General features: G+C 71.4%; 44 protein-coding genes, 1 pseudogene and 1 riboswitch. Of the genes and pseudogenes, 25 read left to right on the top strand and 20 right to left on the bottom strand.

The window, feature by feature from the left end:
* Positions 1–1,046 (bottom strand): annotated as a pseudogene (locus tag ACXAHD_RS09610) (LuxR family transcriptional regulator); the annotation flags it as partial.
* Between the two features lie 396 nt (positions 1,047–1,442).
* On the opposite strand from ACXAHD_RS09610, the gene ACXAHD_RS09605 reads away from it, so the two are divergent.
* Both ACXAHD_RS09605 and ACXAHD_RS09600 read left to right on the top strand, forming a co-directional pair.
* Positions 1,443–2,912: a dynamin family protein gene (locus ACXAHD_RS09605; protein WP_475049845.1), complete on the top strand. Its 1,470-nt coding sequence runs from the start codon at positions 1,443–1,445 to the stop codon at positions 2,910–2,912.
* 166 nt (positions 2,913–3,078) lie between these two features.
* Positions 3,079–5,094 (top strand): Hsp70 family protein, encoded by a 2,016-nt coding sequence (locus ACXAHD_RS09600; protein WP_475049843.1) that lies wholly within the window; start codon positions 3,079–3,081, stop codon positions 5,092–5,094.
* A gap of 122 nt (positions 5,095–5,216) precedes the next feature.
* On the opposite strand, the gene ACXAHD_RS09595 is transcribed toward ACXAHD_RS09600, so the two are convergent.
* From ACXAHD_RS09595 to ACXAHD_RS09585, 3 genes are read right to left on the bottom strand one after another with little or no spacing between them, the layout of a single operon-like run.
* Positions 5,217–5,690 carry a DUF817 family protein gene (locus ACXAHD_RS09595; protein ID WP_281552960.1) on the bottom strand — a complete coding sequence of 158 codons (474 nt, stop codon included), beginning with the start codon at positions 5,688–5,690 and terminating at the stop codon, positions 5,217–5,219.
* A gap of 34 nt (positions 5,691–5,724) precedes the next feature.
* Positions 5,725–5,961, bottom strand: a complete 237-nt coding sequence (locus ACXAHD_RS09590) for a DUF817 family protein (RefSeq protein ID WP_475049841.1) — start codon at positions 5,959–5,961, stop codon at positions 5,725–5,727.
* A 46-nt stretch (positions 5,962–6,007) separates the two neighbouring features.
* Positions 6,008–6,232: a hypothetical protein gene (locus tag ACXAHD_RS09585; protein ID WP_475049838.1), complete on the bottom strand. Its 225-nt coding sequence runs from the start codon at positions 6,230–6,232 to the stop codon at positions 6,008–6,010.
* A gap of 284 nt (positions 6,233–6,516) precedes the next feature.
* Here ACXAHD_RS09585 and ACXAHD_RS09580 point away from each other — a divergent pair, with 284 nt between their 5' ends.
* The 6 genes from ACXAHD_RS09580 to paaN all read left to right on the top strand — a co-directional run bounded on the left by ACXAHD_RS09580 (position 6,517) and on the right by paaN (position 12,793).
* Positions 6,517–6,777 carry a hypothetical protein gene (locus ACXAHD_RS09580; protein ID WP_278171781.1) on the top strand — a complete coding sequence of 87 codons (261 nt, stop codon included), beginning with the start codon at positions 6,517–6,519 and terminating at the stop codon, positions 6,775–6,777.
* Between the two features lie 93 nt (positions 6,778–6,870).
* Complete coding sequence (locus tag ACXAHD_RS09575; protein WP_281552964.1) at positions 6,871–7,689, top strand: inositol monophosphatase family protein; 819 nt, start codon at positions 6,871–6,873, stop codon at positions 7,687–7,689.
* 117 nt (positions 7,690–7,806) lie between these two features.
* Positions 7,807–8,178 (top strand): SpoIIAA family protein, encoded by a 372-nt coding sequence (locus ACXAHD_RS09570; RefSeq protein WP_281552965.1) that lies wholly within the window; start codon positions 7,807–7,809, stop codon positions 8,176–8,178.
* 128 nt (positions 8,179–8,306) lie between these two features.
* Positions 8,307–8,448, top strand: a riboswitch (SAM riboswitch).
* A 10-nt stretch (positions 8,449–8,458) separates the two neighbouring features.
* The gene (gene thrC / locus ACXAHD_RS09565; protein WP_282232437.1) at positions 8,459–9,763 is read left to right on the top strand and encodes a threonine synthase; all 1,305 of its coding nucleotides are present in this window, start codon (positions 8,459–8,461) and stop codon (positions 9,761–9,763) included.
* A gap of 325 nt (positions 9,764–10,088) precedes the next feature.
* Positions 10,089–11,102, top strand: coding sequence for an N-acetyltransferase family protein (locus ACXAHD_RS09560; protein ID WP_475049835.1), 1,014 nt, complete (start codon positions 10,089–10,091; stop codon positions 11,100–11,102).
* A 14-nt stretch (positions 11,103–11,116) separates the two neighbouring features.
* The gene (gene paaN / locus ACXAHD_RS09555) at positions 11,117–12,793 is read left to right on the top strand and encodes a phenylacetic acid degradation protein PaaN (protein ID WP_281552968.1); all 1,677 of its coding nucleotides are present in this window, start codon (positions 11,117–11,119) and stop codon (positions 12,791–12,793) included.
* Between the two features lie 75 nt (positions 12,794–12,868).
* On the opposite strand, the gene ACXAHD_RS09550 is transcribed toward paaN, so the two are convergent.
* Both ACXAHD_RS09550 and ACXAHD_RS09545 read right to left on the bottom strand, forming a co-directional pair.
* Positions 12,869–13,408 carry a GNAT family N-acetyltransferase gene (locus ACXAHD_RS09550; RefSeq protein ID WP_281552969.1) on the bottom strand — a complete coding sequence of 180 codons (540 nt, stop codon included), beginning with the start codon at positions 13,406–13,408 and terminating at the stop codon, positions 12,869–12,871.
* Between the two features lie 112 nt (positions 13,409–13,520).
* A complete protein-coding gene (locus tag ACXAHD_RS09545) occupies positions 13,521–14,444 on the bottom strand; it encodes a serine hydrolase (protein WP_475049831.1) in 924 nt (307 codons plus the stop codon).
* Between the two features lie 235 nt (positions 14,445–14,679).
* Between ACXAHD_RS09545 and ACXAHD_RS09540 the strand changes: the two genes are divergently transcribed.
* Positions 14,680–14,883: a cold-shock protein gene (locus tag ACXAHD_RS09540; protein ID WP_067305333.1), complete on the top strand. Its 204-nt coding sequence runs from the start codon at positions 14,680–14,682 to the stop codon at positions 14,881–14,883.
* Between the two features lie 416 nt (positions 14,884–15,299).
* Positions 15,300–16,922, top strand: coding sequence for a chaperonin GroEL (gene groL, locus ACXAHD_RS09535; protein WP_281552971.1), 1,623 nt, complete (start codon positions 15,300–15,302; stop codon positions 16,920–16,922).
* 139 nt (positions 16,923–17,061) lie between these two features.
* Here the strand turns inward: groL and ACXAHD_RS09530 are convergent, their stop codons facing one another.
* On the bottom strand, positions 17,062–19,518 hold the full coding sequence (locus tag ACXAHD_RS09530) for a S8 family serine peptidase (protein ID WP_475049851.1): 2,457 nt from the start codon (positions 19,516–19,518) through the stop codon (positions 17,062–17,064).
* Between the two features lie 107 nt (positions 19,519–19,625).
* Here ACXAHD_RS09530 and ACXAHD_RS09525 point away from each other — a divergent pair, with 107 nt between their 5' ends.
* Positions 19,626–21,461 carry a glycerol-3-phosphate dehydrogenase/oxidase gene (locus ACXAHD_RS09525; RefSeq protein WP_475049828.1) on the top strand — a complete coding sequence of 612 codons (1,836 nt, stop codon included), beginning with the start codon at positions 19,626–19,628 and terminating at the stop codon, positions 21,459–21,461.
* Between the two features lie 25 nt (positions 21,462–21,486).
* On the opposite strand, the gene ACXAHD_RS09520 is transcribed toward ACXAHD_RS09525, so the two are convergent.
* Positions 21,487–22,896, bottom strand: coding sequence for an FAD-binding oxidoreductase (locus tag ACXAHD_RS09520; RefSeq protein WP_475049825.1), 1,410 nt, complete (start codon positions 22,894–22,896; stop codon positions 21,487–21,489).
* Positions 22,897–22,995: 99 nt separating this feature from the next.
* On the opposite strand from ACXAHD_RS09520, the gene ACXAHD_RS09515 reads away from it, so the two are divergent.
* Positions 22,996–24,162: an FUSC family protein gene (locus ACXAHD_RS09515; RefSeq protein ID WP_475049823.1), complete on the top strand. Its 1,167-nt coding sequence runs from the start codon at positions 22,996–22,998 to the stop codon at positions 24,160–24,162.
* Positions 24,163–24,215: 53 nt separating this feature from the next.
* Positions 24,216–25,886 (top strand): PrsW family intramembrane metalloprotease, encoded by a 1,671-nt coding sequence (locus ACXAHD_RS09510; protein WP_475049821.1) that lies wholly within the window; start codon positions 24,216–24,218, stop codon positions 25,884–25,886.
* An 18-nt stretch (positions 25,887–25,904) separates the two neighbouring features.
* Here the strand turns inward: ACXAHD_RS09510 and ACXAHD_RS09505 are convergent, their stop codons facing one another.
* The 3 genes from ACXAHD_RS09505 to ACXAHD_RS09495 all read right to left on the bottom strand — a co-directional run bounded on the left by ACXAHD_RS09505 (position 25,905) and on the right by ACXAHD_RS09495 (position 30,244).
* Complete coding sequence (locus ACXAHD_RS09505) at positions 25,905–26,939, bottom strand: helix-turn-helix domain-containing protein (protein ID WP_475049819.1); 1,035 nt, start codon at positions 26,937–26,939, stop codon at positions 25,905–25,907.
* A 529-nt stretch (positions 26,940–27,468) separates the two neighbouring features.
* On the bottom strand, positions 27,469–28,623 hold the full coding sequence (locus ACXAHD_RS09500) for a helix-turn-helix domain-containing protein (protein WP_475049817.1): 1,155 nt from the start codon (positions 28,621–28,623) through the stop codon (positions 27,469–27,471).
* A 394-nt stretch (positions 28,624–29,017) separates the two neighbouring features.
* A complete protein-coding gene (locus ACXAHD_RS09495) occupies positions 29,018–30,244 on the bottom strand; it encodes a helix-turn-helix domain-containing protein (RefSeq protein ID WP_475049815.1) in 1,227 nt (408 codons plus the stop codon).
* A gap of 508 nt (positions 30,245–30,752) precedes the next feature.
* On the opposite strand from ACXAHD_RS09495, the gene ACXAHD_RS09490 reads away from it, so the two are divergent.
* Positions 30,753–31,124, top strand: coding sequence for a tetratricopeptide repeat protein (locus tag ACXAHD_RS09490; protein ID WP_475049812.1), 372 nt, complete (start codon positions 30,753–30,755; stop codon positions 31,122–31,124).
* A 420-nt stretch (positions 31,125–31,544) separates the two neighbouring features.
* On the opposite strand, the gene ACXAHD_RS09485 is transcribed toward ACXAHD_RS09490, so the two are convergent.
* The 3 genes from ACXAHD_RS09485 to ACXAHD_RS09475 form a co-directional block, all read right to left on the bottom strand.
* On the bottom strand, positions 31,545–31,913 hold the full coding sequence (locus ACXAHD_RS09485) for a PIN domain-containing protein (RefSeq protein ID WP_475049810.1): 369 nt from the start codon (positions 31,911–31,913) through the stop codon (positions 31,545–31,547).
* Positions 31,910–32,044: a hypothetical protein gene (locus ACXAHD_RS09480; protein ID WP_282232424.1), complete on the bottom strand. Its 135-nt coding sequence runs from the start codon at positions 32,042–32,044 to the stop codon at positions 31,910–31,912. Before ACXAHD_RS09480 ends, ACXAHD_RS09485 begins: the two co-directional genes overlap by 4 nt.
* A gap of 122 nt (positions 32,045–32,166) precedes the next feature.
* Positions 32,167–32,505, bottom strand: coding sequence for a GroES family chaperonin (locus ACXAHD_RS09475; RefSeq protein ID WP_123605868.1), 339 nt, complete (start codon positions 32,503–32,505; stop codon positions 32,167–32,169).
* Positions 32,506–32,626: 121 nt separating this feature from the next.
* Here ACXAHD_RS09475 and ACXAHD_RS09470 point away from each other — a divergent pair, with 121 nt between their 5' ends.
* Positions 32,627–33,970: an AI-2E family transporter gene (locus ACXAHD_RS09470; protein ID WP_348650018.1), complete on the top strand. Its 1,344-nt coding sequence runs from the start codon at positions 32,627–32,629 to the stop codon at positions 33,968–33,970.
* A gap of 46 nt (positions 33,971–34,016) precedes the next feature.
* Here the strand turns inward: ACXAHD_RS09470 and ACXAHD_RS09465 are convergent, their stop codons facing one another.
* Positions 34,017–36,158 (bottom strand): ATP-dependent DNA helicase, encoded by a 2,142-nt coding sequence (locus tag ACXAHD_RS09465; RefSeq protein WP_475049807.1) that lies wholly within the window; start codon positions 36,156–36,158, stop codon positions 34,017–34,019.
* Between the two features lie 131 nt (positions 36,159–36,289).
* Here ACXAHD_RS09465 and ACXAHD_RS09460 point away from each other — a divergent pair, with 131 nt between their 5' ends.
* The 4 genes from ACXAHD_RS09460 (at position 36,290) to ACXAHD_RS09445 (ending at position 39,569) form a co-directional block, all read left to right on the top strand.
* Positions 36,290–36,796 (top strand): DUF402 domain-containing protein, encoded by a 507-nt coding sequence (locus tag ACXAHD_RS09460; RefSeq protein WP_281552984.1) that lies wholly within the window; start codon positions 36,290–36,292, stop codon positions 36,794–36,796.
* An 89-nt stretch (positions 36,797–36,885) separates the two neighbouring features.
* Positions 36,886–37,794, top strand: a complete 909-nt coding sequence (locus tag ACXAHD_RS09455) for a PPK2 family polyphosphate kinase (RefSeq protein ID WP_289212090.1) — start codon at positions 36,886–36,888, stop codon at positions 37,792–37,794.
* A 138-nt stretch (positions 37,795–37,932) separates the two neighbouring features.
* Positions 37,933–38,559 (top strand): DUF47 domain-containing protein, encoded by a 627-nt coding sequence (locus ACXAHD_RS09450; protein WP_281552986.1) that lies wholly within the window; start codon positions 37,933–37,935, stop codon positions 38,557–38,559.
* Between the two features lie 5 nt (positions 38,560–38,564).
* On the top strand, positions 38,565–39,569 hold the full coding sequence (locus ACXAHD_RS09445; RefSeq protein ID WP_282232420.1) for an inorganic phosphate transporter: 1,005 nt from the start codon (positions 38,565–38,567) through the stop codon (positions 39,567–39,569).
* Here the strand turns inward: ACXAHD_RS09445 and ACXAHD_RS09440 are convergent.
* The 5 genes from ACXAHD_RS09440 to ACXAHD_RS09420 form a co-directional block, all read right to left on the bottom strand.
* A complete protein-coding gene (locus tag ACXAHD_RS09440; protein ID WP_289213693.1) occupies positions 39,562–39,921 on the bottom strand; it encodes an arsenate reductase ArsC in 360 nt (119 codons plus the stop codon). The genes ACXAHD_RS09445 and ACXAHD_RS09440 overlap by 8 nt on opposite strands.
* A gap of 86 nt (positions 39,922–40,007) precedes the next feature.
* Entirely contained in the window at positions 40,008–40,769 is a 762-nt protein-coding gene (locus ACXAHD_RS09435; RefSeq protein WP_281552988.1) for an aquaporin, read from the bottom strand.
* Positions 40,766–41,428, bottom strand: coding sequence for an arsenate reductase ArsC (locus tag ACXAHD_RS09430; protein WP_289212091.1), 663 nt, complete (start codon positions 41,426–41,428; stop codon positions 40,766–40,768). Before ACXAHD_RS09430 ends, ACXAHD_RS09435 begins: the two co-directional genes overlap by 4 nt.
* Positions 41,421–42,200: an arsenate reductase/protein-tyrosine-phosphatase family protein gene (locus ACXAHD_RS09425; RefSeq protein ID WP_281552989.1), complete on the bottom strand. Its 780-nt coding sequence runs from the start codon at positions 42,198–42,200 to the stop codon at positions 41,421–41,423. The genes ACXAHD_RS09430 and ACXAHD_RS09425 overlap by 8 nt, the downstream gene beginning before the upstream one ends.
* A gap of 93 nt (positions 42,201–42,293) precedes the next feature.
* On the bottom strand, positions 42,294–43,265 hold the full coding sequence (locus ACXAHD_RS09420; RefSeq protein WP_281552990.1) for a Gfo/Idh/MocA family protein: 972 nt from the start codon (positions 43,263–43,265) through the stop codon (positions 42,294–42,296).
* A 133-nt stretch (positions 43,266–43,398) separates the two neighbouring features.
* Here ACXAHD_RS09420 and ACXAHD_RS09415 point away from each other — a divergent pair, with 133 nt between their 5' ends.
* From ACXAHD_RS09415 to pstB, 6 genes are all read left to right on the top strand, one after another.
* Complete coding sequence (locus ACXAHD_RS09415) at positions 43,399–44,253, top strand: NUDIX hydrolase (RefSeq protein WP_475049848.1); 855 nt, start codon at positions 43,399–43,401, stop codon at positions 44,251–44,253.
* Positions 44,254–44,357: 104 nt separating this feature from the next.
* Entirely contained in the window at positions 44,358–44,882 is a 525-nt protein-coding gene (locus tag ACXAHD_RS09410; protein ID WP_281552991.1) for a hypothetical protein, read from the top strand.
* A 230-nt stretch (positions 44,883–45,112) separates the two neighbouring features.
* A complete protein-coding gene (gene pstS / locus ACXAHD_RS09405) occupies positions 45,113–46,216 on the top strand; it encodes a phosphate ABC transporter substrate-binding protein PstS (protein ID WP_281552992.1) in 1,104 nt (367 codons plus the stop codon).
* Positions 46,217–46,332: 116 nt separating this feature from the next.
* Complete coding sequence (gene pstC / locus ACXAHD_RS09400; RefSeq protein WP_281552993.1) at positions 46,333–47,367, top strand: phosphate ABC transporter permease subunit PstC; 1,035 nt, start codon at positions 46,333–46,335, stop codon at positions 47,365–47,367.
* The gene (gene pstA, locus ACXAHD_RS09395) at positions 47,364–48,428 is read left to right on the top strand and encodes a phosphate ABC transporter permease PstA (RefSeq protein ID WP_281552994.1); all 1,065 of its coding nucleotides are present in this window, start codon (positions 47,364–47,366) and stop codon (positions 48,426–48,428) included. Before pstC ends, pstA begins: the two co-directional genes overlap by 4 nt.
* A 20-nt stretch (positions 48,429–48,448) precedes the next feature.
* Positions 48,449–49,228, top strand: coding sequence for a phosphate ABC transporter ATP-binding protein PstB (gene pstB, locus ACXAHD_RS09390; RefSeq protein WP_281552995.1), 780 nt, complete (start codon positions 48,449–48,451; stop codon positions 49,226–49,228).
* The last annotated feature ends 121 nt before the right edge of the window (positions 49,229–49,349 follow it).

Raw genomic sequence — 49,349 nt, 5'->3', positions numbered from 1 at the left:
GGTCGTCGGAAGCGTAGGGTGGGGAGAAGAGACAGGGCCGGTGCCGCAGCTGGCCCGTCCAGGTCGACCGGCACCCCCAGCAGGGTGGCCGCCTCGGCCCGCCCGGCGGCCACGGTGGATGGCTCGGCGCCGGCGTCCAGCGCGTCGTCGTACCAGGTCAGCGCGCTGCCCGGGTCGGTAAACCGCAACCGGTCGCCGGCCTGCCGGTAGACGTCGGCGGCGGTCGGGGTCCGGGCCCGCGCGGCGCGTAGCTGTCCGGCGGCGCGGACTGGGTCGGCACCGGTGGCCAGCAGCGCCGTGGCCACGGTCTCGTGCAGCCGACGGCGCTCCGACGGGGGCAGGTCGAACAGCAACGCCCGGGCGACCGCCGGGATCATCCGTTCTCCGTCGGGGGTGAGCAGTCCCTCGTCGCGCAGCGACCGCATCGTGGCGGCCGCCTCGGCCGGGTCCAGGCCGGTCGCGGCGCAGACCACGTCGTCGGCCAGGTCCAGACCGAGAGCCAGGACTGCGGCCAGTCCGGCGACACCGCGTCCGGCGGTGGCGAATCGACGTTGTAGCCGGGCTACCAGGGCGGGCGGCGTACCGGCCGGGTCGGCGGCGACCGCGACGGCGACAGCGGCCAGCCCGGCGGAGGCAACCTGGAGCGCGTGCAGCTGTTCCGCTGTGGCCGGTCGGCCGAGAACCTCCTCTGCCAGCTCGGCCAGGGCGGCCGGTGCGAGTGGGCCGAGCTGCTCGACCGGGCCCTGCCCGGAGACTGCCTCGTCCAGGTCGGCGAGTTCCGGGCCGATGATCGTGGGACGGCGGGCGATCGCCATCGACACCCCGCCGTAAGCAGCCACGGTCAGTGACCGTAAGATCGCTGGCTCCAGGTGGTGTGCGTCGTCGACCAGGACCAGGGCGCCGTCAGCTCGGGCCTGATCGAGAAGAACCTGCAGGTCGTCGGTTGTCGCGGGCGACACGCGTACGGCCGGTCGGCCGGCGGCTGCGGCGATCTCGCCTAGCCGCCGCGATCGCCCGGAACCGTCCACACCCACCACGACAGTCACCGGTGCAGCCCCTCCTTGCCCGTGTCAGTGAGGCAGTGTACGGACGGCTCCGCAGGCCGACGCATGGCCTGACCCCGTACGCGTGTACCGTGTACTCTCGGCCCGACCTGGGCGCTGAGTGTGCCGTACCCCGAACGTGCGTTCCGCCGGCCGCCGAACGTGCGCGTGGTCAGCTGTGCTGTGTCTCCCGGCTGGGCTGTTCAGCCGGTCAGCAACTCGTTGATCGACAGGGTCGCCCGGGTGAATCTGCGGGTCGGTCCGGTACCGGTGACCGACTCCGACGAGTGAGACAACAGGACACATCCCCGGCGGACTAGAAAGTAGCGGTGTGAGAAATGTGCAGTCCGAGTTGGTCTGTAGTCATATCCCCAGGCCACGGTCACCGGCGGTGACCGGATGAGTCTGATCGACCGGACCCGCAGCGTGCTCGGCGACGCCGTCGAGGTCTACCGGGGCACCGCATACGAGCGGCGGCTCAGCGCCGTCCGCGACCGGCTCGACGAGCCGCTGCGAGTGGCCATCGCCGGTCGGGTCAAAGCGGGCAAGTCCACCTTGCTCAACGCGCTGGTCGGTGACCGGCTGGCCCCGACCGACGCCGGGGAGTGCACCCGGATAGTCACCTGGTACCAGGACGGACATACCTACCGGGTGCTGGCGACGCCCACCCAGGGCGAGCCACGACAGCTCCGGTTCACCCGCGAGGACGGCGCGATCGATGTCGACCTGGGCGACCTGTCCGTCGACGACGTCGCGCAGCTGGACATCACCTGGCCTTCGCAGGCCCTGCGTAACGTGACGCTCATCGATACCCCCGGTATCGGTTCGCTCTCCGAGCAGACTTCCCGGCGCGCCTGGGACCTGCTCGTCCCGGACGAGGAGGAGACCCCGGCAGACGCCGTCGTCTACCTGATGCGCCACCTGCACTCCAACGACGTCGACTTCCTGCGGGCCTTCCACGACGTGGAGGTGTCCCGGCCCAACCCGGTCAACGCCATCGGCATCCTGTCCCGGGCCGACGAGATCGGCGTCGGCCGCCTCGACGCGATGGCGTCCGCCCGGCGGATCGCCGAACGGCTGAGCACCGACGCGAACGTGCGACGGCTGGTGCAGTCGGTCGTCCCGGTTGCCGGTCTGCTCGCCGAGACCGCCGCGACGTTGACCGAAGTGGAGGTCGCGCAACTACGCCGGGTCGCCGAACTGCCGGTGGCCCAGGCCGAACAGCTGCTGCTCTCCGCCGACCGGTTCGTGCAGAACATGCCCGAACTCGGGCTGACCACGATCGAACGGGAAGCACTGCTGGCCCGGCTCGGCATGTTCGGCCTGCGGCTGTCCGTCGCGATGCTGCGACACAACGGCGCGGCGACCGCCACCGAACTTTCCCAGGAGTTGACCGAGCGCAGCGGGCTCACCCAGCTGCGCGAGGTCCTCGGCTCACTGTTCTTCGAGCGTCGGGACGTGCTCAAGTCCCGGTCGGCGCTGCTGGCGCTCGCCGACGTCACCCGGCTCTGTGACCGACCCGGCAGTGAGCAGGTAGCCGGCGCGGTCGAGGAGATCATCGCCTCGGCGCACCCGTTCAACGAGCTGCGCGTGCTGTCCAGCCTGCGGGCCGGCTGGATCACCGGCAAGCCCGCGGTCGTCGCCGAGCTCGAGCAGGTGATCGGCGGCTCCGGCGCGGCGGCGCAGCAACGGCTGCGGCTGCCGGCCGACGCGACCACCGCCGAGGTGACCGAGGGCGCGGTCGAAGCGCTGGGCCGTTGGCAGCGGCGCGCCGAAAGCCCGATGACCCCGTACGAACTGGCGGTGGCCGCCCGGGTGGCGGTCCGGTCCTGCGAGGGCATCATCGCCGACCAGCGGCGATCCCGGTGACCGGGTGCCTGGCCGGGGTCAGCCGGCCCAGCGGTGCCGCCGGACGTTCGCCACGTACCACTACCGTTTTCAACAGTGATCCGACCTTGTGGTGTGCGGCACACCACCGGTCGGCTACCCAGACCCGGCCATACCTGTCTCCACAAACTTCATCGGAGCAACCCTGATGTACGCACTCGGCATTGACCTCGGCACAACGTTCACGGCGGCAGCGATCTGGCGGGAAGGCCGGGTGGAGACCGTCTCACTCGGCGGCCGGAGCTCCGCGATCCCATCCGTGGTGCTGCTGCGGCAGGACGAAACGTTCCTCACCGGCGAGGCGGCGCACCGTCGTGGGCTCTCCGAGCCGCAGCGGGTGGCCCGCGAGTTCAAGCGGCGGCTCGGCGACACCACCCCGATCCTGCTCGGCGGCGTACCGCAGTCGGCCGAAGCGTTGATGTCCCGGTTGCTACGGTCGGTGGTGGAGGAGGTGGCCCGCCGAGAGGGTAGCTTCCCTGCGGCGATCTGCGTCTCGCACCCGGCCAACTGGGGGCCGTACAAGCTCGACCTGCTGCGCCAAGCGGTGCGGATGGCCAACCTCGATGTGCCGGTGACCTACACCACCGAGCCCGCCGCCGCAGCGATCAACTATGCCGAGCAGCAGCGGATCGAGCCGGGCTCCATCGTCGCCGTCTACGACCTGGGTGGTGGCACCTTCGACGCGGCGATGCTGCGCAAGACCCCCACCGGCTTCGAGATCATGGGCCAGCCGGAGGGCATCGAACGCCTCGGCGGCATCGACTTCGACGCAGCGGTGTTCAACCATGTCCGGGCAACGCTCGGCGGGAAACTCGAAGAGCTCGACGAGGAGGATCCGGCGGCGATCGCCGCCGTCGCCCGGCTGCGCGACGAGTGCATCCAGGCCAAGGAGGCGCTGTCGTCGGACACCGACACCTCGATCCCGGTGCTGCTGCCCAACATCTCCACCGAGATCCGGCTCACCCGAGCCGAGCTCGAGGCGATGGTCCGCCCGGTACTGCACGGCTCGATCGAGGCGCTGCACCGGGCCGTACGGTCCGCCGGCTGCTCGCCGGAACAGGTGCACTCGGTGCTGCTGGTCGGTGGCTCGTCGCGGATGCCGATCGTCTCCCAGCTGGTCGGCTCCGAGCTGGGCCGGCCGGTGGCGGTCGACGCGCACCCCAAGTACTCGGTCTCGCTCGGCGCCGCCTGGCTGGCCGCCGCGGAGCTGACCGGCCAGACGATGCCGGCCGGGCCCGCCCCGACCCAGACCCCGGCTCCGCCGGCTCCGCCGGCTGCGGCGGCTGCGGCGGCTGCGGCGACCGGCACCTACCGGGTGCCGCCGACCGCGCCGGTCCCGCCGACCGCGCCGACCGCGCCGGTCTCCGCGGCGGGCTACCGCACGTCGTCGCCGCCGGCTGGCGTCACTGGCGTCGCCTCCGTCGGACGCGGCAGCCCGGACGCCGGCAGCGGCTATCCGTCCCGTACCGAGACCTTCGCTTCGGCGAACTCCATCGGCACTGAAGACTCCCCGGGGCGGCGCGGTGGGGAGAAACCGTCGGCGAAGCGTGGCCGGGGGCCGCTGATCGTGGCCGCCGCCGTGTTGGTGGTGCTGTTCACCGGCGGCGGGGTCACCTACGCGCTGACCAGCGGACAGGGCGACGACGGCCAGCCGGTGGCCAACGGCGTGGACGATCCTGGTCAGGACACCGGAGCGGAACAGCCGCAGGACCAGCAGCCGGAGCAGACCGGTGAGCCGGAGCCGGAAACGCCGCAGATCCCGGCCGACGAGCAGTGCACCGACGAGATCAAGAGCAACTGGACCTGGGTCTGTCTCACCTCGGCGCGGGTCGCCGGCGGCAAACTGACCGTGGAGTACGAGGCCGAGTTCGGCGGGAACCAGCCGTCCACCAACGGCGGATGGCACCTGCACATCTACGGCAGCGACGGCACCACCCCGCCGGACCACGTGATGGGCAGCCACGTCCCCGACGGCCAGCGGGGATCCTGGTACGTCGAGGACCAGAACCCGTCGGTGGTCTGGACGAACGACCGGGCGTTCATCAACGCGATCGGCGAACAGCCGAAGGTGTGTGCCCGGATCGCGAACTCGGCCCACGAACTGGCGCAGCACGACAACGGCAGCTACACCACCGGCAACTGCGTCAAGATTCGCTGGGAGTGACCCGGTAGTCGACCCGGACCGCGCGGGTGTTCCTGTGTGGAGATGCTGTCGGGCACGGGAACACTCGCCGGGTGGCTGTTGGATGCCGGCGGGTCTGCCGGTGACCTGCGACCGGGTGCCGGTCAGTCCGACCGGGTCGTGACGCTTGGCCGAGGGCGGTCGCCGTACAGCCGCCCCTCGGTCGCCTTCACCGACGCGACCAGGACGAACGACAGCGTCACCAGCAGCGCCCAGGAGCCGAACTTGCCAGCGTGCACGAACGTCCAGACGTGCTGCTGGTCCGGGTAGGTCCAGGCGCCGAGGAACGTGGCGATGTTCTCGGCGACCCACAGGAAGAAGCCGATCAGCACGAACGCCAGAGCCAGTGGCATCCGTAGCCGGGCGTCGCCGACGGTGTAGTGCACCCAGGTCCGGCGGAGCGCGATCAGCAGCAGCACCGCGATCACCCAGCGGGCGTCGGGCAGGACGTGGTGGGTGAAGAAGTTGACGTAGACCGCGACGGCGAGCCCGGTCACCGCCATCGCCGGGTAGCGGGTCACCCGTAGGTCGAAGCGGCGCCACGCCTGACAGATATAGGAGCCGACCGCCCCGTACATGAAACGGAGTAGAGCGGCACCCCGGCGACCTGGGTCAGCGCATCCTCCGGGTACGACCCAGCCGATGCGCCACAACCCCGATCGTCAGCGCGACCATACAGATCAGCAGCGCGTCGTAGCGGGAGACCGGCAGCGGGACCACCGATGTCAGCGCCAGACAGGTGAAGACCGCGACCGCGAAGCCGCACGACTTCGCCTCGGTCCAGCCGAACCGCAGCAACAGGACGGCGCGTCGGCGCAGGTCCGCGCGGGCCCAGACGGCCGCCGTCATGGCGGTCGCCCCGGAGCCGGGCCGGCTGGGCCGGCTCCGGTGCTCGTCAGCGGCGGCCGACCCGGGACAGTCCCGGGCCGGTGTCGTGGTCGTCGATCTCGACCGAGCCCAGCTGCATGAACCGCCGCAGCGCGTGTTCGACAGTCGCCCCGGTGTACCCGCTGGCGACGTCGCGCCTGCGCAGTACCGGCCCGACTGGACGGACCGGCCCGACCGGGCGTCGGTGATCCGACTCGATCAGCGCGGATACCTGACTGTGACCCTGTCCCACAGCGACTCCATACCTTCGAGTGTGACCTTTGAGCGTGGTCTGCCCCACACGGCCGGGCCTACCCTACCGTTGCCGTCGGTGATCATCGAATGGTGTACCGACGGGTCGGATGGGTGGCCGGGACCAGCGCCCACCGGCTGTTACTACGCCTTCACCGTTGCTACATCTTGACTTGCTGCGACCACTCTCCGTGATTGTGTCGTCTGGTCGGTGGACTTCGACAGTGGCTCAGCTCCGGTAGCGTCGTACCGGTCCGGTGGTCGTCCGATGGGGAGGGTTCAGGCGTGAGCTCGGTTGAAGAGGTCAAGGCGGGAGTCGCCCGGTTCGGTGACGAGCTCGGCCAGCAGGTCGGGGCGATCCGGGCGAGTGCGGAGGCGCTGAGTACCAGCGGGGCCGCGCTGCGGGCGATCACCAGCGGGTCCAGCCACTCGCAGGTGGCCGAGACGATCGCCAAGGTCGAGCAGGCCAAGCAGAAGCTGGCCGAAGCGGCCGCCCTCGCGCAGAGCGCGATCGAGTCGAGCCGCGGGTACGCGTCGAGCTTCTGACCAGCGGTCGACCGGCTGTCCCGGTTGGTGGTGTGTCCCGGTTGGTGGTGTGTCTAGGGTTGCAGGGCTGGTGGCCTGTCTAGGGTTGGCGGCATGGCTGACGATCCGCTTGCCCTGGACGACCTGCTCACGATCGCGACACAGGCCACCGCACGCGGTGCCGAGCTGATCCGTACCCGTGAGCCCGGACACCTGGCCGGCAAGGGTGACCGGGACTACGCGTCCGAGGTGGATCTCGCTGTCGAACGGGAGCTGCGTGCCTTCCTGGCCGACGCCACCCCGCACGTCGGGTTCCTCGGCGAGGAGGAAGGCGTCTCCGGGGTCGGCGACGGGCCTCAGTGGGTGCTGGATCCGGTCGACGGCACGGTCAACTTCGCGCACGGCGTACCGCTGTGCGGGGTGTCGTTGGCCCTGGTCCGGGACCGGCGTCCGGTGGTCGGGGTGATCGAGTTGCCGTTACTGGGCGGCCGGTACACCGCGACTCTCGGCGGGGGCGCGTGGCGCGACGACCGGCCGATCCGGGTGCGGGGCACGACGCGGCTGCCCGACGCGTTGGTCAATCTCGGCGACTTCGCGGTGGGCGACGAAGCCGCGGAGCGCAACGCCGCCCGGTTCGCGCTCACCCAGCGGATGGCCCGGGGCGCGCTGCGGGTGCGGATGCTCGGCTCCGCCGCGATCGACCTGGTCTGGGTGGCCGACGGTCGTACCGATGTGTCGATCGCCCTGTCGAACAAGCCGTGGGACATGGCCGCCGGCACGTTGATCGCCCGAGAGGCGGGTGCCGCCGTCGTCGACATCGACGGTACGCCGCACAGCCTCGACTCGTTCGCGACGATCGCTGCGGCTCCGCAGCTGCTCGACGAGGTCCTCGCGCAGGTGCGGGCGGCGGCTGACGACGGCGGGCTCACCTGACGACGGCGGGCTCGTAGGTGTGCAAGGTCGCCTGCCGGGAACGGCAGTGGACGGCCGTGCCGGGTCGTCGACCCGGGCGGCATCCGGGACCCGGACGGCGGCAGGGAAGGAACGGGGATGATTACCAGGATCGGGCAGGAAGGGAACGTGCTCGGTTACGAAGTGGCCGGGAAGCTGACCGAGCAGGAGTACCAGGACCTGTACCGGGAGCTGCGGGCGGCGATCGCCGAGTACGGCTCGGTCTCGGTCCTCGGCCGGCTGCCGGACGACGGACTGCCGGGTATGGAGCTGTCGGCGATCGATGACCGGTTACGGTTTGCCCGGGAGCATCTGACCGACATCGACCGGGCTGCGGTGGTCGGCGGCAACCGGGTGGCCGAGTGGGTGACCCGGGCCTCGGACGCGATGACGCCGATCGAGCTGCGGCACTTCCACGCCGGCGCGGAGCAGCAGGCCTGGGACTGGTTGCGTCGAGCCCGCCCGGTGTGACGGCCGGTCGCGCCCGGTCGCGCCCGGTCGACGTTCGGTGGCGGCCGGTGCGGGCTTGCTCACACCCTGGGATCGCCGGGTGCCCGGTCCGACCAGCGCCCGTACACTCGCTGGAAACACAACTTCATACCTCATCCAGAGGGGCAGAGGGACACGGCCCGATGAAGCCCCGGCAACCACCCCCACCCGTCGCGCCGGTCGCAATCGGCCAGCCGGGGCAGGTGCCAATTCCGTCCCCGTCGCACCGCGCGGCGCAGGGAAAGATGAGAGGACAGCCGCCATGACGTCGCTGATCGACGCGAGCACCACCAGCCCTGACTCCGCCCCGGTGAGCACCACCAGCCCGGCCCGTGTCCTGGTCTGTCGCGGCTGTGGTGCCGAATACCCGCTCGCCGCGCAGCACGCCTGTTACGAGTGTTTCGGGCCGCTGGAGGTCGGCTACGACCCAGCGGCTCTCGCCCGCGTCACCCGGGCCGACATCGAGGCGGGCCCGGCCAACATCTGGCGGTACGCCCCGCTGCTGCCCGCCGGTCAGGACCCGGCCACCCGGGTCAGCCTGGATCCCGGCTTCACCCCCCTCGTCCCGGCCGCCGCGCTCGCCGCCGAGCTCGGCATCCGGGCGCCGCTGTGGGTCAAGGACGACAGCGCCAACCCGACCCACTCGTTCAAGGACCGGGTCGTTTCGGTGGCGCTCACCGCTGCCCGTACGCTCGGTTTCTCCCGGTTTGCCTGCGCCTCCACTGGTAACCTGGCCAACTCGGTCGCTGCGCACGCCGCCCGCGCCGGCGTACCGTCGATCGTCTTCATCCCCGGCGACCTGGAGCCCGGCAAGATCGTCACAACCGCGGTGTACGGCGGTGAACTGGTCGCGATCGAGGGCTCCTACGACGACGTGAACCGGCTTTGCAGCGAACTGGTGGAGACCGACGAGTTCGAGGACACCGCGTTCGTCAACGTCAACGTGCGGCCGTACTACGCGGAGGGGTCCAAGACGCTCGGCTACGAGGTGGCCGAGCAGCTCGGCTGGCGGATCCCCGAGCAGGTGGTGATCCCGATGGCCAGCGGTGAACTGCTCACCAAGGTGGACAAGGCGTTCACCGAGCTGGTCGAGATCGGTCTGGTCGACGCGCCAGCGAACGGCTGGCGGGTGTTCGGCGCTCAGTCCGCCGGTTGCAACCCGATCGCGACCGCGCTGCACCGCGACACCGACCAGATCGTGCCGGTGAAGCCGACCGGGATCGCCAAGTCGCTCAACATCGGCGACCCGGCCGCCGGTCTGTACGCGTTGGAGGCGGTGCGGCGCACCGGTGGCTGGATGGACTACGCCGACGACGACGAGATCCGGGCGGGGATCCGGCTGCTGGCCCGGACCACCGGTGTGTTCGCCGAGACGGCCGGTGGGGTGACCACGGCGGTGCTGAAGAAGCTGGTCGGCAGTGGACGGCTGGACCCGGCCGCCGAGACGGTCGTCTACAACACCGGCGAAGGCCTGAAAACCATCGACGCGGTCGCCGGGCAGGTCGGCCCTACTCATCGGGTGAAACCGTCGTTGCGTTCGGTTCGTGAGGCAGGGCTGCTCGGCTGACCTTCTGACCAGCGCACCCTCCACTGAATCGGCTGATCGGCCTACGCTGATCAGCCGATGTTCGTGTGCGGTCCGTAGTCAGAGTTTTGCCATAGGTCGAGAGAATACGCCGGTGGGGTCTTGACGGCTGCACTTGCACGGCGCAGGATGCTCCGTGCGGGAGGACGACTCGCCGTAAGGGCCCCGACCGAGCTTGGCAACAATCTCAACCCCGGGTCCCAACGACCGACGGCGCCGGAGGCGCTGTGCGAGCGTCCTCCCGACCAACATCCCCCGACCGGTAATTCGGTCGCGCTGGTGGTCCCGCCCCGTCACGCTCGACGGCATGGACATCACCATCACCCCGCTGGATCCGGCCGACGAGGCCGCCTTCGAGCAGGCGTACCAGATCAAGCGGTCGGCCACCTCCGTCCCGGACATACCGCCGACGCCCCGGCAGTGGTTCGAGGCCCTGCTGCGGCATCAGCGGCACAGCGTACGGTTCGAGGCCGCGCTGGCCAGTGTGGACGGCGTACCGGTCGGGTTGACCGCCATGGAGTTCCCGCTGCTCGACAACCTCGACAACGTCGGAGTGGACATCCAGGTGCCTCCCGGGCACCGGCGGCGCGGCATCGGTCGCGCGCTGTACGCGTACGCCGTGCGGCGGGCCCGGGAGGTCGGCCGGACCCGGATCATGGGGCACTCGGCGGACACCATGCCCGGCGGCGTCGCCCGCGACCCGGCGCCGACCGCCTTCGCCCTCGCCGTGGGGGTCAAATCGGCCCTGGTCGAGGCGCGCCGTCGGCTCGAAATCGACGCGGTCGACCAGCCGGCGCTCGACGTGATGCTCGCCGAGGACTGGCGCCGCGCCCCCGGCTACGAGTTGCTGACCTGGGTCGGACCCTGCCCTGAGGACTACCGCGCCGATCTCGCCTACCTGGACGGGCGGATGGTGACCGACTCGCCAATGGGTGACCTGGAGTGGGAGCCGGAAAAGGTCGACGCCGACCGGATCCACGAAGTGGATCTGGCCCGGGAGGCGGCTGGCACCCGCAGCTACCACACGGTGACCCGGCATCTGGACAGCGGCCGGATCGTCGCCTGGAGCAACATCACCCGTCAGGCCGAACCGGACTGGCACGCCTACCAACAGATCACCATCGTCGCCCCGGATCATCGCGGCCACCGGCTGGGCACCATCGTCAAGATCGAGAACCTGCGGTTCACGTTGCGCCACGAACCGGCGCTGCGGGTGATCGACACCTGGAACGCCGACAGCAACCAGCACATGATCGCGATCAACGAGGCGCTCGGCTTCCGGGCGGTCGACATCTGGCAGAACTGGCAGCAGACCATCTGAGGCATGATGACGGCATGACGGAGACCCCGCACCCGCTGTACGTCACGCACGCCGACACCCTGGCCCGCGCGCTGACCGCGATCGTCGAACGCGACTACTGGTCGGCCTACCCCGAGTCGCCGAGCCCTCGGATCTACGGCGAACACGCCGCCGCCGAGGGCGCGGCGGCTTTCCGCGCCTACCTGGGCAGGGATTTCCCCCTCGACCAGCCCACCGCCACCGGCGAACCGGTCGCCACCGACGACAGCCCGTTCGGCATCGACCTCGGCACCCGGTACCCCCGCGCCGACGCCGACCAGCTGATCACCGCCGCCCGAGCCGCGCTGCCCGCCTGGCGCGACGCCGGCCCGCGCAGCCGGGCCGGCGTCTGCCTGGAGATCCTCGCCCGGCTGCACGAGCACAGTTTCGAGCTGGCCAACGCGGTGCAGTTCACCACCGGTCAGGCGTTCGTGATGGCGTTCCAGGCCGGCGGGGCGCACGCGCTGGACCGCGCGCTGGAAGCCATCGCCTACGCGTACGCCGAGATGACCCGCCACCCACGGACCGCCGGCTGGGAGAAGCCGACCGGTCGGGGCGAGCCGCTGCGGATGGCCAAGACGTTCCATGTGGTGCCGCGCGGCGTCGCGCTGGTCATCGGCTGCCACACCTTCCCGACCTGGAACTCCTACCCGGGGCTGTTCGCCTCCCTGGTCACCGGGAACCCGGTGCTGGTCAAGCCGCACCCCGGCGCGGTGCTGCCGCTGGCGATCACCGTCCGCTACGCCCGCGAGGTGCTCAGCGAGGCCGGCTTCGACCCGAACCTGGTGCAGCTCGCCGCCGAGGCGCCGGGCGAGCGGCTGGCGACCGTCCTCGCCGGCCGCCCCGAGGTGCGGATCATCGACTTCACCGGCTCCACCGAGTACGGCGACTGGCTGGAGGCCAACGCCCGTCAGGCCACCGTCTACACCGAGAAGGCCGGTGTCAACACGATCATCGTCGACTCCACGGCGGACTTCGCCGGCATGTGCCGCAACATTGCCTTTTCCCTCTCGCTCTACAGCGGCCAGATGTGCACCACCCCGCAGAACATCCTGGTGCCGGCCGGCGGCATCGAGACCGATCAGGGGCACAAGAGCCCGGACGAGGTAGCCGACGGCATCGCCGCCGCGATCGGCAAACTGACCGGCGACCCGGCACGGGCGGTCGAGCTCATCGGCGCGATCGTCGACGACGCGGTCCTCGACCGGCTCGCCGCAGCGGCCAAGCTCGGCGAACCGGTGCTGGAGTCGCGGGAGATCAGCCACCCGGCCTACCCGGACGCGGTGGTGCGTACCCCGCTGGTCGTCAAGCTCGACGCGGACGCCGACGACGTCTACGGCCGGGAGTGGTTCGGGCCGGTCACTTTCGTCGTCGCCACCGCGTCCACCGCGCACAGCGTCGAGATATTCCGGCGTACGGTCACAGCCCGCGGTGCGCTCACCGCCGGCGTCTACTCGACCGACCAGCGGGTGCTCGCCGACGTGGAGACCGCCGCGCTGGACGTCGGTGTGCACCTGTCGGCGAACCTCACCGGCGGCGTGTTCGTCAACCAGTCGGCGGCCTTCTCCGACTTCCACGCCAGCGGTGCCAACGCCGCGGCGAACTCGGCGTTGACCGACGGCGCGTACGTCGCCGGCCGGTTCCGGATCGTCCAGTCCCGCCGGCACGTCTGACCCGGCGCAGCACGGGAGCCGGGTCGGCTCCCGTGCCGGCCCGGTGTCGGGTCGGCTCCCGTGCCGGCCCGCCGGTCACGCCGGCCGGCGCATCTGCAACTCGGTCAGGTCCGGCCGGGTCGGGTGCGGCAGGCGTACGCCGGTGTCGGCGAAGCCGAGCCGCTGGTACGCCCGTACCGCCCGGTCGTTGCCGACCACCACCTCCAGCAGCAGCTCCGGCCGCCCGGCCGCACGTGACCAGGCAGCGACCGCGTCTACCAGTTCGGCGAGCAGGCTCCGGCCGCGCCAGGCCGGGCTGATGTAGACGGCGAACAGGACGGACACCGACGGGTCGTCGCGCCAGACGTGTGCTCCCGCGTGCGCCACGAACGATGTCGGTCCGGTCTCGGCCACGAACTGGGCGATCAGGTCACCGACGGCGGACCGGGCTGCCCGCTCGGCGTACTCGTGCAGCGGGCGGGCCGCCGCGTCGGCGAGCCGTTCGATGAACGCCAGCGGCGAATCGGCGAGCATCTCCAGCCGCAGCGCGCGCATCCGGGCGGCGTCGTCGGCCCGGATCCGCCGGACTGCGGCCACCGGCGGTACGACGTGGTCGGTGTCGGTCCCAGTTCCCATGCCGGCATGCTTGCCCGGCGCGGCCCGGCGGACAACCGGAATCCCGCCTTCGGCCCGGCCCGTACCGGTCACGCCACCAGCCGCCACGGTCATGCCCTCGCCGGCAACGGGGTCACGCCACCAGCAGCAGGGCGGTGCCGAGTTCCCGGCAGTAGTCGATGCCGTGGTCGAGCCCGTGCCGCCCGGGGTAGCGGGCCAGCGCGCCGATCACCCAGGTCTCCCCGATCGCGAGGCAGCTGACGTGCCAGAGCCCGTCCTCGTCGCGCAGCAGCCAGCCATTCTTGATCGCGATGGTGGCCGCGTACTCGGCGGTGAGCGCGTCCCGCGGGCCGAAGTCGCCCGCACCGCGGACGGCGCGCATCTCGGACAGCAGCCACGGTGTCCACTGCGGCCCGGCCGCCCGCCCGTCGGCGAGGCAGCGCCCCAGCCTGGTCACATCGCGGGCGGAGACGATCGTGTTGCTCCACCGGTCGCGCTCCGGGGCCGAGTCGGTCAGTCCGCAGATCCGTACCATCCGCTCGATGGACTCCTGGCCACCGACCCGGTCGTAGGTGGCGTCCGCGCCGGGATTGTCGCTGTCCCGGATGATCGACGACAGCTGGGCGAGCTGAGGTGTCCGGAGCATGTGGCCCTGTTCGTCGGCGCGGCGCAGGTCGTCGGCGGCCAACCACACCTTGATCAACGACATGGTGTCGCTCTGTGCGGTGAAGTTCGGTGACCCGGTGATCAGCCCGGTACGCCGGTTCAGCGCCGCCCAGGAGAAGAATCCGTCGGTCGGTGTCGGCACCGGCCCGGCGCGCAGCAACACGCTGCGCTGATGGTCGTGGTCCTGGTCGGCGACGGTCCAGCCCGGCTCGCGCGGCGGTGGTTTGCCGGCGTCCCCGGGCAGGCCGCCGGTGAACGCCGACAGCACGATGAGTAGCCCGACGGCGGCGGCCACCGGGTGGCGTTGGCGGGCGCGGTCATGTCGGGGCGCGGTGCGGTCCGGCCGTCGGACGGCCCGGCTGCCAGGCGCGCGATGCCGTCCGGACTTCACGTTCTGCGGTGTACGGGACACACGTGGTCAACGAAATGTGGTGCCAGAGAGACTTGACTGGGGGTTAATGTCCCCTTTTGGGGTAGTGCGGTGCCGTCGGACCTCGTGTAGCGTGCGATTTCGGCTGCTGTACTCGGGCACCCGCACTGGAGTCCCGATCGGTGGCTTCGGTCGGCGAACGCGCCGACCAGAGGGCCGGCAGAGGCCCGGCACGACAGAAGTGAGGAAGTGCACCGTGGCGCAGGGCACCGTGAAGTGGTTCAACAGCGAGAAGGGCTACGGTTTCATCGCGGTCGACGGGGGGCAGGACGTCTTCGTCCACTTCTCCGCGATCGAGATGGACGGCTACAAGGCGCTCGACGACGGGCAGCGCGTCGAGTTCGAGATCGCTCAGGGGCAGAAGGGTCCTCAGGCGGAGAGGGTCCGGGTCATCGCCTAGTCGACACAGTCTGCGTACCCGCAAGGCGTCGGTTCTCCTGGTGGAGCCGGCGCCTTTCATCGTCTCGCCGCCCGGCGATCCTGCTCACCTGATCCTGACCGCGACCGCTGTCGGCGGCCGTGCGGCCCGAAGGGGTACGTCGGGCCGGCAAGTTGCTGTTCGCTTGCACTCGACAGGGGAGAGTGCTAAACAAGGATTGGCACTCGCCAACCGGGAGTGCCAAAGGTCGGGGCGGTGGGGCCACCGCCGTCGTCCCGCTTCGCGGGGTGGCGGAGATGGCCGGTCGTCGCGGGCTATCCGGCCCGGCCGGCGGACGTCACTGTCGTCAGGTAGCGACGTCCGAAGGTGCGTAGAGCAGGCGGCATGGCGGAGCTGACCGGCTCCGGTGCTGCGAGCGTCCAGGAGGACAACGCCGTATGGCCAAGATGATCGCGTTCGACGAAGAGGCGCGCCGCGGTCTCGAGCGGGGTATGAACACCCTCGCCGACGCCGTCAAGGTGACGCTGGGCCCGAAGGGCCGCAACGTCGTGCTCGAAAAGAAGTGGGGCGCCCCCACCATCACCAACGATGGTGTGAGCATCGCCAAGGAGATCGAGCTCGAGGACCCGTACGAGAAGATCGGCGCCGAGCTGGTCAAGGAGGTCGCCAAGAAGACCGACGACGTGGCCGGTGACGGCACGACGACGGCGACCGTCCTGGCCCAGGCCCTGGTCCGCGAGGGCCTGCGCAACGTCGCGGCCGGCGCGAACCCGATGGCCCTGAAGCGGGGCATCGAGGCCGCCGTGTCCAGCGTCGCGGAGGAGCTGAGCAAGCTCGCCAAGGACGTGGAGACCAAGGAGCAGATCGCGTCCACCGCGTCGATCTCCGCCGGTGACTCCAGCGTCGGCGAGATCATCGCCGAGGCGATGGACAAGGTCGGCAAGGAAGGCGTCATCACCGTCGAGGAGAGCAACACCTTCGGCCTGGAGCTCGAGCTCACCGAGGGTATGCGCTTCGACAAGGGCTACATCTCGCCCTACTTCTGGACCGACCCGGAGCGGATGGAGGCCGTCCTCGACGACCCCTACATCCTGATCGTCAACAGCAAGATCTCCTCGGTCAAGGATCTGCTCCCGATCCTGGAGAAGATCATGCAGTCGGGCAAGCCGCTGCTGATCATCGCCGAGGACGTCGAGGGCGAGGCGCTGGCCACCCTGATCGTCAACAAGGTGCGCGGCACCTTCAAGTCGGTTGCCGTCAAGGCTCCCGGCTTCGGTGACCGCCGCAAGGCGATGCTGACCGACATCTCGATCCTCACCGGCGGCCAGGTCGTCAGCGAGGAGCTCGGCCTGAAGCTCGACGCGGTGACCATCGACATGCTGGGCCGGGCCCGCAAGGTCCAGGTGACCAAGGACGAGACCACGGTCGTCGACGGTGCCGGCGACGCCGAGCAGATCCAGGGCCGGGTCAACCAGATCCGGGCCGAGATCGAGAAGAGCGACTCCGACTACGACCGTGAGAAGCTGCAGGAGCGGCTGGCCAAGCTGGCCGGTGGCGTCGCGGTGATCAAGGTCGGCGCGGCCACCGAGGTGGAGCTCAAGGAGCGCAAGCACCGCATCGAGGACGCGGTGCGCAACGCCAAGGCAGCCGTCGAGGAGGGCATCGTCCCTGGTGGTGGCGTCGCCCTGGTGCAGGCCGGCAAGACCGCCTTCGACAAGCTCGACCTGGTCGGCGACGAGGCGACCGGCGCGCAGATCGTGAAGATCGCGCTGGACGCCCCGCTGCGGCAGATCGCCGTCAACGCCGGCCTCGAAGGCGGCGTCGTGGTGGAGAAGGTCCGCAACCTGGAGGCCGGCCACGGCCTCAACGCCGCCAACGGCGACTACGTGGACCTGCTGCAGGCGGGCATCATCGACCCGGCCAAGGTAACCCGGTCGGCGCTGCAGAACGCCTCGTCGATCGCGGCGCTGTTCCTGACCACCGAGGCCGTGGTGGCGGACAAGCCGGAGAAGACCCCGGCTCCGGCGGGTGCGCCGGGCGGCGGCGAGATGGACTTCTGAGTCCAGCCACGCCGCAGTAGCGACAAGAAGGTAGCGACAAGACCGCAGGGCGGTTACCGGGCAGCTTCCCGGTAACCGCCCTGCGGCGTCTCTGCTCCCGCCGGTCAGCCGACCGGTGCGCAGACCGGCCGAGCGCCGATCAGGCGTTGGACCGGGCGGCCTGCACCGCCGCGTACGCGTCGACCAGGCCGGCGCCGGTGAGGTTCGCCGGGTCACCGCAGGTGTCACCGCCCCCGGTGCCGGCCTCGGCAGCGGTCTGCCGCAGGATCCGCGCCGTGCCGTCCAGATCACCGATCAGCTCCGGTTGCGCCGACCACAGCAGCGCCACCACCCCGGCCACCTGCGGGGTCGCCATCGACGTACCGTCCAGCGCCGCGTACCCGCCGCCCGGCATCGCCGACAGGACGTCGGCGCCCGGCGCCACCAGGTCCGGCTTGACGGTGCCGTCCGGTGCCGGGCCCCGGCTGGAGAAGTCGGTGACCTCCCGGTCGGCGTCCACCGCGCCGACGGTCAGCACATCGGTGTACGGGGCCGGTGGGTCGTCGACCGAGCTGCAGAACGGGCCGGTGTTGCCGGCGGCGGCCACCATCATCAGCCCGGCGGCGGCCAGCGCCTCGGTGGCCGGCCGCAACGAACCCAGGTCACAGCCTTCCAGCTCCGGGCAGCCCCAGGAGTTGGTCAGCACGTGCGGGGCGCGCTCCGGTCGCCCGTCGGCGAACGGGTCGCCCCCGGTCGGGAATGGGGCCAGCATGAACTGCAGGCAGTCCAGGTAGCGTGCCGGGTTGCCGAGGTTGCGGTCCAGGTTGACACAGCCGACCCAGGACGCGCCCGGCGCGACCCCGATCGAGGTGTCGCCGACAGCCGAGCCGAGCGTGTGGGTGCCGTGCCCGTTGTTGTCGGTCGGCGTACCGGTGCCGTTCCACGGGTCGAACCAGGAGTCGCCGCCGCCCCGGAACCCGTCCGCGAGCGCCGGGTGGTCGCCGTCCACCCCGGAGTCCGAGGCGCCGACCACGATGCCGGCGCCCTCGACACCAAGCTCCGTCCAGACCCGTTCGGCACCGAGCATGGTGATGTTCCACGGCGGGGTACGCGGAGCGGGCTGGTCGCCCCGTTCGGGCTCGACCGTGGCCGGCAGCGGCCGCAGCTGCTGACTGATCAGCACCCGGTCGACGTCGTCCCGCCGGGTCAGCCAGGGCCGCAGCGCCGGCCCGGCGTCCACCTCTATCGCGTTGACCAGGTAGTACGGCGTGTAGGACAGCCCCCACCCGTCCAGATCGTCGCGCAGGTCGGCCTGGCTGGCCTCGGCGGTGTCGACCAGCCGTTGAAAGACCGTACGGACCCGTTCGTCGCGGGCCTGCGGTCCGGTGCCGCGCGGCACGTCGGACAGGTCGGCCTGCTCCCGCAGCACCACGAACAGCCGTTCGCCGTGCAGTCCCGGCTGCCCGACGGCGAGGTGCACGGCGGCACCGGCCACCGCCAGCACCGCGACGGTGGCCACCGCCACCCACCGCAGCGGTCGACCCGCCAGCCGTGGTGGTCGACCCGCCCGCCGCCAACCGAGACCGAAGCCGAGGCCGACACCCAACGCGAGCGCCAGCGCCAGCCCGACGCCGGCACCGACCGCCGCCCAGAACGGCACGTCACGGCCGATGGCCAGGAGCAGCGAGACCTCTTCCGGGTCGAGCAGGGCCAGCGGTCCGGCGGCGGACAGCCCGGCCAGTACGCCGACCGGCGCGCTGGACCGGTCGGCGGCCCAGCCGATCGCCGCTGCCGCGTACCCGATCGGCGGCAGCACCAGGATCGCGGCCAGGTGCCCGCCGGGTTGGCCGATGCCGGCGGCGAGCAGCAGCAGCCCGACCCCGGCGACCGTCCCGCCGAGCAGGATGGTGCGCACCGCCGAGCGCCCCTGCGGGCCGGCACCGATCGCCGTCCAGAACCGGCGGGGCAGCAGTTCGGCGGCGTACCAGCCGATCGCGGCCGCTGCGGCGACGGCGAGTGCCGTCTCCACCGCGCCGCCCAGCGCGCCGACCCACAACCAGGGCAGCAGCATGACCAGCCCGGCCGCGACGGCGAGCAGGACAGCGACCATCCGGTCCGCCTTGCCGGACTGAGCGTGAGCTGGCTCGGCCTGAGCTGACTGAAGCTGACCTGGTTCGGCCTGACCTGGTTCGGCCTCGCTCGGTTCGGCCCGGCGCCGTAGCGCCCGCAGCCCGGCGGCGCCGCCGGCGGCGAGCACGGTGAGCGTTGCCAGGTACAGCTCATGGTGGACGGTCGGTACGGCCCGCAGCAGCCCGAAACCGCCGAGGGCGAACGCGGCGACCAGCCAGGCCCGGCCGGTCGCCCGCACCGCCGGTGACCGGGGCACCAGCGCCAGCAGCATGGTGGGTACGCCGACCAGCAGTGCGTTGCCGAACGCGATCAGCGGCCAGACCACCGCCGGGGTGGGCAGCCCACTGGCCAGCAGGACCTGATCGGTCAGCCAGCCGCCGGCCTGCGCGAACACCGTTACACCGACCGACCAGATCGCGATCGCCACCGCGGCGACCGTCGGCCACACGCTGGCCGGCGGCGGCCCGGCGGCGGCGGACGGCTGCATCGGGTACGGCGGCTGCATCGGGTAGGGCTGACCGGGGTACGGGTAGCCGGGATGACCGGGCGGCTGCGTCATGTCCGTCACCCTAGGCGGCCGGATACGGTGGAGAGGTGCGTGACCCTGCCGTCTCCCGGTACGCCGCCGGCCAACTGTCCGTGACCCGCCGCGCCGCCGATCTGCGCCGCCTACGTGGCGAGCGGTTCGACGTACTGGTGATCGGGGGTGGGGTGACCGGCGTCGGCGCCGCCCTCGACGCCGCGTCGCGCGGTCTCAAGGTGGCGCTGGTCGAGGCCCGCGACTACGCCGCCGGCACGTCCAGCCGGTCCAGCAAACTGATCCACGGCGGGCTGCGCTATCTGGAGCAGCTCGAGTTCGGGCTGGTGCACGAGGCGTTGACCGAGCGTGGGCTGCTGGCCACCCGGATCGCCCCGCACCTGGTCCGGCCGGTGCCGATCCTGGTTCCGCTGCCGCAGGGTGGCGCCAGCGGGCCACGGGCGCTGCCCGGCCGGCTCTGGCGGCGGGCCTACTACGGCACCGGGGTCGCCGCGTACGACGCGTTCGCCGGGGTGTTTGGCGGCGGCCGGGGGATGCCGCTGCACCGGCACCTGTCCCGCGAAGGCACCCGGCGGCTCTTCCCCAGCCTGCGGTCGGACGTCGTCGCCGGCGCCATCCGCTACCACGACGGTCAGGTCGACGACGCCCGGCTGGTGGTCACCCTGGCGCGGACCGCGGCCAGCCTCGGCGCGGCCGTGGTGACCAGCGCCCGCGCCGTCGGCCTGCTGCGCCAGGCCCGCGAGGTGACCGGGGTGCGGGTCCGGGACATGGAGGCCCGGCCCGGCGATCCGGACGCCGAGTTCGAGGTACGCGCCCGTACCGTGATCGCGGCCACCGGCGTGTGGAGCGACGACGTGTCGCGGATGCTCGGCGACGTCGGGGTCCGGCCCGGCCTGCGGGTACGCGCGTCGAAGGGCGTGCATCTGGTGGTGCCCCGGTCGGCGATCACCGGTGAGGCCGGGCTGATCCTGCGTACCGCCACCTCGGTGCTGTTCGTGCTGCCCTGGGGCGGGCACTGGATCATCGGCACCACGGACACCGACTGGCGGCTCGACCGCGCCCACCCGGCCGCCTCCGAGCGCGACATCGGCTACCTGCTCGACCAGGTGAACACGGTGCTGGACCGGCCGTTGACGCCGCGCGACATCGAAGGGGTGTACGCCGGGCTGCGGCCGCTGCTGTCCGGTGAGGCGGACTCGACGTCGCGGCTGTCCCGGGAGCACGCCGTGGTGGAGCCGATGCTGGGTCTGCTGCTGGTGGCCGGTGGCAAGTACACGACGTACCGGGTGATGGCCGCGGACGTGGTGGACCGGGCGGCGGCCCGGCTCGGGGTGAACCGGCCGTCGCGGACCGCCGACCTGCCGCTGCTCGGTGCCGACGGGTTCCCCGCGATGTGGCGGGACCGGGCTGACGTGGCCCGCCGGCATGGCGTCCCGGTCGGGGTGCTGGAGCATCTGCTGGAGCGGTACGGCACCCTGGCGGTGGAGCTGCTGGCGTTGATCGGCGACGATCCGTTGCTGGCCAGTCCGGTGCCCGGCGCACCGGAGTACCTGGCTGCCGAGATCGCGTACGCGGCCCGCGCCGAGGGCGCGTTGCACCTGGACGACGTGCTGACCCGGCGGACCCGCATCTCGATCGAGACACCGCACCGGGGCAACGAGTCGGCCGGGCACGCCGCCGAGGTGATGGGCCGGGTGCTTGGCTGGGACGACGCGGTGCGGGACCGTGAGGTGGAGCACTACCGGGCCCGGGTGGCGGCGGAGCTGCAGTCGCAGCGGATGCCGGACGACGCGACCGCCGACGCGGCGCGCCTCGGCGCGGCGGATGTCCGCGGCTTCGCCGCCGACCGGGGCGTGGACTGGCCGACCGACTCCGACGTCACCGCCGGCTGAACATCCGGCTGGCCGGCTGAGCCCGCTAGCCGGCTGAAGGCCAGAGCAGTTTGCCGGGGTTCAGCAGATTCGTCGGGTCCAGCGCCTGCTTGACGGCGCGGTGCACCCGCATGCCGACCGGGCCGATCTCCTCGGCCAGCCAGTCGCGTTTGAGCAGGCCGACGCCGTGCTCGCCGGTGCAGGTGCCGCCCAGGTCCAGCCCGAGCCGCATGATCGCGTCGAACGCCGCCCGGCCGCGCGCCAGGCTGTCCGGGTCGGCCCGGTCGACCACGATGTTGGGGTGCAGGTTGCCGTCGCCGGCGTGCCCGACGACGCCGATCGGTACGGCGTGTTCGGCGGCGATCGCCTCGACGCCGTCGAGCATCCGGGCCAGCGCCGACCGGGGCACCGCCACGTCGTCGATGATCAGCCCGCCGTTGCCGGCGGGGAAGGTCCGCGCGGCGAGGCGTTCCATCGCCGGGTGGGCCAGGCGGCGGGCCTGCAGCAGGGCGGCGGCCTCGACCGCGTCGCTGGCGGCGTACACCTCGGCTGCGCCGGCGGAGGTGCACACCTGCGCGATCCGGTCCAGGTCGGTGCCGGCGGCGGCGCCGGTGTCGACCGAGGCGAGCAGCAGCGCGGCGGCGTCGGTGCGTAACCCCATCGGCCGGTACGCCTCGATGGCCTGCAGGTGGGTGCGGTCCAGCAGTTCCAGCAGGCTGGGGCTGAGCCCGCCGGAGGCGATGCCGGCGACGGCGGTGCCGGCCGCGGCGGTGGAGTCGAAGACGGCGACCAGGGTGAGCGAGGCGTCGGCGGCCGGCCGCAACGCGACGGTCACCTCGGTGATCACCCCGAGGGTGCCTTCGGAGCCGACGAACAGCCGGGTCAGGTCGTAGCCGGCGACCCCCTTGGCGGTGCGCCGACCGGTGCGCAGCACCTCGCCGCTGGCCAGCACCACTTCGAGCCCGATGACGTACTCGCCGGTCACGCCGTACTTGACGCAGCACATGCCGCCGGCGTTGGTGGCCACGTTGCCGCCGATGGTGGACGACTCCCACGAGCCGGGGTCCGGCGGGTAGCGCAGCCCGTGCCGGCCCACCTCGGCGGCCAGGGTGGCATTGACCACGCCGGGCTGGACGACGGCGGTGCGGTTGACCGGGTCGACGTCGACGATCCGGTCCATCGCGGCGGTGGAGAGCACCACCGCGCCGTCGACCGCGTTCGCCGCGCCGGCCAGCCCGGTCCGGGCACCCTGCGGCACCACGGGTACGCCGTACCGCGCGGCGACCTTGACGGTGGCGACCACCTCGGCGGTCCTGCGGGGTCGGACCACGACGGCCGGGGTGCCGGCGGCGCACAGGTCGGCCTCGTCGCGCTGGTGGCCGCGCAGCAGGTCGGGGTCGGTGAGGACCGCGGTGTCGGGCAAAGCCGCGCGGAGCGCCTCGATGAGGTCGGACATCCTCGCAGGCTAGCCAGCTCGTCGCCGGACCGGCCACCTCGGGCGTGACTGGATGGGCAATAACGCCATAAGCCGCAAATTGCTCGGTACGCTGCCCGCATGGCCGACGCCGGGAAGCCACCACGTGCGGCGGCGGCACCCCGTCTCACCGGGCTGCTCACGCTGACCCGCAGCCGGGTCGGCACCGAGGTCCGGGAACGGTCGGACCGGGTCCGCGCCAACCTCGTACTCGCCCTGCAGGCAGGTCTGGCGGCGGCGCTCGCCTGGTTCATCGCCCGCCGGGTGATCGGCCACCCGGTGCCCTTCTTCGCACCGATCGCGGCGGTGATCATCCTCAGCGCCTCGATCGGGCAACGGCTCAAACGCGCCGCCGAGCTGGTGGTCGGGGTCGCGGTCGGGATCGCCATCGGCGACCTGATCGTCATCACCATCGGCACCGGCACCTGGCAGTTGCTGCTGATCGTGCCGCTCGCGGTGATGGTCGCTGTCTTCCTGGGCAGCGGCGCGGCCCTGGTCACCCAGGCCGCGTCGTCCGGAGTGCTGGTCGCCACCCTGACGTCGCAGTCGGAGAACCTCTACCCCGACCGGTTCATCGATGCCCTGGTCGGCGGATTGGTCGGGCTGGTGGTGCTGATCCTGCTGCTGCCGCTCAACCCGCTGGTCATCGTGCGCCGGGCCGCCGATCCGGCGCTGGACGTCCTGTCCGACATGCTGATCCTCAGCGGCAAGGCGTTGGCTGGGCGGGACCGCCGCCGGGCCGAGGCCGCATCGAAGCGGCTGCACGATGCGGAGAAGGAGTTGTCCGAGTTCCGGGAGGCGGTCGAGGCGGGACACGAGACGGCGGTCCTGGCGCCGGCGCGCTGGCGGGCCCGCGGCCCGCTGGCCCAGTACGCCGAGAGCGCCGAGTACGTCACCCGAGGGCTGCGTAACTCGCGGGTGCTCACCCGGCGGGTGGTCTCCCTGCTGACCGAGGACGAGCCGGTGCCGTCCGCCCTGCCGGAGGCGGTCTGTCACCTCGGCGACGCGGTGCGCATCCTGCGCCACGAACTCGACACGGGTACCGACCCGGTGCACACCCGGCGGCGGGCGCTGGATGCCGCCCGGTGCGCCGGTGCGGCGTACGACGCCGGGGTGGGGTTCAACGGCAGCGTGGTGGTAGCCCAGGTCAGGGCTACCGCGAGCGACCTGGTCCGGGCCAGCGGGATCGAGGCTGGCACGGTCGAGGAGATGGTCAGTGAGGCGTTCGGGCGCGACGGCCCGGAATGACCGGCCGGGCGACACGCTGCCCGCCGTTGGTTGGTGCTGGCTACGCTAGCCCAATGTCCGACACTGTCCCCGGTGGTCCATCCGGCTCCCGCCCTGCGGCGGATTCGAGCGATCCGACCGAACCGGTGGATGCGGTGTCTCCGCCCGAGCAGCCAGCTCCGGAGACGTCGGCGGAGCCGGTGTCTCCGGCCGACCCGCCAACCGCGGCGGCGTCGGTGGACGGGGTCGTGCCGGCCGGTCGGCTGCGGCGTAGCGTCTGGCTGCGCTGGCTGGCGTTGGCCGGCATCGTGGTGCTGATCGCCGGCTGCGGCGTCGCCATCCTGGTCTACCTCGGCACCGCGCTCGGCCCGGTCGCGTTGACCGTCGGCGTCATCGCGGCGGTGCTGCCCGTACCGGTGCTGGTCGCCTGTTTCCTGTGGCTGGACCGGTACGAACCGGAGCCGGTGCGCTACCTCGCCTTCTGCTTCGCCTGGGGGGCGTTCGTCTCCACGTACGCCTCGCTGAACGTGAACAACTTCTCGGCGGATCTGCTCTACAACCTGGGTTACTCGGAAGCGCTGGTGGCGGTGCTGGTGGCGCCGTTCATCGAGGAGCTGACCAAGACCCTCGGCCCGATCCTGCTGCTGCTGACCCGCCGCCGCGAATGGTCCGGCATCACCGACGGGATCGTCTACTGCGGCATGTCCGCGATCGGCTTCGCGATGGTGGAGAACATCCTCTACCTCGGCGGATACGGCTACGCCGCCGGCGCAGAGCAGTACGGCCCGGCGACCGGTGCGCAGAACGTCTTCGCCATCTTCATCGTCCGGATCCTGTTCACCGGCTTCGCCCACCCCCTGTTCACCTCGATGGCGGGTGTCGGTCTCGGGGTGGCCGCGCGCAGCGCCGACCGGCGGATCCGGGTGCTCGCGCCGACCGCTGGGCTGCTGCTGGCGATGATGCTGCACGGGGCCTGGAACCTGATCCCGACGCTGGTCGAGGCGACCGGCCAGACCCTGATCCTGCTGTACGGCTACATCGGCCTGATGGTGCCGATCTTCTTCGGCATGGTCGGCTTGGCGGTGTGGCTGCGCAGCTGGGAAGGGCGGCTGACCGAGCGGGTGCTGCCCGACTACGTCCGGGCCGGCTGGTTCACCCCGCCGGAGGTGGCGGCGCTGGGCAGTCTGGGCCGGCGGCACTCGGCGCGTCGCTGGGCCAGCCGGGTGGCCGGCGAGCCGGGCGTACGGGCGATGCGCGACTTCCAGGCCGCCGCCACCAAGCTGGCGCTGCTGCGCGACGGCCTGCTGCGCGGCCTGGAGAGCAAACCGAAGGAGCTGGCCCGGCACGCCAAGGAGGAGCAGCGGCTGCTGACCGCGCTGGCCGGCTACCGGCAGGCGTTCGTCGGCCGGGACCCGCAGGCGCCGCACGCGCTGTGGAACGGGGTGGACTACCAGATCGCCTTCCCGGACGGCAGCCAGCGGCAGGTGCCCGCGCCGGATGAGCCGGTGGTGCCGATCCCGGTGGTGCTCACCGCGCCACCGCCGCCTCCGCCACCGACGTTCGCCGGCTACCCGGGCTGGCCCGGAGCCGGGCCGGGCACCCCGCCCGGTTACGGCCCACCCCCGTTCTCCGGCTACGGCCCCCCGCCCCCCGGTTACGGTCCACCGCCCCCGTACTCCGGCTATGGCGCACCGCCTCCGCCGGGGTACGGTCCGCCGCCCGGCTACGGCCCACCCCCGGGCTAGCGGGAGGTCAGCAGCGGGTCAGCCCGAGCGCCGTCGCCAGCCGGGCGACGCCGGCGACCTGCGGTCCGTGGCGGGAAATCTCAGCCACGAGGGTACGGGCGGAAGGTCGGGAGCGGATTTCAGCCGGTGCGACGCGGTCCGCCTCGACCACCCACCGTCCCGCCGCCGTGAAGTCGCCGACGTCGAGGTGTGCGCCAGTTCGACGGCCGCCGGGCTGAAGCTCGCCGTACGGTAGTCCTGCCCGTCGCCAACTTGCCCGGCGACGTGGGTAGCCCGACCGAGCAGCTCACTGGCGTTGGCGGTGTCGCCGCAGCCGGCGGCGGCCAACCCGGCCTGCAGCAGCAACGTCCCGTACACCGCCCGGGAACCCGGTCTCGCCTGCCCATCGGTGGATGCGGCGACTCGCTCGGCGGCGTCGATCGCCGTGGTCATCGCCAGCCGGCTCTGGCTCAGCCCGCGCAGCGCCTGGGCGAGCGGCACCGCCGCCGACCCGGCCAGGATCGGATCGCTTCCCGCGGTGGCGAGTGCCCGGTCGGCGGCCAGCCAGGCCAGGTCCGCCTCGCCGATTTTGACCAGCACGAGCGAAGTGACCCGGTACGCCTGCACCAGCAGACCCGTACCATGTTCCGGTCGCGCGCTGTGCAGTCGCCGTGTGGCGTCCAGCAGCTCCGGCACCGTCCGCAGCAGCCGAGGATGGTCCCCGTGCCGGTACGTCGACCAGGCGTGCGCCACCCGCTGCGACACCTCCCCGGCATCGGGTGCCGGCCCGGCCGGCCCGGCGGCGAACACCTCATATCGCGCGAGTGCCGCCCGGACCGCGTCGACACCGACCACCGCGCTGCCGGACTGCGGCTGGCCGGTGTCGCCCAGCAACTCCGTCGGGTCGACCCGCAGCACGTCGGCAACCTGCTGGATCAGCGAGAACCGGTCCAGCGTGCGGACACCGCGCTCCACCTTCTCCACCCAGCTCTTCGACCGGCCGATCCGGTCGGCGAGCACCTGCTGGGCCATCCGCCGCCGGACCCGCCACAGGGCCACCCGACGCCCGACCACCACACTCACCGCTCACGGCCGGGTGGGCACGGCCACGGCGTCCCCTCCGGGCACACCGCACAGCACCACGACGGACGCACCGGCTCGTGCACCGGCCCACCGCCACCGGCCTGGGGCTTTCTCACCGCAGGTAGTGCCGGCCGGCGTTACCGCCCCGCCGCTCGGCGCGGTCGGTCCGGGTCGCCGGCCGCCGGTCCGGCGGCGGCACCGTACGGTCGGCGTACCGCCGCCGACCCGGCACCGGATACACCACATCGACCGGTATGTTCGCACGCTGAAACCATTTTCCGAACACAACGTCCCCCTCGACGAGTGTGGAGGGCGGCGACCCGAGGTGGCTCTCCGTGTCGACCCCGGGCCGCCGCCCAGTGGGCGGGCCCGACGCGCGAAAAGGGCGATCGCGGGTACGGCGTCGGGCCCAGCTGGCAGGTCGCTGATCCACAGGTGATGCGACCTGGTCTTAGCCTGGCCGGCGCTTGGGCGACGGTCTACAGTGTCGCCGTCCGCCAGCGCTGGCTACTGTCCGCCGTCACATTGACGGCTGATGTATCGCGCACAGCTCATCCAGCTCGGCGGCCGGCACCCCGACCCGGGCCAGACCTCGGCGTACCCGGTCGACCCGCCACCAGTTCGACGCCGCGACCCGGCCCGAGGTGACCGCCGTCGTGACCTGCGCTATCGACTCGTGCGGGTCCATCGACAGTACGGCCTGGCCGAGATCCAACCGGGCCGACGCGATCCGCCGGGGGCGGCTGCCCTCGGCGAGTAGCCGGGCCAGGACATCGCCGGCCTCGGTGGCGGCGGCCGGATCACCTACCCACGCCAAGGTGGTCGCCACGTACGCTCGGGCTTTGCCCGGGTCGTAGCGGTAGTGGTGCTCGGGCCGGTCCGGCTGGCTCAGCGGCGACACCATCCGCTCCAGCTGGGCCAGTCGTCGCCCGGTGGCAGGTCGGTCGCCGAGCAGCGCCAGCGCCCGCCCGGTCTGTGCGGTCGCCTGCAGCTTGGCGCTGCTGCCGGTCGGAGCGACGGTCTGCGCCCCTTCGGCCAGGGCAAGCGCCGTCGCGGGGTCGCCGGCGGTGAGCGCCTCCCAAGCGTGGGTTTCCAGGCACCATGCACGGATCTCGGCGTGTTCGGTGTGGGCGGCCATTTCGCTGGCGGTGTGCAGATGACCGGCAGCGGCACCGTTTCGCCGTAGGTCGATCAGCACGGTAGCGGTGAGCAGCGACAGCCATCCGCCGGCGACGAGGATCCGTCGGTGCTGGTCCAGGGTCATCCGGCGGCCGGAACCGATCAGGGTGGTGACGTAGGTCAGGTGTCGGCGGACGCGTGGCAGGAGGACGTGCGACGCGGTGACGGGGTAGGCGACGGCAAGTTCGTCGACGGCCGCTTCCAGACCAGCGAGGCTGCTGCTGCTGATGTCGGTGGCCGCGACCCGGCGGGCCAGTTCGGTGGAATCGTGTGCGCCGTCGTCGGTGAGCATCGCGGAGAGCACACCACCGGTGTCGAGCACGTCGTCGAGCCGATCGGCGACCTCGGGCCGCGGTGTCTTGCGACCGGTTTCCAGATCGTGCAGATATGACTTGGCGTAGTGCGCCTTGGCGGCGAGATCACGCAGCGAGAGCCCGGCCTGCTGACGCAACCGGCGCAAGGTCGACGGCCATCGTGGGTCGATGATGCGGGTCATGCGCGTCACCACCTTGTCAGCTGCCGGGTGGCACCGACCAACAACCTTCTGGCTCTTGCCGCTGCACCAGACGTTACTCCGTGTACCTATCACCACACAGGCTTCTCTCGGCACAGAGCGTGGAGGGCGGCGACCCGAGGTGGCTCTCCGTGTCGACCCCGGGCCGCCGCCCAGCGGGCGGGCCCGACGCGCGAAAAGGGCGATCGCGGGTACGGCGTCGGGCCCAGCTGAGCGGACGGCGGGCCGGGCGGTGTTCCGCTGTGTGATGGTGCGCGACCCGGCACCGCCGTCCTACGTAGAAGGATGCCGAGTTGATCACTGAGAGTGAATGCAAGGGTTGTGCCCGTTGTCCGGCAGACCCCAAAACCGGTACTCCCGGTGCCGGTTGCGCAGGTCAGGCGGCCTGGCCGTCCATCAGTGCGGCGAGCTTCGCCAGCTCCTGGCCCATCGCCCGGCGTCGACTGGTAGTGATCATGCGGACGGTGTCGCGGGCGTACCGCTGGTGTCGCAGCCACACTGGAGCGTCGGCGGCCAGCTCGCTGAGCACCGCCGTTGCCTCCGACCAGTCCCGCAACTCAGCGTGCGCGCGGGCGACGTCGAGCCGGTGTCGCCGCCACGAAGTCTTCTCAGCACCACCACGGCGGACATTGGTCGCCAGGTCAAGAACCCGGCGCGGCTCGCCAGCGACCGCCGCCGCCTCGGCCCGCATCATGTCGACTTTGGTTGACCGCATTCCACCAACGATCGTCAGGTGACCAGCACTGACCGGCCGGCTGCCCAGCCGGGCCGCCGCAGCCGCCGCCGCGTCGAGTTGGGCGACCGCGTCGTCCGGCCGGTTGTCCCGCGCGGAAGCGGCGGCTGCCGCCATCATCAGCCAGCCCCACACCGCGAGTTCATCTGGTGTGGCTCGGGAGATCCGTGGCTCGACGCTGTCAGCGGTGGCGATCGCCAGCCGCTCCGCGTCGGTCAGCCGGCCCTGGCGCAGCAACAGCCATGACATGCGCTTGACCGTCGTCGCGCTGAGCAGCTCGTCGCCGGCAGATGCGGCAGCGTCCTGGGCGGCGTTCACCGCCTGGTAGGCGAGGTCGACCGCGCGTACCTGGATCAACAGGCTGCTGGTCAGGTCATAGGTGCGGGCCAGGGTCCGGTATGCGGCAGGCCTGTTGGCGTCGTCGGCGTTCTCGACGGCGTGCCGGGCTCCGGCGATGAGTGGTGGCAGCACGGCCAACGCTGCGGCGTAGTCGCCCTGGTGGTAGGCGCGGTCCGCCTCGGCGAGCCGTCCCGGGACACCCGCTGCAGGCAACGCCGGCACCTCGTCAGCGATGAGCCCGGCTGGTCCACGGGCCGGGATCAACACCCGACGCAGGTCGAGCAACGCGAGCGGACGATGACCGCGTTCCCGGCGGGCTGCCCCGGTGCTCGCATCCCCGAGCAGAGTCGTCGTCGGCACGCCCAGCGCCCGCGCGATCGCATGCAACGTCGCGATCCGAGGCGTCGTACGCTGATTCGTCTCCAGCTTGCGGATCGTCTCGGTGCTCACTCCGGCCGCTGCCGCGAGCTGTTCCTGAGTGATCGACTGCCGGCGCCTGACCTGCGCGATGTTGTCGCCGATGGTGGCCATCCGTGGTCCCTCCCCGTCAACGGTCTGGACAGCGGCACACCAGCCCGCGATCCCCGGCACACCACCACATCAGACCGTACTCTGCGTACCCGCCGCCATCCAGGACCGCCGATAGCCGTCAGGCATGATCAACGTCGTCTCTGGTGAAGCCAAGGTCATCTCGCCTGATGTCAGATCATGGTCATTCCTGGTCGCCGGATCGGTGCCGGCCATATCCTGCTGGCCGTTGTAGAGGGTTCGGCTTGCAGGCGACCGATGGCGGCGTCGAGGCGATCGCCCACACGGGACAGGGACGGTGCCGGGTTGACAGATGATCCAGCCTCAGCGACGTCGGCCGGTCATCTCGGGGAACCGGAAACGCCGGTACGTGGCAAGTCGACGGCAACCGTCAGCCAACTGGCGGAGGTGCATGCACCGACTCGCAGTGGCTGGCAAGGAGGCGATGATTGCCAGCAGAGTCGGGGGTCGGGTGGCGAGGGTATGGTTGCGTACATCCCGGTTCGCCGACGTGGCGACCTCGACCTTGACGCTTGGCGAGGACGCAAGCGCCTTCTACGACGTCGGCTGGGCCCAGTCGTCTACCGGACAGCTGCGGCCGGCGCTAGCCAGCTACGAGCAGGCGCTGCGTCTGTACCGTGAGGCCGGCAACCGCTGGAATGAAGCGGCCACGCTCAGCAGTATCGGTCGTGTGTATGACGGGTTGGGGGATCGGCGGCGGGCGTTGGTGTTTTTGGAGGAGGCGTTGCCGATTTTGCGGGAGGTGGGTGATCGGGCTGGTGAGGCGGTCACTCGGTACAACATCGCGATGATTCACCGGGCGGTGGGGGATCTGGACAAGGCAATCGGCGAGCTTGAACTCGTCGTCGAGCTTGACCGCTAGGTGGAGCATCCGGACCTCGCGTCCGACACCGCCATGCTCGAACAGGTACGCCAGGAACGAGCCGCAGCACAGAGAGCGACCTGACCAGTCGGAAGCGAGTCGACCCGTGATCGGATGCGGGTGATCTGACGTGGCGTCGGCGTGTCGAGTTGATGGGGTGTAGTGGATCAACGCAGAGCGGCGGTGTCAGGTCAAGGCGGCCTGGCCGTCCATCAACACGGCGAGCTTCGCCAACTCCTGGCCCATCGCCCGACGTCGACTGGTGGTGATCATGCGGACGGTGTCGCGGGCGTACCGCTGGTGTCGCAGCCATACTGGAGCGTCGGCGGCCAGTTTGCTGATTATCGGCCGTGACGATCGCGAGGGTGGTTGCCCGCGACCTGGTCAGCGATGCGTAGGCAGAGAAGGCGGCGCCTGCGCTCACACCACCAGCAACGGAACGCGTAGACCGCTGTAGGTTCCCGGTGAGCGGGTCACCACGACACCGCGTACCGCCGCAGCCTCGTGCACGACGTGCCGAGCGGGCAGACTTCCCGGCCAGCCACCGATCTCGATCGCGGTGTGCTCGGTCAACGGCAGCGACTGCACTCCCTGAGTCAACAGGATGCCTTCCCAACCGCTCCGGCCAGCGTTCAGCTTCTCTTCGGCCTCAGCGATCGCGGTCGTGGGCAGCAGGACCTGCAGCCAGCCGGACTCGGCCTGGTCGAGCAGCTCGCCAAGCTCCCGGTAGCCGTTAAAGAGATCAATCAGCGCCGAGCCGTCGAAGACCCGTGGTGGGCGTAGCCTCACGCCGCTGCCTGCCCCCGTACGCCCCAGATCCGCTCAGCGTCGGCGTCCGCGCGGTCCTGCGCCGCTTCCAACTCCGCAAGCTCATCCGCGCTCAGCGGCAAGGGCGCCGCCTGACCCAGGGCAGCTGCCAAGCGCTGCACCGCCGTCAGCGGCTCAGGAGTGGTCTCATCTGGCGTCACACGCCGATCCTACTATCGGATGCCGCCGCAACGGGCCCCGCCGCTGGCGTGCAGAGACGGCGTGGGCTGTTGAGCTACAGGTACAGGCCGGTGGAGTCTTCTTCGACCCGTTGGGCGGCCACCGCGTGCACGTCGCGTTCGCGGAGCAGGACGTAGCCGCGGCCGTGCAGCTCGACCTCGGAGCGGTCCTCCGGGTCGAACAGCACCCGGTCACCGGTGACGATCGAGCGTACGTTCGGTCCGACCCCGACCGTGGTCGCCCAGGACAGTCGCCGGCCCACCGACGCGGTGGCCGGGATCACGATGCCGGCGGTGGAGCGGCGTTCGCCCTCGCCGCCTTCGAGTTTGACCAGCACCCGGTCGTGCAGCAGGCGGATCGGCAAACCGTTGTCGTGTGGTGGGTCGGCGGTCACGACCGAACCGTACCGCGTGCGTGTGCCGGCCGGTCGCGGGTGGGTCGGCCGGATGGTTGCCCGATGCCCGTACGGGGCACATCGGGGAGAGTCCAGGGAGGTAGCGGCAGCAACGACGCACATGTGCCCGCTACCGTGTACGCACCGATACTCGACTCCGGGGGTTCGCTTGAGCCGGCTGCAACAAATGAGAGGGCGGCTACGCCAGGCGTACGAGGCCGGGCGGGAGTCGGTGCGGGCCGCCCGGGAGCGGGAACGGTCCCGCCGGGCCGCCGCGGCCGGTGCCGCCGACGAGCTGGCCGGCGCGGGTGCCGACCCGGGCGCGGAGACCCCGCCGCCGGGCGACGGACATCTGTCGACCACGAGCCGCGACGACGCGGACGTGCCGCACGCGCTACGGATCGCCGCCGCCTGGTCGTGGCGGTTGATCGTGATCGGGATCGTCGGTTGGGCCTTGCTGCGGGTCATCGGCAACGTCCGGATCGTCATCATCCCGGTGCTGGTGGCGTTGTTGCTCGCCGCGCTGCTCGCCCCGGCGGTCGGCTGGCTGCTGCGGGCCCATGTGCCCCGCACCCTGGCCACGGCGGTGGTGCTGATCACCGGGCTGGCCGGGGTGGTCGGCACGCTGACCCTGGTGGTCAACGAGTTCATCACCGGACTGCCGGACCTGAGCGAGAAGGCGTCCAGCGGCATCGGGGAGATCCAGCAGTGGCTGCGCACCGGGCCGCTGAAGCTCGACGACGGCCAGCTCGACCAGTACGTCGAGGCCGGTCAGAACTGGATTACCGAGAACACCCAGACGTTGACCAGCGGCGCGGTCTCCACCGCCGGTACGGTCGTGGAGCTGTTCACCGGTGCGCTGCTGGTGCTGTTCTCGACGTTCTTCTTTCTCCGGGACGGGCAGCGGATCTGGCGGTTCATCGTCGGCATGTTCCCGGTCGCCGCGCGCTGGCGGGTGGACGACGCCGGTAGCGCGGCCTGGACGACCCTGGTCGCCTATGTCCGGGCGACCGTGCTGGTGGCGTTCATTGATGCCGTGGGCATCGGGATCTTCCTGGTGCTGTTCGACATCCCGTTCGCGTTCGCGTTGGCCGCGCTGGTGTTCCTGGGGGCGTTCATCCCGATCGTCGGCGCGACCCTCTCCGGCGCGGTGGCCATCCTGGTGGCCCTGGTGGACAGCGGCTGGGTCACCGCGTTGATCATCCTGGGTGCGGTGATCGCGGTTCAGCAGCTGGAGGGCAACGTCCTGCAGCCGTTGATCATGGGGCGGGCGGTGGCGATCCACCCGCTGGCCGTGGTGCTCGCGGTGACCTCCGGTGTGGTGCTGGCCGGCATCGTCGGCGCGCTGGTCGCCGTACCGCTGATCGCGGTGCTGAACACGGCGGTACGCCGGCTGGCCCGCCGCCGCCACGTCCCGCCGCCGCCACCGCCGGAGTCCGTGGTGATCGGCACCAGCCCACCGTGACCCGACCACAGCCGCCCGGCTGCTGACCCGCCCACCTCGCGGCGGGTCAGCTGGCGGCGAGTCGGCGCAGCGCGCCCTGCACCACCTCGGGCCGGGTGGTGTACCAGAACGGCGGCAGCGAGCGGCGCAGGAACGCACCGTAGCCACGGGCGGTCTCCAGCCGGGAGTCCAGTACCGCCACGACGCCCCGGTCACCGGTGGACCGGATCAGCCGCCCGGCGCCCTGCGCCAGGCGTACCGCCGCGATCGGCACGCTGACCGCCGAAAACCCGGAGCCGCCGGCGGCGTCCACAGCGGCGGCGCGGGCGGCGGCCAGCGGCTCGTCCGGCCGAGGGAACGGCAGCCGGTCGATCACCACCAGCTGGCAGGCGTCGCCGGGCACGTCCACCCCCTGCCACAGCGACATCACGCCGAACAGGCAACTCGCCTGGTCCTCCCGGAACCGGCGGACCAGCAGCGGCAACGCCTGCTCGCCCTGCACGTGCACGGTCAGCCCGGTCCGCGCCCGGACCAGCTCCGCGGCCTGCTGCGCGGCCCGTCGGGAGGAAAACAATCCGAGGGTACGGCCGCCGAGTGTGCCGATCAGCGACAGCAGCTCCTCGCCGGCCTGGGCGGGCAGCCCGGAGACGGTCGGCCGGGGCAGGTGCGCGGCGACGTACAGGATGCCCTGCTTGGGGTAGTCGAACGGGGAACCGACGTCGAGTGACCGCCAGCTGAGATCGTCGGCCGTGACCGCCTCGGTCTGCTCGGTGGCCGGGGTAGCGGTCTCCAGACCCAGCGACCGGGCCACCGTGTCGAACCGCCCGCCGAGGGTCAGGGTGGCGGAGGTGGCCACCACGGTCCGCTCCTCGTAGAGGTGGCTGGACAGGGTGCCGGCCACCGACAGCGGAGCCACCACCAGCGCCCGGCGGTTGGCGGCCGGGCCGTCCGGCTTCTCCACCCAGGCGACGTCGTGTTCGGCCTCGTCGAGCAGCCGTTGGGCGGTCGTGGAGAGCTCGTCCAGCACCGACTTGGCCTGCTGTTTGCGCACCGGGTCCGGGTCGTCGGCCTTGATGTCGCCGATCTTGTCCAGCGCGGCCCGGGTCGCCGACTCCAGCAGGGTGCACGCCTCGTGCAGTGCTGGCGGCAGACCGCTGGTCAGCCGCCCGGCCGGCGACTCGCCCAGCCCGACGGCGAGGGCGTCACCGGCCTCGGTGAGCTGCTCGGCGGTCTCCGGCGGCAGCAGCGGCCGGGCCCGCCGGGCGGCCCGGTCGATCACGTCCGGGGTGAGCTCGGCCTGGGCGGCCGACGAGACCCGGTCGGCCAGCTCGTGGGCCTCGTCGACGATCAGCAGCTTGTGCGGCGGCACGATGTGCCGGCCGGCGAGCATGTCGACGGCGAGCAGGCTGTGGTTGGTGACGACCACATCGGCCTCGCGGGCCCGGAACCGGGACGCCTCGGCGAAGCATTCCTCGCCGTACGGGCAGCGGGCCGCCCCGACGCATTCCCGGGCCGGCATCGACACCTGCCGCCACACCTGGTCGTCGACGCCGGGATCCAGCTCGTCGCGGTCGCCGGTGTCGGTCTCCATCGCCCAGTCGCGCAACCGTTGCACCTGCTTGCCTAGCCGGTTCGCGGCACCCAACCAGCGGGTGCCGCCGCCGCTGCCGCCGCCAGCGTCGCCGCCGTTGTCGCCGGCGGCGTCGAACAGGTCGGTCGGCTCCTCCTCGGCCGAGTCCTCCAGCCGGGCCAGGCACAGGTAGTGGTGCCGGCCCTTGAGGACGGCGAAGGTGGGCCGGCGGCGCAGGATCGGCTCGACCGCGTCGGCGAGCCGGGGCAGGTCGTGCTCGACCAGCTGGGACTGCAGCGCCAGGGTGGCGGTGGAGACCACCACCGGGCCGTCGACGGTCAGCGCTGGTGCCAGGTAGGCCAGCGATTTGCCGGTGCCGGTGCCGGCCTGCACGAGCAGGTGGTGCCGGGTGCGGATGGCGTCGGCGATCGCCGCCGTCATCTCCTGCTGGCCGGGCCTAGCCGCGCCGCCGGGGACCGCGCCGACCGCGGCGGCGAGCAACTGGGCGGCGCTCGGCCGACCGGTGCCGGAGCGGCCGGCCGGGCGCGGCGGGGCCGCCGGAGCGGACGCGGTGCTGGTGGTCGTCGCAGGGGTCACCCGGTGACAGTACCGATCACCACCGTCGTCCTCGGCGGTCATCCACAGCGTGCCGGCCGGTGTTGCCCGGTGACGCCCGGTGACGCCCGGTGACGCCCGGGCGCTGGCGCCGGCACTGGGGCGTCACCTGCACGTTGCCTTCCGGTGGGCGGCCATCCGTTAAGGTGCGACACATGTCCAGCGATGTCGTACGGGTGGTCTATCGCAAGTACGACGGTTCGGCCCACCGGGACTATCCGGCCCGCCGGTTGACTGAGGACGAGGTCGGCGTGTGGCTCGGCGTGCCCCGGGGCACCGAGTCGATCTACCACGGTCGCCCGTCGGTGGAGCAGATCCCGTTCGTCCTGCTGGTGCCGCGTGAGCAGTGGTGGACCTGCATGTTCAACCCGCCGCCGCGCACCAGTGAGGTCTACTGCGACATCGCCAGCCCGGCCCGCTGGGAGGACGAGTCCACCGTACACCTCATTGATCTTGATCTTGATGTGGTGCGGCGTCGGGCGACCGGCCTCGTGGAGCTGCGCGACGAGGACGAGTTCGCCGAGCACCGGGTGCGGTACGGCTACCCGGAGGACGTGGTGGAGTCGGCCTGGGCCGCCGCCCGCTGGTTGCAGGACGCGCTCGGCGACGGCACCGAGCCGTTCGCCTCGGCCTACCGGAAGTGGCTGGCGCTGGTCTGCTGACCCGACCGGCTGGTCGGCCGGCCGATCCGGTGGTCGGCCGGGTAGCGGTCGGCTGGTCGGCCGGGGGCCGGCTGGGCGATGATCGGCTGATGACTGCTGACCTGTACGAGCCACCTGTCCGGGAACTGCTACGGGTCGGCGCCGGCCGGCCGCTCGACCTGTCCGCGATCGACCCGAGGTCGACGCCGGGGCTGCCGGCGCTGTCGGTGACCGGGCCGGACCGCAAGTCGTGGGCCCGCGCCGAGGTCCGCCGCATCGGCGACGAACTGGCCGAGCAGCAGGAGATGCTGCACGCCCAGGCGGTCGCCGGCGACGCGGCCGGCCGGCGGGTGCTGCTGGTGCTGCAGGCGATGGACTGCGGCGGCAAGGGCGGCGCGGTGAAGCGGGTGGCCGGCGCGATGAACCCGCTCGGCCTGCGGATCCGGGCCTTCGGGCCGCCTACCGAGGAGGAGCTGGCGCACCACTTCCTGTGGCGGATCCGCCGGGCGTTGCCGGACGCCGGCCAGGTCGGGGTGTTCGATCGGTCACACTACGAGGACGTGCTGGTCGTACGGGTCGAGTCGCTGGTGCCGGAGGAGACCTGGCGGGCCCGCTACGACGAGATCAACGAATTCGAGGCCGGGCTGGTCGACGAGGGGTTCGTGCTGATCAAGGTGTTCCTGCACATCTCGTACGCGGAGCAGCGGGAGCGGCTGTTGTCCCGGTTGACCGATCCGACCAAGCACTGGAAGTACCACCCGGGCGATGTGGACGCGCGCAGCAAGTGGCCGGACTACCAGGCCGCGTACACGGAGGCGTTGAGCCGGTGCGCCACGGACGCCGCGCCCTGGTTCGTGGTGCCGGCCGACCGCAAGTGGTACCGGGACTGGGCGCTGGCGCACCTGCTCCGGGAGCACTTCGCGGATCTGGACCTGAGCTACCCGCCAGCTCGTTTCGACCTGCGCAAGGAGCACGCCCGGCTGCTCGCCGGGGACGGACTGAAAGTGAACGGTGGATGAACAAAGACTGACCTGTGGGTGTACAGGGGTGGGCCGCGAGCAGACGCGATTCGCTGTTACCTAGCATTCCCTGCAGAGCGCGCGGGCGTTTCCCGTGGCCAGCCCCTGTTCCCCACCGTCTCCGACGAGGTCTGCGCTGTGAAGTTCTCCTTCCGCCCGGTCGAGGGCGCCTTCTATGAACTGTTCACCAAGGCCGCGCAGAACCTCGTGCGGGGCACCGAGCTGCTCAACGAACTCGCCCTGCCCGGAGTCGACGTCCAGTCGGTCAGTGAGCGGCTCACCGAGGTCGAGCATGACAGCGACCAGATCACCCACGACCTCTACAAGAAGATCAACTCGGCGTTCATCACCCCGTTCGACCGGGAGGACATCTACCGGCTGGGCAGCCAGCTCGACGACGTGATGGACCACCTGGAGGCGGTCGGCAACCTGCTCTACCTCTACGGGCTGACCCAGCTGCCGTCGCTGCCCCGGGAGATGCACGAGCTGATCGCGGTGCTCGACCAGCAGGCCCGGGTGACCGCCGACGCGATGCCCCGGCTGCGGGCGATGAAGGACCTCGACGACTACTGGATCGAGTGCAACCGGCTGGAGAACGAGGGCGACCGGTCGTACCGGATGCTGCTGGTCCGCCTCTTCTCCGGCGAGTACGACGCGCTCACCGTGCTGAAGATGAAGGAGGTCGCCGACGAGCTGGAGGCCGCCTGCGACGCCTTCGAGCACGTGGCCAACACAGTCGAGACCATCGCGGTCAAGGAGTCCTGAGCCGGGTGAGCGCCGAACTCATCGCCGTCCTCGCGGTGATCACCGTTGCCATGGTCTTCGACTACACCAACGGGTTCCACGACGCGGCAAACGCCATCGCCACCAGCATCTCCACCCGGGCACTCACCCCACGGGTCGCCCTGATCATGGCCGCGGTCGGCAACTTCATCGGCGCCCACTTCGGCGCCGAGGTGGCCAAGACCGTCGGCAGCGGCCTGGTCGAGCTGCCGGCCGGCGTCTCCAGCCTCGGAATCGTCTTCGCCGGCGTGGTCGGCGCGATCACCTGGAACCTGATCACCTGGTACTTCGGGCTGCCCTCGTCGTCGTCCCACGCGTTGATCGGCGGCCTGGTCGGCGCCACCATCGCCGCCTCCGGCACCGTGCTGTGGGGCGGCATCGCCGGCGATGTGGTCGCACCGATGGTGCTCTCCCCACTGGTCGGCTTCGCCCTCGGCTTCCTGGTCATGCTCGCCGTGCAGTGGATCTTCCGCAACGGGCAGCCCGGCAAGCTCAACCGGGGCTTCCGGATCGCCCAGTCGATCTCGGCGGCGGCGATGTCGGTCGGGCACGGCATGCAGGACGCCGCGAAGACCATCGGCATCGTGGTGCTGGCGCTGTTCGTCGGCGGGTTCCAGTCCGACGCCGAGACCATCCCGGAATGGGTCTTCTGGACCTCGGCGACCGTGCTGGCGCTGGGTACGTACGCCGGTGGCTGGCGGATCATCCGTACCCTTGGTCGCAAGATCATCGACCTGCGGCCGCCGGAGGGGTTCGCCGCCGAGACCGTCGCCAGCTCGGTGCTCTACTTCAACGCCCTGGTGCTCGGCGCACCGATCTCCACCACGCACACCATCACCTCGGCCATCATGGGCGTCGGGGTGACCAAGCGATTGTCGGCCGTACGGTGGAACGTCGCCGGCAACATCGTCGGCGCCTGGATCCTGACCTTCCCGGCGGCCGGCAGCATCGGCGCGGTGATGTACTTCGTCGTCCGCCCGCTGTTCAGCTGACCCGGGTCGTTGGGACCAGGTCGGCGAGCAGCGCCTCGATCCGACGGCGGATCTCGTCGCGGATCGGCCGGACCGCCTCGACGCCCTTACCGGCCGGGTCGGGCAACTGCCAGTCCTCGTACCGCTTGCCGGGGAAGACCGGGCAGGCGTCGCCGCAGCCCATCGTGACGATAACGTCGGAGGACTCGGCGGTGGACCACTCCAGCCGCTTCGGGGTCTGGTCGGTGATGTCGATGCCGACCTCACGCATCGCCTCGACCGCCGCCGGGTTGACCGTCTCGGCCGGCGCGGAGCCGGCCGAGCGGACCTCGACCGCGTCGCCGCCGAGGTGACGCAGCCAGCCGGCGGCCATCTGGGACCGGCCCGCATTGTGTACGCAGACGAACAGCACACTGGGCTTGCTCACGGTGTCTCCTTCGAGGGGTGTGGGGCAACGGGTCAGCGTCGGGTGGTCGCCAGAGCGGGATCTGTCGGCTGGGCGGGCTCGGCCGGCACCACGACCTGGTCGGCGGCGTGTCCCACCCCCGGGTAGAGCGCCAGCAGCAGGGCGACTCCGATGGCGAGCCCGACGACCTGGGCGACCAGGAACGCCGGGATCGAGGCGGGCTGGATGCCGGCGAAGGTGTCGGTGAAGCCCCGGCCGATCGTCACCGCCGGGTTGGCGAACGACGTCGACGAGGTGAACCAGTAGGCGGCACCGATGTAGGCACCGACCGCAGCCGGTGCTGCGCCGGCCCGGCCCGACCGGGCCAGCGCGAAGACCAGCAGGACCAGGCCGGCGGTGGCGACCACCTCGCCGAGCCACAGGTTGCCCGCCGACCGCTCCTTGGTGGACCAGGTCACCGCCGGCAGGGCGAACATCAGGTTGGCCAGGATCGCCCCGGCAATGCCGCCGGTCACCTGCGCGGCGACGTAGCCGGTCAGATCCGGCAGGGTCAGACCGGTGCGGCTGCGTCGTCCGAGGAACCAGTCGGCGGTCGAGACGACCGGGTTGAAGTGCCCGCCGGAGACCGGCCCGAAGATCAGGATCAGCGCGCCGAGCGCGAAGGCGGTGGCGATCGAGTTCTGCAGCAGCTGCAGCCCGACGTCGTCCGGCGACAACGTCTGGGCCATCACCCCGGAACCGACCACCGAGGTGACCAGCAGGGCGGTGCCGGCGAACTCGGCCAGCAGCCGTCGCCAGAGTGCGATCGGGTTCACGCGTTCTCCACTTTCTGTAGGTCGTCCAGCAGCCGGCGGACCCGGCGCTCGATCTCGTCGCGGATCGGCCGTACGCCGTCGACGTCCTGCCCGGCCGGGTCGTCCAGCTCCCAGTTCTCGTACCGGGTGCCGGGGAAGACCGGGCAGGCGTCACCGCAGCCCATGGTGACCACCACGTCGGCGGCGCGGACCACCTCGTCGGTCCACGGCTTCGGGTACTCGCCGGAGATGTCGATGCCGCGTTCGGCCATCGCCGCGATCGCCGCCCGGTTGACCTCGTGGCCCGGCTCGCTGCCGCCGGACCAGGCGACCACCGTGTCCCCGGCCAGGTGGGTGAGGAACCCGAGCGCCATCTGGCTGCGGCCGGCGTTGTGGGTGCACAGGAAGAGCACCACCGGGCGGCCGTCGGAGTGCAGGCCCTCGACCCGGGCCAGGGCCTGCAGCCGTTGCCGGGCGAACCGCTCGGCGAGCAGCGGCAGATAGTTGGGGATGGTGCTGCCGGTGGCGAACTGGTCGTAGCTGGACGCCAGGAACCGTTCGATCGTCTCGGTGTTGTAGGTGCCGTCGAACTCCCGGGCCAGCCGGGTCGCTGCGGTACGCAGCGCCACCTGCTGGTCGATGGACAGGTCGGGGCGGACGGCATCGGTGACGTCAGACATGGTGGGCTCCGGTGGACGTGGGGGCGGTGGCCCGGCTGGTGATGGCGGGTGCCAGCCGGTGGACCCGGCCGGCGAGGTCGGCGTACGCGGCTTCGAAGGCGGCGTCGGTGTCCACCCGGACCGGGTCCGGCACCGACCAGTGCAGGTCGGGCGCGCCGGCCCCGGTGAGCTCCTCGTGGGCGTTGTCGCAGACGGCGACGACCAGGTCGCCGTCGCCGATGACGGCCGACACGTGTGCGGTGCGGGCCGGGTCGAGGTCGAGCTCGAGCCGGCGGGCCAGCGCCACCGCCCGGGGGTGCACCCGGGTCGCCGGTCGGGTGCCGGCCGAGGCGGCCGGGGTCGGGCCGGTGCGCTGCCAGAGTGCTGCGGCGAGCTGGGAACGGGCCGAGTTGTGGGTGCAGACGAAGACCACCCGGTCGACGCCGGCCAGCGGCGGTGGGGCCAGCCCGGCGAGGACGTCCGGCACCAGTTGCAGGTAGCTGCGGCGGCGGTCGCCCTCGGACCGGGCGCGGCGCAGCAGGCCTGCTTCCTGCAGGACCTTGACGTGGTGGGCGACCAGGTTGCTCGGCAGCCCGAGCCGTCGGCCCAGCTCGCCGGGGGCGGCGTCGCCGAGGTGCAGCAGGTCGACCATGGCCAGCCGGGCCGGGTCGCCGAGCGCGGCGTGCACCCGGGCGCGCCGCTCCAACTGCCCGGCGTGCACCCGGGCGCGCCGCTCCAGCGGGCGGGCGGGTGGCGGCCGGTCATCGGCACGGTGACTTGCCTCAGCGTTCATTGACTCAATGATTGCTGAGGTATTCGGCGGAGTCAAGCCGGGCGAGCGTTGTGACCCGGCCGGCAGACCGGATCAGCCAACTCCCGACCGGAATCAGTCGTAGCTGACGCCGATCTGGCCACGGATCGTGTCCAGCAGCTCCATGACCTCGAGGGACACCGCATGCGGCACCAGCGGACTCTCCCGCAGACCGGCGGCCAGGCAGCGGTGCACCTCGGCCGCCTCGTACTGGTAACCGTTGCCGGCCGGCTCGACCACCCGCACCACCTCGGGGTCGCCGGTGCCCCGGCGGAGCGTGAACTCGCTCGGGCAGATGAACGGGTCGGGCAGCGAGATCCGGCCGGTGCTACCGGTGATCGTCGCCGTCACCGGGGTAGCCCCGACGATGCCGCAGGTCAACGCGGCCACCGCGCCCGACTCGTAGCCCAGCAGCACGCCGGTGTTCTGGTCCACGCCCTCCGGGGTGAGTTTCGCCCAGGAGCGCACCGAGTCCGGCCGGCCGAGCACCAGATGCGCCAGGCTCACCGGGTAGATGCCCAGGTCGAGCAGGGCGCCGCCGCCGAGCGCGCGGTCGCGCATCCGGCTCTCCGGCGCGAACGGCCCGGCCAGGCCGAAGTCGGCGTGCACCGAGACGACCTCACCGATCGCGCCGTCGTCGATTAGCTCGCACACCCGGCGTACGGTCGGGTTGCACCGCATCCACATGGCCTCCATCAGGAAAACGTCCCGGGCCCGGGCGGTCTCCACCAGCTCGGTGCTGCTGGCCAGGTCGAGGGTGAACGGCTTCTCGCACAGCACCGCCCGGCCGGCGGCCAGACAGGTCATGGTCGCGGCGTGGTGCGCCGAGTGCGGCGTCGCCACGTAGACGACGTCGACGTCACCGTCCGCGGCGAGCTCGTCCCAGGATCCGTACGCCCGGGGAATGCCGTAGCGGTCGGCGAACGCCTGCGCGCTGGCAACCGAGCGGGAACCGACCGCCAGCACCTCGGCGTCGGGCAGCAACTGCAGGTCTTCGACGAAGCGGGCGGCGATGCCGCCGGTGGCGAGGATTCCCCAACGAGTCATGCCAGGCACGCTAGCCAGCGAGTCCGTGCGCGGCGACGGCGGGGCGTGCTGGCCGGTCTGCCGGGCGACGACCTACGCTCGGCGCGTGCCCACCGACGACGATGTCACGGCTTTCGCCGCGCCACCCGATCCGATGCTGTTCGCCGTACCCGAGGCGATGGTCGAGCAGGCCAGCCGGTTCTACGCGGCCGGCCGGGAACCGGTACGACCGCGGGTCGCCGCGACCGTGCTGCTGCTGCGCCCGACGACGGATCCGGGGCCGACGGGGGCGCCCGGCGGCCCCGGGTTCGAGGTCTACCTGATCCGGCGGGTGGCGGCTGTCGCCTTCGGCGGGGTGTACGCGTTCCCCGGCGGCGGGGTGGATCCCTCCGACGCCGCAGGCGAGCTGGACTGGGCCGGGCCGGACCCGGAGCACTGGGCGGCGCGGCTGGGGTGTCCACCGGACCAGGCGCAGGCGGTGGTCTGCGCCGCCGCCCGGGAGGTGTTCGAGGAGTCCGGGGTGCTGCTGGCCGGCCCGGACGAGACCACTGTGGTCGACGCGGTGGACGGTCCGGAGTGGGAGGTCGACCGGCAGGCCCTGCTCGCCCGGACGTTGAGCTTCGCGGAGCTGCTGCGCCGTCGGCGGCTGACCCTGCGGTCGGACCTGCTGGCCGCGTGGAGCAGGTGGATCACCCCGGACTTCGAGCCACGCCGGTTCGACGCCCACTTCTTCGTGGCCCGGCTGCCGGTCGGGCAGGCGACCCGGGACGTGTCCGGTGAGGCGGATGAGACGCTGTGGGTCCGGCCGAGGCTCGCCCTGGACCGGGCGGAGACCGGCGACTGGCAGCTGCTGCCACCCACCCGGGTGACGCTCGACGAGGTCGCCGGCTGCGCCGACCCGGGTGCCGTCTTCGCGGCCGCCGCCAGCCGGGATCCGGCCGTACCGGTCACCCCTCAGCTGTACGTCGATCCGGACGGGACGGTCAGTTTCGCGGTTGTCAAGCCCTGATCCGGATAGATGATCTTGCGTTACCAAGCGGTGATACTTTGGCGCGCACGAACGCGACAGGGTGCCGGGCGGTCCTCGCCCGCCACCGCTACCGGACGGGACAGATGGCTCCACGACCAGGGACCTCAGCCGCGCGGGGTGCGCCGACGGACGCCGACGACCTCGTGCATCTTGCCGTGCCCGCCGAGTACGTCTCGCACATCGCCCGGCTGATCGAGGAGCTCGACCGGCGACCCAGGCCGATCCCGAAGCCAGCCCGGCGGGCCCGGTCCACCGCCCGCGCCGCCAAGGAGTGGCCGGTCGAGGAGTTGCGCCGGTTCGCCCAGGGTCGGTCCCGGACGCACCAGACCGTGTTCGCGATCCTCGACCTGCTCGCCGAGCACCCCGGCGAGACCATGTCGGTCGGTGACCTCGCGGCGCGGCTCGGCAGCCCGGTCGACAAGGTGATCGGCGCGCTCGGTGGGCTGACCAGGATCGTCAAGGCGTACCACGACTATCCGAAGTGGGGGCTGCCGTTGCAGCGGATGGCCCGGACCGGTACCGGCAGGTCCAACGCGGTCGGCTACCAGCTTCCCGCCGAGCAGGCCCGCCGCTGGCGGCTGGTGCGGCGCGGTCGGCCTGGGAGCTGATCACCGACGCAGGCCGGTGAAATGCGTCGGCCGAGATGCGACGTCGGTCACAGTCGAGCGTGGGCTTGGCTCGGACGGCGACCATACAACCCCCGTTCACCTTCTGTTCACCATGGTCCGGTCGGCAGTTTAGCCACGGCTCGTACCGTCCTCGGCGTTCGAGACGGTGAACTCGCCCCCGCGACCCCTGGGCGGCGACTCGCCACCCGACCTCAGAGAGGCAACGCACCGTGAATCGTAAGTCCCTCCGGCTGGCCGCCCTGCCGGCCGCCGTCATGCTTACCCTCGGCGTGGCCGCGTGCGGCGACGACGGCGACAACGGCTCGGAGTCTGGCAACGGCTCCGACACCTCGGTCAGCGGGAACCTCGCTGGCGCCGGCGCCTCATCCCAGGGCGCCGCGATGGAGGCGTGGATCGCCGGATTCACCTCCGTCGCTCCGGACGCGACCGTCACCTACGACCCGATCGGCTCCGGCGGTGGCCGCGAGCAGTTCACCAGCGGCGGCACCCAGTTCGGCGGCACCGACGCGTACCTCGACGAGGAAGAGATCGCCGCCGCCCTGGAGACCTGCGGCGAGCAGGGCTTCATCGAGTTCCCCGGCTACATCAGCCCGATCGCCGTGGCGTACAACCTGCCGGGCGTCGAGACGCTGAACCTGTCGCCGTCGGTGATGGCCCGGATCTTCGACGTCAAGATCACCAACTGGAACGACCCGGCGATCGCCGAGCTCAACCCGGACGCCGCGCTGCCCGACCTGGCGATCACCACGGTGCACCGCTCGGACGAGTCGGGCACCACCGAGAACTTCGTCGACTACCTGGCCAAGGCCGCGCCGGCCGACTGGCCGTACGAGGTTGACGGCAACTGGCCCGCAGCGGGCGGCGAGGCCGCCCCGCAGAACCAGGGCGTCGCCGCCGCGCTGCGCGGTGGCGAGGGCACCATCGGCTACATTGACGCCTCTCTCGCCGGCGATCTCGGCGTCGCCGCGGTCCAGGTGGGCGAGGACTTCGTCGAGTACTCGGCCGAGGCGGCCGCCGCCGTCGTCGACGCCGCCGAGACCGTTCCTGGTCGTCCGGAGTTCAGCTTCGCCATCGACCTGCCCCGGGACACCGCCGAGGCCGGCGTCTACCCGATCGTGCTGGTTTCCTACCAGCTGGCCTGCGTCACCTACGACAGCCAGGAGACGGTTGACCTGGTGAAGGCCTTCTACTCGTACGTGATCAGCGAGGAAGGCCAGCAGGCCGCCGCCGAGAACGCCGGCTCCGCGCCGATCTCCGACGAGCTGCGCAGCCAGGCGCAGTCCGCGCTGGACGCGATCACTGTCGCCGGCTGAGTCGAGCACCACGTCCAGCCCCTGCGACCCAGGTCCGGACGGTCACCCGGTGGCCGTCCGGACCTGCGGCGTATCCCGTACCGCCCGTCACGACACGGCCTGAGGAGGCGTAATCCGTGACAAAGCCCGCCACCGCGCAGAGCGGTACCCCATCGAGTGATCCGCCGCCCGGCGGCGACTCGCCGCGCGGCACGTCAACGGGCGAGCCGCCGGACGCGGAGACGCGTCGCCGGGGCCGGTCCGGCAAGCGGATCGGTGACCAGATCTTCTCCGGCACCGCCGTCGGCGCCGGTGTGCTCATCCTGGTCACCCTCGCCGCGGTCGCGGCCTTCCTGCTCTACGAGGGCCTCCCCGCCCTGGTCGCCGACCCCGAGGAGCTGCCCGGCGGCGAAGGATTCATCGCGTACGTCACCCCGCTGCTGTTCGGCACGGTCCTCGCCGCGGTGATCGCGCTGGTGGTCGCCACCCCGCTGGCGATCGGCATCGCGCTGTTCATCTCGCACTACGCGCCGCGCAGGATCGCCGCCGGTCTGGGCTACCTGGTCGACCTGCTGGCCGCCGTGCCCAGCGTCGTGTACGGACTGTGGGGCATCTTCTTCCTCGCCCCGAACATCGTCCCGGTCTACCGCTGGCTGGAGGAGCACCTCGGCTTCATCCCGTTCTTCGCCGGCCCTGCCTCAGCCACCGGCCGGACCATGCTGACCGCCGGTCTGGTGCTGGCGGTGATGATCCTGCCGATCATGACCGCGGTGAACCGGGAGGTCTTCCTGCAGACCCCCCGGCTGCAGGAGGAAGCCTCCCTGGCGCTCGGCGCCACCCGCTGGGAGATGATCCGGATGACCGTGCTGCCGTTCGGCCGGTCCGGGATCATCAGCGGCAGCATGCTCGGGCTGGGCCGGGCGCTCGGTGAGACGCTGGCCGTCGCGATGGTGCTCTCCGCCTCCGACGTGATCACCATCAACCTGATCGACTCGGTCAACAGCAGCACCATCGCCGCCAACATCGCGTTGGACTTCCCCGAGTCCAGCGGGCTCGCGGTGAACGCGCTGATCGCCACCGGCCTGGTGCTGTTCGCGCTGACCTTCGTCGTCAACTTCGCCGCCCGGGCCGTCGTCGCCCGTCGGCGCGACTTCTCGGGAGCGAACGCATGACCACCATCACCCCGCCCCGGGCACCCGTCACCAGCACGCTGACCAGCGGCGTACTGCCGAAGTGGGCACCGTGGGCGGTGGTCAGCGGCAGCCTGTCGGTAGGCCTGGTCGGCGGCCTCAGCCTCGGGCTGGCCATCCCGCTCTCGTTGGCCATCGGTGTACTGCTCGTCATGGTGGCCCTGCCGGCGGTCTCCTGGCAGGTCGAAGGCGGCCGCCGGGCCAAGGACCGGTTCGTCACCGTACTGGTCAGCCTCGCCTTCGCCCTCGCGATGCTGCCGCTGCTGTCGTTGATGATCACCGTCACCCAGAACGGCATCCACCGGTTCGACGGGACCTTCCTCAGCAGCGACATGCGGGGCGTGCTGGGTGAAGGCGGCGGGGCGCTGCACGCCATCGTCGGCACCCTGATGATCACCGGCGCGGCCACCCTGATCTCGGTCCCGATCGGCGTGATGTGCGCCGTCTACCTGGTCGAGTACGGCAAGGGCCGGCTGGCCCGGTGGGTCACCCTGCTGGTCGACGTGATGACCGGTATCCCGTCCATCGTGGCAGGTCTGTTCGCGTTCGCCTTCTTCGCGATCTTCTTCGGCCCGAGCATCCGGTTCGGCCTCGGCGGTGCCGTCGCCCTGTCGGTGCTGATGGTGCCGGTGGTGGTCCGTTCGGTCGAGGAGATGCTCAAGCTGGTGCCGAACGAGCTGCGCGAAGCGTCGTACGCGCTCGGCGTGCCGAAGTGGCGCACTGTGCTACGGGTGGTGCTGCGGACCGCCGCTCCGGGCATCGCCACCGGCGTGACCATCGCCATCGCCCGGGTGATCGGCGAGACCGCCCCGCTGCTGATCATCACCGGCAGCACCACGGCAACCAACTGGAACCTGTTCGACGGCCGGATGTCCTCGCTGCCGATCTTCACCTACTACTCGTACAGCATCCCCGGCGCCCGGCCGGAGTTCGGTGTGGAGCGCGCGTGGGCGGCGGCGCTCACCCTGTTCGTCATCGTCATGGGCCTCAACCTGGTGGCCCGGCTGATCTCCCGCTTCTTCTCCCTGCCGACCAGCCGCTGACCGCGGAAAGGACCCCTCAAGTGGCCAAGCGCATCGAAGTCTCCGACCTCGACATCTTCTACGGCAACTTCAAGGCCGTGGAGCAGGTCGACATGACCATCGAGCCGCGTTCCGTGACGGCGTTGATCGGCCCGTCCGGCTGCGGCAAGTCGACCTTCCTCCGCTCGCTGAATCGGATGCACGAAGTGGTGCCCGGTGGACGGGTGACCGGCAAGGTCGCCATGGACGGCGACGACCTGTACGGCATCGGCGTCGACCCGGTCGCGGTACGGCGGCAGGTCGGCATGGTGTTCCAGCGTCCCAACCCGTTCCCGACGATGTCGATCTACGACAACGTGGCGGCCGGGGTGAAGCTCAACGGCGGTCGGATGCGCAAGGCCGACCTCGACGAACTGGTCGAGCAGACGCTGCGCGGCGCCAACCTGTGGGAGGAGGTCAAGGACCGGCTGGGCCGGCCCGGCTCCAGCCTCTCCGGCGGGCAGCAGCAGCGGCTGTGCATCGCCCGGGCAATCGCCGTCAAGCCGGCGGTGCTGCTGATGGACGAGCCGTGCTCCGCGCTGGACCCGATCTCCACCCTCGCCATCGAGGACCTGATGCACCAGCTGAAGACCGAGTTCACCATCGTCATCGTCACGCACAACATGCAGCAGGCGGCCCGGGTCAGCGACCGGACCGGCTTTTTCAACATCGCCGGCACCGGCCACCCCGGCAAGCTGATCGAGATGGACGACACGCAGCGGATCTTCAGCAACCCGAAGGTCAAGGCGACCGAGGACTACATCACCGGCCGGTTCGGCTGACCGCGGTCGGTGCCGGCACCGACCGGCCGGCCGGTGCCGGTCCTGTCTGTTCCGCACCTCTCCGAGCCCCCGAGACATAGCAGGTTATCTGGGGGGGGGGGGGGGGTGGGGGGGGGGGGGG

Source organism: Micromonospora sp. ABR4_055 (assembly GCF_056160425.1).
The sequence above is the reverse complement of the archived record's forward strand: the minus strand, read 5'-3'. Positions and strand labels throughout refer to the sequence as shown.

Coding starts and splice junctions, on each gene's coding strand:
- ACXAHD_RS09605 (WP_475049845.1), top strand. CDS start 1,443: ATGAGTCTGATCGACCGGACCCGCAGCGTGCTCGGCGACGCCGTCGAG.
- ACXAHD_RS09600 (WP_475049843.1), top strand. CDS start 3,079: ATGTACGCACTCGGCATTGACCTCGGCACAACGTTCACGGCGGCAGCG.
- ACXAHD_RS09595 (WP_281552960.1), bottom strand. CDS start 5,690: ATGTACGGGGCGGTCGGCTCCTATATCTGTCAGGCGTGGCGCCGCTTC.
- ACXAHD_RS09590 (WP_475049841.1), bottom strand. CDS start 5,961: ATGACGGCGGCCGTCTGGGCCCGCGCGGACCTGCGCCGACGCGCCGTC.
- ACXAHD_RS09575 (WP_281552964.1), top strand. CDS start 6,871: ATGGCTGACGATCCGCTTGCCCTGGACGACCTGCTCACGATCGCGACA.
- ACXAHD_RS09570 (WP_281552965.1), top strand. CDS start 7,807: ATGATTACCAGGATCGGGCAGGAAGGGAACGTGCTCGGTTACGAAGTG.
- thrC (WP_282232437.1), top strand. CDS start 8,459: ATGACGTCGCTGATCGACGCGAGCACCACCAGCCCTGACTCCGCCCCG.
- ACXAHD_RS09560 (WP_475049835.1), top strand. CDS start 10,089: ATGGACATCACCATCACCCCGCTGGATCCGGCCGACGAGGCCGCCTTC.
- paaN (WP_281552968.1), top strand. CDS start 11,117: ATGACGGAGACCCCGCACCCGCTGTACGTCACGCACGCCGACACCCTG.
- ACXAHD_RS09550 (WP_281552969.1), bottom strand. CDS start 13,408: ATGGGAACTGGGACCGACACCGACCACGTCGTACCGCCGGTGGCCGCA.
- groL (WP_281552971.1), top strand. CDS start 15,300: ATGGCCAAGATGATCGCGTTCGACGAAGAGGCGCGCCGCGGTCTCGAG.
- ACXAHD_RS09530 (WP_475049851.1), bottom strand. CDS start 19,518: ATGCAGCCGTCCGCCGCCGCCGGGCCGCCGCCGGCCAGCGTGTGGCCG.
- ACXAHD_RS09520 (WP_475049825.1), bottom strand. CDS start 22,896: ATGTCCGACCTCATCGAGGCGCTCCGCGCGGCTTTGCCCGACACCGCG.
- ACXAHD_RS09515 (WP_475049823.1), top strand. CDS start 22,996: ATGGCCGACGCCGGGAAGCCACCACGTGCGGCGGCGGCACCCCGTCTC.
- ACXAHD_RS09510 (WP_475049821.1), top strand. CDS start 24,216: ATGTCCGACACTGTCCCCGGTGGTCCATCCGGCTCCCGCCCTGCGGCG.
- ACXAHD_RS09500 (WP_475049817.1), bottom strand. CDS start 28,623: ATGACCCGCATCATCGACCCACGATGGCCGTCGACCTTGCGCCGGTTG.
- ACXAHD_RS09495 (WP_475049815.1), bottom strand. CDS start 30,244: ATGGCCACCATCGGCGACAACATCGCGCAGGTCAGGCGCCGGCAGTCG.
- ACXAHD_RS09470 (WP_348650018.1), top strand. CDS start 32,627: ATGTGCCCGCTACCGTGTACGCACCGATACTCGACTCCGGGGGTTCGC.
- ACXAHD_RS09465 (WP_475049807.1), bottom strand. CDS start 36,158: ATGACCGCCGAGGACGACGGTGGTGATCGGTACTGTCACCGGGTGACC.
- ACXAHD_RS09460 (WP_281552984.1), top strand. CDS start 36,290: ATGTCCAGCGATGTCGTACGGGTGGTCTATCGCAAGTACGACGGTTCG.
- ACXAHD_RS09455 (WP_289212090.1), top strand. CDS start 36,886: ATGACTGCTGACCTGTACGAGCCACCTGTCCGGGAACTGCTACGGGTC.
- ACXAHD_RS09440 (WP_289213693.1), bottom strand. CDS start 39,921: ATGGCCGCCGGCTGGCTGCGTCACCTCGGCGGCGACGCGGTCGAGGTC.
- ACXAHD_RS09430 (WP_289212091.1), bottom strand. CDS start 41,428: ATGTCTGACGTCACCGATGCCGTCCGCCCCGACCTGTCCATCGACCAG.
- ACXAHD_RS09425 (WP_281552989.1), bottom strand. CDS start 42,200: ATGAACGCTGAGGCAAGTCACCGTGCCGATGACCGGCCGCCACCCGCC.
- ACXAHD_RS09420 (WP_281552990.1), bottom strand. CDS start 43,265: ATGACTCGTTGGGGAATCCTCGCCACCGGCGGCATCGCCGCCCGCTTC.
- ACXAHD_RS09415 (WP_475049848.1), top strand. CDS start 43,399: ATGCTGTTCGCCGTACCCGAGGCGATGGTCGAGCAGGCCAGCCGGTTC.
- ACXAHD_RS09410 (WP_281552991.1), top strand. CDS start 44,358: ATGGCTCCACGACCAGGGACCTCAGCCGCGCGGGGTGCGCCGACGGAC.
- pstA (WP_281552994.1), top strand. CDS start 47,364: ATGACCACCATCACCCCGCCCCGGGCACCCGTCACCAGCACGCTGACC.